This window comes from Enterocloster citroniae (assembly GCF_040545455.1).
GTDB lineage: Bacteria > Bacillota > Clostridia > Lachnospirales > Lachnospiraceae > Enterocloster > Enterocloster citroniae.
Genome location: NZ_JBEPLZ010000010.1, coordinates 1 through 57,671, shown reverse-complemented (window position 1 = coordinate 57,671; position 57,671 = coordinate 1). Strand labels below are relative to the sequence as shown.

Below are 57,671 nucleotides of genomic sequence, written 5' to 3'. Positions count from 1 at the left end.
ATTTGCCGTGATAGGAGAGTCCGCCGTCATACTCCAGGATTTCCATGCCTGTGTTGATAAATTTCTTTTTGTGCAGGGGATAGTCGCTGGAGGCAAAAAAGTTATCTCCGTTTTCCACGGAATTGACCATCATGGTGACCGGGACCTGCTTTGTCACTTCTGACATGGTTTCATACATGGTATTGTTGAATACGGCATAGGGCGTGTGGATCACCACACGCTCTTTTGCCTGTTTCATCAGCTGGGTCAAGGTGTAGAATACCACCGGTTCTTTGGCATAGATGGTGGTGGGATTGGACACCAGGGTTATCTTTCCCGCGGGCACGGTATGGGTCTGATAATAGGTGAGGGGATCCGGCCCTTCCAGGATCGCCAGGTCATCCTCATTATCCGGGGCAAACAGCTCCGGATGGGCGGATGCCAACGAGTCATACCGCTCCCTGAGCACGGCAGCGGCATTTTTAACAGATGTTTTCTCACCCAGGGTTTCACTGTCATGGAACAGGGAGGATACCTCCAGGTTCCAGACCTGGTTAAAATATTCCTCTACCTGGTACAGGGAGCTTTTTGCACTGTCTTCTGTGCCGTGGGCCGTGTTGTACACCAGGACTTCCCTGTCGTGGCTGCGGGAGTTGGTGGGATAGGAACCGATAAAATAGTCAAAGGTATTCCTTCCCCCCAGTATATAGCCGTAATCGTCCGCGATCACATATTTGTCATGCATCCGGCCCTGGGTTGTCCAGGGCTGAAGCAGATTTATCTTGTTGTAGATCTTGATCTCTATATTGGGATGGCTGGACAGTGCATAGAAGTAATTGTTCCTCTCCATGCGCACCAGACCGGAAAAACCATCCACCAGTATCTGGACCTTTACCCCCTCATCCGCTTTGTGAAGCATTAGGGACATGATATCCCTGGGGCTTTCTCCGTCCCTGAAATCAAAGGTGGACAGAATGATCCGTTCCTTTGCCATCCCCATCAGGCGCATCCGTTCGTCCCAGGCGCTCTGGTTCGTCTCCAGGATCATGGCCCGGTCACAGCCCGGACCATCCTGATAAAAATCAGCGGCCGAAGTATTTTCTTTTGTTATTTGGGAAACAGGTTTATAATGATAAAAGGGCGCAGTGGCCCCCAGGACAAGATAGAGGAAAATGATCAGGAGGGCCGTCAAAGGTCTGTGTCTTTTTATCCATTTAAGAATCATAAGAAACTCCTTTTGTGTGCATACTCTAATGTGCGGCGGAAAGCCGGATTGATACGGGATCATACTATAGGGTACTATACTAATAATAGAATGGAAAGTCAAATAATTTGAAGGGAGAGCGCATCATGGGACAGATATTGTATTACAATGGGACGATCCTTACCATGGAGGACCAAAAGCCATGCGTGGAGGCCGTGCTTACGGAGAATGGGAGGATTACAGATGCCGGAACTTATAAAGACCTGCTGGAGCGGGCCGGTTCCCAGGTCCGTAAGGGGGATCTTCAGGGAAATGTAATGGTGCCGGGTTTCATCGATCCCCACAGCCATTTTACCGCGTGTGCCAGCAATACCATGGAGGTAAACCTGGACGGAGCGGAAAATTTTGATACCATTATTTCACGCATACAGGATTTTATCAGGCAGAGGAAGATACCGGAGGGCCAGTGGGTACAGGCGTCCGGGTATGACCATAACTGCCTGAAGGAGCACACCCATCCCAGGCGGATGGTGCTGGATCAGGCGGCGCCCCGCAATCCCCTGATCATGAAACACCAGTCAGGCCATATGGGTGTGCTGAATACCATGGCCCTGAACCAGCTTGGGATTACACCCGATACCGTATGTCCCCAGGGAGGCGTGATCGAGATTAAGGACAAAACCATCACCGGCTACATGGAAGAGGCAGCCTTTTTAAAGTACCAGAACCAGGTTCCCATGCCTGATAAGGAGGAGTTTTTGCAGGCGTATTCCAGGGCGCAGGAACTGTACGCCTCCCATGGGATCACCACGGTCCAGGAGGGGCTGCTGTCCCAACGTCTGCTTCCCCTGTACGGGCTGCTGGCCGGTTCCGGGCTTTTGAAACTGGATCTGGTGGCGTATGGGGATATCAGGGAAAGCAAGACTGTCACTGAACAATTAAAGGATCACATCAGGATTTATAAAAACCATATCAAGCTGGGCGGATATAAAATGTTCCTGGATGGTTCGCCGCAGGGCAGGACAGCCTGGATGAGGGAACCCTATGAGGCGGATCAAGAGGGCGGACAGCCAAAGGATTACAGAGGATATGGTACGCTGCAGGATGAGGAAGTATACGCCCACATACTGAAAGCTGAAAGGGAGGGAATGCAGCTTCTGGCGCACTGTAACGGGGATATGGCCTGCGAACAGTATCTGAACCAGATGGAAGCTGTTTACGGATATCTGAAAAAAAATGAAGATCCGGACTGTCCCGCCTTTTATCCCGGAGATATACGCCCGGTGATGATACACGCCCAGCTTCTTGGACTGGACCAGCTAAAGCAGGTGAAGCGGCTGAAAGTGATTCCCTCCTTTTTCCTGGCCCATGTATACCACTGGGGGGACGTGCACATCAAAAATTTCGGAATGGAGCGGGCCGGCCGCATCAGTCCGGCCGCATCAGCTCTTAAGGAGGGCATTGTATTTACCTTACATCAGGACAGCCCGGTCATACGTCCCGATATGATGGAAACGCTGTGGTGCGCGGTAAACCGCAGGACAAAAGGAGGCGTGGTGCTTGGCGGTACGGAGCGGCTGCCGGTTTGGGAGGCATTAAAGGCCATCACGGTCAATGGGGCGTACCAATACTTTGAGGAAGATGAAAAAGGTTCGATTGTAAGCGGAAAAATGGCTGATTTTGCAGTGCTGGACAAAAACCCATTGTCAACAGAGCCGGATGGAATCAGGGACATAAAGGTTCTTGCAACCATAAAAGAAGACCAGCTCATCTGGAAAAGACAATAGGAAAAATCCATAACAGCCAAAGGCAGACGGCGTGGGGGCGCTCCGTCTGCCTTTGGCTATGTGGTAAATGTATATTAAAAGAGGGTAAGAAAAGGGAGGGATTACAGTATGTCGATATATTTAGGGGTTTCTTCTACCTTGGGCGCATCCTTTGGCACCTGCAGTTTCAGGATGCCGTTTTCAAAGCCTGCCTTAATGTCTTCCTGTCTGGTATGTTCGCCTACAAAGAAGGTTCTCTTGCAGGAACTGGTGTAGCGCTCTCTGTGGATCACGGTTCCCTTATCATCCTTGCTCTCGCTGGAGGCGTCATGCTCAGCTGAAATGGTCAGGTATCCGTCCTTTAATTCTGCCTTGATGTCTTCCTTCTTAAATCCCGGAAGTTCAATTTCCATTATATAGTTGCCATCCTTTTCCGTAATATCGGTTCGCATCACGGGAAGCTTCCTGCTGTCGCTGTTTTTCTCAGTGGAGCCGGTAAAGAATGGATCATTAAAAAATTCATCAAATAAATTAAGTCCGTAGTTTCTTCTTGGTATTAACATCATCGTTGTATCCTCCTTGCTGATAGAACTGTTTGTTTTATTTGTTATACATGCATTATAACACAATTGTTAGCACTGTCAAGAGGTGAGTGCTAATTTTATATATTTTTTAGATTTCAGATAAAAGGTCTGGTTTTTTGGTTTCCGCAGATTTCACCGTTTCCCCTAAAACCAATGCAATTTCCAAGGCAATGGCAATATATTTATCACTTAAATGACGCCCGTAATCTGTCAGGTCCCTTGGCTCCCAGCGGTCCGAGTCAAGATGATCGGCTCCGAACAGGAAGGGGATGACCGGAACATTTCTGAATTTAGACACGGCCAGGGAAGCGGAGCATTCCATATCAACCGCAATACAGCCCTGTTTTTTGCGCTCCTCAATTAATCCGATGGTCTCCCTGTAGATGGCGTCCGTGGTCCAGACCTTTCCGGCCACATAAGGAATCCCATGCTGTTCCAAGCATCTTGTTGTAAGATTGACTGAAGAACTGTCAGCGCTTATCTCTTCACTGCTGGGAATATAGTGATAGCTTGTGCCCTCATCCCTGACCGCTGACAATGGAATGATGATCTTGTTCTGAACAACCGACTGGTTCAACACTCCGCAGCACCCAAAAAGAACGATACCTTTTGCGCCTAAGGCTATTATTTCCTCAAGCCCGGCCACGCATGCCGGAGCGCCGACCCTGGAAAGGAATAAACCAAAGGTCATATCAGCATATTTGACGGCGTACACGGGGATGGCTCCGTTTGAAGAATACAAATGGGCAATTATGCGGGCTTCATTGGTTTCAATAAAATGATTGATAATGTTTTCTGAAAAAGTGGAGATACAGATTTGAGGGAACCCGCTTATCTCTTTTGTCAGGTCGCCTGGGTTTATAAAAGCATTGGTATCCTCCTGAAAATTGTTAAAAACAGCTGCCATTGTTTAATCCTCCCTTATTAATATTTTTTTGATCTCTTTTATGATGCCGGACGGTATCTGTTCATTGATTGGCATCAGTTTGCTGAACATGCGCACACCCTGATAAGAGAACACGATCAGATCAAATACTGCAGGAATATCCACATGGTTAAATTCATTTCTCTCAATCCCATATTGAATAAGCTTTTCCCAGCTGTTGGCGGACAGCATGTACTGTTGATACAGAGCGTTTTTCCGACCGTCCGCCCTCTGTCAACCGCTTTATCGGGCTGCATTGGGTGACAAACCTGTTATATCCGGATTTATATGATGTGGATATTGTGGATCTGGCCATTGACTACTATAAAGTTATGTACCATGTGGATGTGGCCAGGGAGGACATGGAGGGGCTCCTGGTGGATTCCGTTCCCCGGAAATAAGACTCTGAATCTGAAAAACTGCTGCAAAAGGGAAAATGCTCATCCCTTCCGTGGCAGTTTTTTGCTGTCTCTAATAACAGTTCTTAATAGCAGTTCTTAATGGCTGTTCTCCACAGACCGCCGTGTCTGGGTCCGTTTGCCCTTTAAATTCCACAGCAGCCGTCCATATGTAAATTCCGAGCTCTCATAGAGATTGCCGTCCTCGTCCGCGTGTTCCGCCATCCAGCGGTATATTTTCTCAATCCGATCCGTGGTCCTCTCACCGGGCGGCAGGATAATGGAACCGGATATCTCTGCAAACTCCCTGTCCGCTGTCCGGTAATTTTCCTTGGTCTGGGTATAATAGCTGGTGACCGGCAGGTACTCGGTAAGGAAAAGAGTATTGAAACTGGTGTAAAAATGCCGTCCGTTCCAGCTGTTTAGGGTATCCCTGTGAAACACCTCCCTGGCAATGCGCTCGTGGAGTTGGTGGCGGCCGGATACAATGGCGTTCATGCAGCACCAGGACCTGCTCAACTCCATGAATTTTTCAAGGCCCTCAAGGCCGGAAACAGCCGGGGACAGGGAACAGAAGGCAAGATCAAAGGCATGGTAAAGTCCTTCAGCCTCAAGGTCCATGCTGCAGAAATCACGGACCAGGAACCGGGTGTTGTCCCGTCCCTGCTCACGGGTAAACAGTTGGGCATATTCAATGGTGCGGGTGGAAATGTCAATGCCCACCACCCGGCGCGCGGTGGAGGCAAATTCGGATACAAAACGTCCCGGCCCGCATCCGATATCCACCACATCCGTATCCGGTCCAAGGACTCCGTTGACTCTCAGATAATCAGCAGTTTCCATGATCCGGTCCATGGCTTTTCCCTTTTTCAGGTTTTGATTCCAGAAGTTCTGCTTCCAGTTCTTTACACGCCGGTCCCACATGTCCGCTTTAAGATCTGCCCGGCCGTCATGGGCCTCCTCCTGAAGCTTCAGTATATGTGACAGTTCACTGGATCGATTAAATTCGCTCATATTGGTTTCTCCCGCCCCTGCTCTCAGAGGAAAAGGAAATACACCATAGTCGTCCCTGCCCACTGAGGATATTTATAAAAGTAGCATACAACAAAATTTACCAGGAGTAAATAGATCCGGGAGCAAATAGATTCATGGGCAAATCGTTTTCCGGGTACACGGTTCAAAAAAACACGACAAAATATTTTTTAATACTGGAATATCATTCCTTGAAACAAGGTACTTTATATGTTAGAATGGGGAAAGAGTTTTCAGTACTCATACATAAGGAGGACGCTATGATTAGTCAGTTGATTGAAAAGATAAAGAAGACAAACGCCCCGATCTGTGTCGGACTGGATCCGATGCTGTCCTATGTGCCCGGACATGTGGTTAAGAAATCCTTTGATGCATACGGAGAGACCCTGGAGGGGGCTGCGGACGCTATCTGGCAGTTTAATAAGGAAATCATTGACCATACATGTGATCTGATCCCGGCAGTTAAGCTGCAGATCGCCATGTATGAACAGTTTGGCATAGAAGGGCTTATTGCATATAAGAAAACAGTGGAATACTGCCACGAAAAGGGCCTGACCGTTATTGGAGACGCCAAGCGGGGGGATATTGGTTCCACTTCCGCGGCATATGCCACCGGCCATTTGGGCGCGGTCCAGGTGGGAAGCAATGCATACAGAGGATTTGACGTGGATATGCTTACGGTCAATCCATATCTTGGAACAGACGGAGTAAAGCCCTTTGTAGATGTGTGCAACACTGATGATAAGGGACTGTTTGTCCTGGTTAAGACATCCAACCCCAGCAGCGGCGAATTTCAGGACCGCTTGATCGATGGAAGACCCTTATACGAATGGGTGGCCCAGAAGGTGATGGAGTGGGGAGCTGCTTCCATGGACGGTGCATACAGCAATGTGGGAGCCGTGGTGGGCGCCACCTACCCGGAGATGAGCAGGATCCTCCGCAAGCTGATGCCCGCAACCTATTTCCTGGTGCCGGGATACGGTGCACAGGGCGGTACGGCGGATGACCTAAAGCACTGTTTTAATGAGGATGGACTTGGGGCCATTGTGAACTCATCCAGGGGCATCATAGCTGCTTACAAGCAGGATAAGTATAAACAGTTCGGTCCGGAGCATTTTGGCGAAGCCTCCAGACAGGCCGTACTGGATATGGTTGCTGATATCAACAGCGTACTGTAACGGACTGCAGCACCGGCAGATTATTGCCGGTGCTGTAAGAACATAATGTGGCGGCACAATAAAGATGGAGATTTTTTATGGCAAAGATAAAAATGACAGCGGTTATCACAAAACAGGACCGGCTGACTGAGGATATATATGATATGAGGATCAAGGCCCCCCAGATCGCGGGGGAAGCAGTTCCGGGACAGTTTTTGTCCCTGTACTCAAAGGACGGATCAAAGATGCTTCCAAGGCCCATCAGCCTGTGCGGCATTGACCGGGAAAAGGGAGAACTGCGCCTGGTTTACCGCATTGCAGGCGCCGGCACAAAGGAGTTTTCCTGCCTGAAGGAAGGGGATACCATTGATGTGCTGGGACCTCTGGGCAACGGCTTTCCGTTAAAGCCTGAGAAGAGAGCGTTTCTGATCGGAGGAGGCATCGGAATCCCTCCCCTGCTGGAACTGGCCAAAGCCCTTCAGGCGGAACAAGAGTCCGGCCGGGAGAGCGGAGCTGACAGCGGCCGGGGAATGGTCCGGTCAGTGCTGGGATACAGGGACAGCCAGATGTTCCTGAAGGAGGAGTTTGAGGCGTACGGACCGGTCTATGCGGCCACCGAGGACGGAAGTGCGGGAACAAAAGGCAATGTACTGGATGCCATACGTGAACAGGGGTTAAAGGCCGATATCATTTATGCCTGCGGTCCCACCCCCATGCTCCGTGCCCTGAAGGCTTATGCCGCTGAGCAGGGAATGGAATGCTGGCTGTCACTGGAAGAAAAGATGGCCTGCGGCGTGGGAGCCTGTCTGGCCTGCGTGTGCCAGTCAAAGGATATTGACCGCCATTCGCAGGTACACAATAAGCGCATCTGTAAGGACGGACCCGTATTCCTGGCAGATGAGATCGAACTATAACGGAGGTGCCCAGTGATGAATATGAGTGTAAATATTGCCGGCGTGGAATTTAAGAATCCGGTGATGGAAGCATCGGGGACATTTGGCTCCGGTATGGAATACAGTGAATTTGTGGATTTAAACCGCCTGGGAGCAGTGGTCACCAAGGGCGTGGCCAATGTTGCGTGGCCCGGTAACCCAACCCCCAGGATCGCGGAAACATACGGCGGCATGATCAATGCCATCGGCCTTCAGAATCCCGGCATAGAAGTTTTTGCCAAAAGGGATATTCCCTTTTTAAAACAGTATGACACCAGGATCATTGTCAATGTCTGCGGAAGGACCACAGAGGACTATGTAGAGGTGGTGGAGCGTCTGGGTGACGAACCGGTGGACATGTTGGAGATCAACATATCCTGCCCCAATGTAAAGGAAGGGGGCATTGCCTTTGGCCAGGATCCCAAGGCGGTGGAGGCCATTACCAGGGAGGTAAAGGCCCATGCAAAACAGCCCATTATCATGAAGCTGAGCCCCAATGTGACGGATATTACCGTCATGGCCAAGGCGGCGGAGGCCGGGGGTACGGATGCCGTTTCCCTGATCAACACCCTGACCGGCATGAAGATCGATATACACAAAAGGGCGTTTGCCCTGGCCAACAGGACCGGCGGGCTTTCAGGACCGGCCATTAAGCCGGTGGCTGTGCGTATGGTGTACCAGGTGGCCCAGGCAGTGAAGGTGCCCATTATCGGAATGGGCGGGATCCGGAATGGGGATGATGCCCTGGAATTCATTCTGGCAGGAGCCAGCGCGGTGGCCATCGGCACCGCTAATTTCCACAACCCGTATGCTACTGTGGAGACAGTGGAGGGGATCCGGGCCTATATGGAGCGGTATGGGATTGAGGATATCAACCAGCTCATTGGAGCAGTAAGATAAAAACCGAAAGTGAGGATATAATATATGGAGAGCTATAAGCAGGAATTTATTGAATTTATGGTGGAAAGCAAGGTACTTAAGTTTGGTGATTTCACACTGAAGAGCGGACGCAAGTCTCCGTTTTTTATGAACGCGGGAAGTTATGTTACAGGTACCCAGTTAAAGAAGCTGGGTGAGTACTATGCAAAGGCCATCCATGACAATTTCGGACTGGATTTTGACGTGCTCTTCGGGCCGGCCTACAAAGGAATCCCCTTAAGTGTTGCAACCACCATGGCCATCAGCGATCTGTATGGAAAGGATATCCGCTACTGCTCCAACCGCAAGGAAGTGAAGGACCATGGGGATACGGGGATCCTTCTTGGAAGTCCGGTAAAAGACGGGGACCGGGTGATGATCATCGAGGATGTGACCACTTCTGGAAAATCCATTGAGGAGACCTTCCCTATCCTGAAAGCACAGGGGGATGTTGAGATCAAGGGACTGATCGTGTCCCTGGACCGCTGTGAGCGGGGCAAGGGAACAAAGAGCGCCCTGGCTGAGATCAAGGATCTATACGGATTCCCCACAGCAGCCATCGTATCCATGAAGGATGTGGTAGAACACCTTTACAACAGAGAGTGTGAGGGAAGCATAGTCATCAACGATCAGATAAAGGCAGCCATTGATGCTTATTATCAGCAATATGGTGCACAGGCAGAATAACTGGCAATCAACATGTTGGAAAGGCGATGAATATGGAGAGAGTTTATAAGACAATGCGCAATACGGGAGCCGGATGCATTGCGATCGGAGTCATCATAGCAGTGACCGGACTGACCGTGGGAATTATTTCCATTATAAACGGCGCGCTGCTTCTGAAACGTAAATCAGAGATTGAATTCTAGTAAGCGGGGCTGCCAATGATCAGAAATACAACAAAGCGCCAGAAGCTGGGATGGGTGCTGTTCATATTGTACCTGTGCCTGCTGGCCTATTTTATGTTTTTTTCGGAGAGCTTTGGCCGGACGGATACCAACAGGGGCTACCAGTACAATCTGGTGCCCTTTAAAGAGATATCCAGGTATTTCAGGTATTATAATACCATTGGTCCTTTGCTTTTCCTTATTAATATGGTTGGAAATGTGGCGGCATTCTTACCCTTTGGCTTTTTCCTGCCCATTATCAGCAGGAGGAGCAAGAAATGGTACAACACAGTCATGCTGGGATTTGGTTTCAGCCTGATGCTGGAAACCCTGCAGCTCATCTTCCGTGTGGGAAGCTTTGATGTGGACGATATGCAGCTCAATACCCTGGGAGCTGCTCTTGGTTATGTGATATACCGTTTTGTGCAGTATACACGTGTTAAGATAAGACACAGGAGGTTGACAAAGTGAAGTATGTTGGGGATAAGGTATCTTATGTGAGAAACCCCTTTGCAAGGAACAGCTATTACTGTCTGGTGCTTGCTGTCTTGAGCCTTGCCCTGGCCGGCACCAGTATGTATCTGTCGGTGTCCCAGGCGGGACAGGGCGGCCTGAACACAGGGGCGTTGGGTTTTGCCAGCATTATGGCGGCCCTGATGGGCCTGTGGTACGGGCTGCTGTCATTCCGTGAAAAAGAACGTAATTACATACTGGCAAAGATTGGTATCAGTATTGGCCTGGTGCTGCTGATCATATGGGTAGTTATCATCATTACCGGGCTTATGAGATAGATAGGAGTTGATGCAGATGGATTACAGAATATTATTACAGGAAGAAAATGATGCCGTAAGGGAACGCTACCAGCTTTCCATGGAGCGAATCAGGTCCATGGAAACGGAGGAGATGAGGCTGCCTTACGGCAGTTATTTTAAGAAAACCGCTGCTTTTATAGACCAGATCGGGAAGCTGGTGGAGGGCAGGATGCAGGGGGGCCGGGACAGTATGAGCCTGGAGCAGCTTCAGGCTGAGAACCGGGCCTTGTATCAGGATATCCTGCCCGGATCCTATGGGGAGAGCTATGCGAACCCGGACTATGCCGTGGAGCAGCTGGGGGATGGAGTAGGGCAGCTGCTGTCATTTCTCTATACGGAGATCAGGGCGGATATCGTGTATGCCTATGAGATGCGGCTGACCAATATCACGATCTTAAGTGAGCTGTTCCTGGAGGTATACAACCTGTTTTCCCTTGCCTGGGAGGACGGGGCGGATATTCCGGATAAACAGGCCGTCCAGGACGCGCTGTACTGGTTTGTCAGCGATTACTCGGACCTTACCGTAACATGGCGGGTGAGGGAGGGAGTGGACCCGGGGCTTTCCTTTGCAGCTGACATTATCATGGAAAGTAATCTGAGCGACCTGCGTTACCTTTACAGGTACGGGGAGTATGTGGCGGACAGTGACCTTAAGCTGGCTTCCTTTATGAATACCCTTCCACAGGAGACCATTGACCGGATGGCGGATACCTATACGGAAGGGTATCGCAAGGGATTTGAGGTCATGGGCAGGGACCTGAAGAAGAAAAAGACCGTGGTGGTGGAATTCCAGCTGGGATTTGAGCGCATGATCCGAAGGGCGGCGGCTAGTTTTAAGGCCATGGGCCTGGAGGTGGTTTTCTACCGGGCAGCGGTGGAATCCGTGAACCGGCGGGCCAACGGAAAGCGGGGCTATTACGGCACACCTGCCAACCGTCAGTATGATTACGACCACCGCTACGACAGCGCTTTATATATGGGCAATGCATTTAAGGAGCGCAAGCTCGCCGTGCTGAAAGCAGCCTATGAGGAGTTCCGGGAAGAAGCGTCCTGGTGTGCCGGCCCTGCTTTGGTGGAGACCTTTGGGGAGGAAGGCTTTGCGCCCGTGAACAAGAAGACAGCCCTGAAGCTTAACGCCCATCAGGAGGAGCTGATGGTGGCTTACGCCAATGAATCCAGGCGGATCGTGAACCAGTATATGCCCGGGGACGAAACCAGTTTTACCATCATCGCATTCCCTAAGCCGGATATCGGCCCTGACTTTGAGGAGATCTTCCGGGAGACCATAGAGCTTAACACTCTGGATTATGGGAAATACCAGCGGATCCAGCAGTGCATCATCGATGCCCTGGACGAGGCCGTCCATGTGCTGATCACGGGCAGGGGAGACAATGAGACCTGTATGAAGGTGGTGCTCCATCCTCTGGGGGACAGGAAAAGGGAGAGCAACTTTGAAAACTGCGTATCCGATGTGAACATCCCATTGGGTGAGGTATTTACATCCCCCCTGCTCACAGGCACAGAAGGGCTGCTTCATGTGAGCAATGTCTATGTGGGAGATTACCAGTTTAAAAACCTGCGCATCCGGTTTGAGGATGGGAAGGTTACGGATTATTCCTGCGGCAATTTCACCCGGGAAGGGGAAGATGCCCGGGAGGAGGCTCAGGGCAGGGCGCTTGTAAAGCAGGTGATCATGCAGGGGCATGAGTGGCTGCCCCTGGGAGAATTTGCCATCGGCACCAACACGGTGGCGTATGCCATGGCGCAGAAATTCGGCATTGGTGATAAGCTGCCCATTCTGATCGCTGAAAAGATGGGCCCCCATTTTGCAGTGGGGGATACCTGCTACAGCTTTGCGGAGGATTCACCCATGTACAACCCGGACGGCAAGGAAGTGATTGCCAGGGATAATGAGATATCCCTTCTGCGCAGGGAGGATATGTCAAAGGCTTACTTCAGCTGCCATACGGATATTACCATCCCATACTCTGAACTGGGAGACATAAAGGCAGTGAGGGAGGACGGCAGCGAGATTTCTATTATCTGCCAGGGGCGGTTTGTACTGCCAGGAACACAGGAACTGAACGAGGCATTGGATTAAGACTGTTAAAAGGGATTCAATAGTTCTGCGTCAGAACCGGCTCCTGTGTTCCTCCATAAACCGGGCTGACGCATCCGTTATGGTTTTAATCAATTCTCTCAGAACCGGGTACTGATGATACGCCTGCTTTTCGTAAAACAGACATATGTTAACCTTTGCCTCATAGCCTTGTAAGGGGATGTAGATCAGATCTCCGCTGGCTACGCCGGCATAGCGGTTACAGGCCGGATAACAGGCGATTACGTACCCTTCCGGGTATTTCTGAAGCAGTTCTATCACATTGGACACGGTTTCCACCTGAACCATCTTGTGGGAGGAAATCGTGTTAACGGTGTCTTGAAGCACGGTTGACATAAATCCCGGCTTTTCGACCATTTCCTGAAGATTTGGGGCAATGAAATAATAATGGGTCTTTAACTCCTCCAGCGCAATGGACCGGCGTTTGGCAAGGGGGCCGTTTTTATTGACAAGACATCCATATTCTCCCTGCAGCAGCGGGAGCTGCTCGTATCCCTTCCCACCTATATTCTGGTGTGCTTTGCACGTTTCCCCTTCCTCGCAGATCGCCAGGGCGATTACCGGTTTCCGGATATCGTGGGACAGATATGCTTCCGGACATGGGACCGTGGTGTAATTAATGTTCAAATCTGAATATATTTCTTTAAAATGCAGAATGATGTCCGGAAAGAGAAAGCCCGAGAGGGATGTATGGGCATACACGTCTACTGTTCTTAAAAAATCCTGTTCCGCCAGATTCAGCCATCCATCGTAATATTCCATAATCTGTTTTGCCTCGGGCAGAATCTTTTTACCTGCTTCTGTGAGCGTAATGCCGGACTGGGCCCGGCAGAAGAGAGAAACACCGATTTCCTTCTCAAACAGCTGCAGTGCCTTTGTCAGGCTGGGCTGTGTAATATATAATTTCTGCGCTGCCTCGTTAATGGATTTTGCTTCCGCCAGAGTGATGAAATATTCCAGCACTTTTATTTTCATAATATCCCCTCCCTTGTTCTGTCGTCCATATTTTTTATATCCGATACCTTTATGTTTCTGTCATTATAGATTTTTTTCATATGGCTGGATTTTTTATATATTATACAAAATCTTGTCTATATGATATTATATTTCTGACATATTTGTCAAATAAAATTGAAAAGAGGAGATATTTTATGACCAAACGTGAAAGATTCATGAACTTCTTGGAAAACAACCCCGTAGACCGCGTCCCCGTGGCGTTTTTCCATCATTTCTGTCCTCCTGGCGAGTGGGGCAAAGGCATGGAAAACCAGGAAGCCTTTGAGCGAAATATCATAGGGCACAAACTGGCCAGGGAGAAGTTTGACCCTGATGTGATCAAAATTATGAATGACACCCTGATGATTATGCCTGTAGATGTCTCCTTTGTAAAAACATCAGACGATTTACGTAAGGTTCAGGCGCCTGCTTCCGACTCAGCCTTTGCCATGAAATCCCTGGAGCTTACCAGACGGGTGCGGGCATTCTATGAGGACTCGGACGCTCCTGTATACGCCACTGGTTTTTCCCCATCCGTGGTGCTGCGCAACAGCCTGTGTATAGGAGGCATCCCCGGTGAAGGCGATGAGTCCAGAATGCTGAAGTTCATAGACGAAGCCCCGGACGCTGTTGCCGCCGCAATGAAGAACCTGTGTGACGGAATCTCAGCCATCAATGAAATGCTGATCAGAGAGGGGGGCGTGGACGGTATCTACATGAGTGTCAATAACCAGTCCAACTTCTTTAATGATGACTTCTACCGTACCTATGTGGCGCCCTATGAAAAGGAAGTAATGAAAAGCGCCAACAAACTGAGCAAGATCAATCTGCTGCACATTTGCGGCTATCACGGCCGTGCCAACCACCTGGATCTGTTTACGGACTTTGAGGCAGCCGCTGTCAATATCGCCGTGTATGTGGAGGGAGTATCCCTCAGCGAGGGCAAAAAGCTGTTTGGCGGCAAACCTGTCTTCGGAGGCTTTGCACAGGACACTGTCATTTACAAGGGAACGGAACAGGAGGTAAAGGAAGCGGCGTGGAAGATCTTAGATGAATGCGGACAGGTTGGCATTATGCTGGGCGCCGACTGCACGGTTCCCAATGACATTGACGATTCCCGCCTGGAATGGGTACGTCAGGCGGCCATTGAGTACGCGGCAAGATAAGGAGAGAGAAACTGAACAATCATGATTTTGTGAGGAGAATGATCATGCAACAGAAAGAAAAAAACGGTTTCGTAAAAACATTTTCTATTTGGTTTGGTCTTGGCGCTCTTATGTTTGGTACCTTCTGCGGCGCCAATATGGCCTCCGGTGTCTATGCCTCCACCTACATCGTTACACTGGGCGGAGGCTGGGCCCTGGTGTGGCTGCTCATGTTCTTTGCAGCCATGTCCTTTTTCTGCGGTGTTGGGCTGAACTTTGTCCGTGCTTATAAGATCACCAATTACAATGCCTATTATCTGGCCCTTTACGGCCTGCACAAACCTGATGCCAACCCGGTTTTAAAAGGCATTGTCACTGTATTCTTTGACCTTTATACCATGATGATGGGACTAGTGACCGTGGCGGCTACCGTTGCCCTTTTCTCCGAACTGATGAACGTCCTGCTTGGCATCCCTTCCGTGATCGCCAGTATCTTTGGCGTTCTGCTGTTCGCAGTACTGAGCATCTACGGCGCCGCGTTCCTTCGCAGATTCAACACGCTGATGACCGTATCCCTGATTATGTCACTGGTATCCATCCTGGTGGCTGTGATCAGCATCCGGGGGCCCGTGCTGATGGAGCGCATCGGAAATTTTGACATTGGTATGGATTGGACCGGCACGACTGTGACCGCCCATTTTTCCATGTTCTTTTCCTATTGCATGACCTGCTCGTCCTGGGGATCCACTCTTAGCAACTACTCCGACCAGATCCGGGGCAAGAAGGATGCCATTGGCTCCGGCATCACCATCGGCCTGCTGGTTACACTCCTGTTTGCCATGACCGGCGCCATTGTGCTTCCCTTTATGCCTGAAATCATATCGGGTACGCCCATCCTGCTGATCTGCAGGCAGTACCTGCCTGCCGTGCTTACCGCCATCTATTGGGTGGTTGTGGTACTGGCCGTGGTATCCACTGCCCCCAGCTTTACATACAACTTCTCCAACCGCTGGGCCGCTGTGTGGAAAACTGAAAGGTTCAGCCACAAGGCAAAATTCTTTATTCTGTCCATGGGCTTTTTGCTGACCTGCTGGCTGATATCCAGTGTGGGCCTGGTGGCCATTGTTCAGAAGGGATATGTGATGCTTGGCAACGTGGCCCTGTTCGCCGTGGTGATTCCTCTGCTTATCTCCATTTACCGCGTGTGGAAAAAGGACCGCGCCCATGAGGAAAATGGTTTAAATTCTTAATCTTTTTGTTTCAGGCACGTTGAAGATAAAAAGTTGACCTAAAAAATAACCTGCTGGCCCCTAAGGCCCGGAACAGTAGATCGTATATGTTCCAGGTCCTTCCCGGTCGGCAGGTTATCTTTATGTGTGTGGTCTGCCAATCCCCTGTTTACGTTACGCCAGGGGTTACAAGGGCGGAACATGAGCAGGTATTTTGCCGGTATAGCGGGAAGATCAATGGGTTTAATGCCGGCCGGGAAAAGAAGTATTTTATTAGCATTGCACCGGGAGCATTTTGTGTGGATGATCTGAATTTAGTGGGACCTCTTATAGCCGCGGGAATACCGTTCCTCCCTCTTTCCGCAAAAAAGGTGCCTGCTTCTTCGCTGTATCTGATATAATCAAAATAAGATCTTTTACAGATTACCCCGAAAGTTAAAAGGTGGCTGCGTATACTACTGTAAATGGAGGTGGCAGTATGGGGGAGGAGCATGGGATCGTTCGTATGGTGCGGCAGGCAAAAAAGGATTCTAAGGCCGCAGATGAACTGATCGCCGCGTATATGAATTTTATACGGTCTGAGACAGCAAAGTTTAACCACAGCACACCCTCAGGCGGGAGGGATGATGAACTGAGCATTGCTATGTTTGCGTTCTATGAAGCGATCCAGGGGTATGAGAAGGGGAGGGGATCCTTTCTTTCCTATGCTGCCGCAGCGATCCGCAACCGGTTGATCGATTACTACCGGAAGGAGGAGCGCCACAAGGGGATTATTTCCTATGATACCCCCCTGGGGGAGGAGGATGGCCCGGCCCTTTCAGATAAGCTTGCAGATGAGGGGGATGCCATGGATGACTGGACCATAAGGGAGGCTACAAAGGAGGAACTGGAAGAATTTGGCAGGAATCTTTTGGAATACGGTCTGACCCTATCGGATGTGGCTGATAATTGTCCCAAACAGGACCGCACTCTCAGTGCCTGCCATAAGGTGCTTAAGGCGGCAAAGGGACAGCCCCAGCTGTTGGACCGCCTGATGAAAAGTAAACGTCTTCCCATGGCTGAACTTGCGGCTGCTTCCGGGGTGCCCAGAAAGACGCTGGAGCGGCACCGGATTTATCTGGTAGCCATACTGCTTGCGTACACCAATGGATATGAGATGATCCGGGGACATCTCTGCCAGATTTCCGGAGGAAAGGAGGAACAGACATGATGTATCTTGTAATGGAATGCCATCCCGCTTATGCCATTGTACTGGACCAGGCCGGGCGTATGATCAAAGTTGCCAATATGGGATATGAAGCAGGGCAGAAGGTGGATCATGTGATCGCCCGGCGCACCCAGACCGTTCCTCTGCGCTTCAGACTGGCGCCTCTTATGATAGCGGCCTGTCTATGCGCGGCTATTCTTGGGGGAGGAACCTATGGAGCCTGCTTTATGACCTATGGAACCGTGGAACTCAGGATCAATCCGGACGTGATGATGTCGGTCAGCTATACGGACCGGGTGGTTGGCCTGGAGGGACTGAATGAGGATGGGATCCGGCTGATCGACCAGGTTTCTTATAAAGGAAAGAATTCAGAGGAAATGACACAGCTCCTGGTTGAGCGGGCTGTGGAAATGGGGTATCTAAAGGACGGAGGCACTGTGTCGGTCAAAGCCCAGGGCAGCGCCGGGTGGAAGGATAAAAGGGAAAACGCCATCAGCTCCGGTCTCAGCCATATGCTGGAAGGGCGAATGCGCGTGGAGATAAAGATTGGGGCAGCGGAGGAAGAAACCATACCGGAAACACCGGCCAGCCAGGCACCGGCCTCAACCGCGCACCATCCCACGCCATCCGTGCATCCGGTCGCCGCGCCGGTTGCAACAGAGAGCAGCCGTCAGGAGGAGCGGAATAAAAAACATGATGATGACGGCCTGGATGACGATGACCGTGATGATGACGGCTATAACGATGGGGATGATGACCAAGACGATAGAGATGACGACCGTGATGATGGGGATGATGACCAAGACGATAGAGATGACGACCGTGATAATGGGGATGATGACCAAGACGATAGGGATGACGACCGTGACGATAGGGATGATGACCAAGACGATAGAGATGACGACCGTGATAATGAGGATGATGACCAAGACGATAGAGATGACGACCGTGACGATAGAGATGATGACCGGGCCGATAGAGACAATGGCCGGGACAATGACCATGAAGAAGACAATGATGATGATGATTAAATAATTTTCAGGAAGAGCAGCCGTGTACAGCTGCAGGAAGATATTTTACAGAGAGGATTTCAGACTTGTCCGGATTAACAGGGTGAGCGCGTATACGGGCAAAAAGAGAGTCATTGTACGTCAGGCAGTTGCCGGATGGAACAAAGACTCTTTTTTGGTATAAGCCGTCTGCGGATCAAAGCGGGAGAGGAATAAAATGGAGGTTTTGGCGGAATTTCAGCGCCAATTTAATTTTTCCCTAAAAAATATTATAAAAAGTTTCTGCTACCCCGTTTTTACAATTTTGTATCCGTAGTCTATGAATGTAAACAGAAATAAAGATCCGAACAAGGAGGAACGATGACTATGTTAGAGGTGAGATTGAAAAAAGCAGCAGTGTTCATGTGTGCCGCCATTTTGGCGGCAGGGACCGTGGGAGCAGGAAATGTGGCAATGGGAGCAACATGGCATAAGGCGCAGACAAACCGGAAGGAGGTAAAAGGCCGTATTCTTGTAAGTGCAGGGCCTGATATATCCATTGCATATGACAGAGATGGAGATGTGCTGGAAATAAAAGGGATCGACCGGGCAGGGAAAGACTTTTTAGATGGGCAGGACGGCTATCTCGGTGAGGATTGCAAGGATGCTGTGAAGCGTCTGGTAAGGCGCCTGGATGAAAAGGGATGGTTTGACAGGGAGACAGCCTCCTCTAAGAACAGTCTGGTGATCAAGGCTGAAAAAGGATCCCGGTATCCGAATGATAATTTTATGAAGGAAATAGAAAAAGGGGTTCGGGATGTGGTGGAAAGCAGGGATATTGATGTGTATGTCAAGGTCGTTGGGCTCCATGCGCTGAATGATAAAGGATATATAGATAGGGAGACGGCTGAGAAGATGGTGCTGGAGCAGCTGGGGCTGACCGCAGGTGATCTGAAGATCAAGGAATATGAGCTGGATGACGGCGTGTATGAAATAGAAGTAGTGATAAACGGTGTGGCATATGAGGTTGATTTAAACGCTGTCACAGGAGAAATTGTGGATATGGACCGTGATGATGATAATGATGGCCGTTATGATGATGAAGATGATGACGACCATGATGATGAAGATGATGACCGCTATGATGACGACCATGATGATGAAGATGATGACGACCATGATGATGACGATCACAACGACCGTGATGATGACTGATCCCGCTGTAACGGAGCTCCCGTCTCAACGTATGGCACGATAAATGAAGGATTTAGCAGCAAGGATAGACAAGGGGAGAGGCAGATCGATCTGCTTCTCCCCAGTTTTTTACTATCCTTTCCTTTGCCCCGGGTGTATAATGAGAGAAAGGTGTATTCTTGAAGTCTCCCCGTCACCCACCTTTGCGGCCGATTTCCCGCCAGCCGCACACAAATTGATTCAACGTACACATCGTGTACGCCTCATAAATTTACGCACAACTGACAAAAAATCATCTCGCAAATCTGAGTATCAGGAGACTTCGGGAGCACACAAAGAAAATACGGAGGTATAAAGACTATGAGCCCCATCAGAAGAGACCGCACCCAAGCTCCGTCTGCCTTTCAGGAGAAAATTAAAAAATGGCATGAGGAGGAGCAGTACCAGCAGATCATTGATGCAATTGAGGCCCTTCCCCAGACACAGCAGACGCCGGATCTGATCAGCCAGCTGGCCCGTGCCTATAATAATCTTGCATCGCCGGAGGACAGGGATCTGTTTGAAAAGGCGGCAGCACTTCTTAAATCAGTGGAAGATCAATTTGTGCAGGACCATGACTGGAATTTCAGAATGGGTTATGCCCTTTATTACCTGGACCAGGAGTTAAAGGCCAGATCCTACTTTGAGAAAGCACTGGAACTCAGGCCCGGGGATGAGGATACCCAGTCGCTGATCCAACAGTGCAGCAGGAGCCTTACCCTGCCCAATTCCATGAAGCCTTTCAGTGAGAGGACCCGGGAGGGATGGGAGTCATTCCTGGACGGGGAGGCAGGGCTGCGGGCAATGATAGATGACAGGAAGGATGGGGAGGCTGTGGCAGAACGGTGTCATCAGCTGCTTGCCCCTGCGTTTTACCGGCCGTTTTTTGAGATTGGTTTTAATGGGGACAAATATGACCTGATCCTGTCGCCGGATGGCGATAGGAGCCGGCTGTTTAAGCTGGTGTATTTTAAAAACCATGCACCTGAGAAAGTATTTGACCATTGGAATATCCTGATTGGACGGCAGCCTGCCAAGGGGTTTGAACTGAGGATGTATGACAGGACCATTGGGCTTTCCGATGCCCGGGTTTGGGTGGAGGAACTGAAGGACAAGCAGCTGGGTCTTTCCATATACTGTGAAAAGCTGCTTCCCCTTGTGAAAAAGAATGAGAACCAGGCATATGGTTTGATGACCGTGCTGCTGGACCAGGCCATAGGGGAGATTCCTGCCATCCGGTATATCGGATATATGGACTTGTTGGAGGAGCCGGGGCAGGGGGAGGAGTTCTGCCTGGACGAACTGATGGAGTATATAAGCAGGGACAGGGAACTGGTGACGGCTGATGAACTGTGCACATGGTACAGCGCTTATGAGATGACTCCCTCGGGGGAGGAGGACTGGTCTCTGCGGGAGGATGTGTTCGCAGGTGTCACGTCCTGCCTGCCTATTCCCAGAGCCTATTATCAGGGGGATGATGAGATCATAGAGGATTTTCATATGGATGGGGCGGTTCCTGGCTTTTTCTGGTATCCGCTGGATGGAATTGCCAGGGATCAGATACTGGACCTTCGGGATGAGATGGAGCAGAAGATATCTGCCAAGGCAGGAGATGCAGTGACGTTTACAGGAGGGGCTACCGGCGTTTCCCTGGGTTATCTGGACTTTATTGCCTGGAATCTGGATCAAGTGCTTCAGGCAGCCCTGGAGGTATTGGGGAATGTCCCGGTCAAAGAGGCATTTTTCCATACATACCGCCGCAATGTGGGCAGTATCTGCCTGAAAAAGGAGGAGACATGAGCATACATGCTGCATTCAGCGCCAAGGCCAGGAAAAAAGAAGGGCTGATCAATGCGGTCAGGAAACAAGCATCGGATCAGGGACTGGAAGTTCAGGAAGGGGAGGAGGGCCTGAACCAGGACAGGGAGGAGGAAACAGGTTCCTTTGTTGGCTTTGTCCTGCTGGCCGGTCCCATGTGGGATCGATCCCAATTCAAGTCAGACATGGAGTTAATGTGGGGAATTGAATGCGTGGAAGAGGAGGACGCGGAGGTGAACGCGGAGGCGAACGCGGAGGAAGATGAGGCGGAGGATGACGCCGGAGGCAGCGATCACGCAGAGGACGTGATGCTCTTTAACGTCAGCAATATGCGGGTGATGGCAGCACTGATGGATGTCCCTGTTCCGGATAAGGAAGCGGAGATACATGCGGCCAACAACTATATGTGGCCGGAGGCAGTGGAGATTGTCAAAACACACCAGGCCCAGCTGATCGTTGCGATTATGGGGAAAGACGCCCCGGTACTGGAGCGGGGAAAGCTGTTTGTCAAGGTGCTTGCGGCCCTGTGCCGGCAGAAGAATGTGCTGGGCATCTATACCAGCGGCACTGTATTCCAGCCTCAATTCTATCTGGACGCATCGGAGATGCTCAGGGACGGAGGGCTTCCCATCCTTAACTGGATCTATTTCGGGCTGTACCAGACGGAGAAGGGATGGAACACATATACCTACGGTATGAAATCCTTTGGAAAAGATGAGATGGAAATTCTGGAGGCCGTGGCGGATCCCCGGGAACTGCGGGATTTCCTGCTGAATCTGGTCTGCTATGTGCTGGATGAGGATGTGGTCCTCCGGGACGGGGAGACCATTGGTTTTTCCGCCCAACAGAAACTTCCCATTGTCCGCAGCAAGGGCGTATCACTGGATGGCGATACGTTAAAGATCGCCTATCCAACCCCATGAAAAAACTCCTTTTATGCAGGCCGAACAACACTGCGTAAAAGGAGTTTTCTGCCGGTTTACTGCTCTTTCGGCATTTTTACTGTTCTTCCAGCATTTTTATGTCCATATCCTTGGGAAGCACAAGGCTTAAGAACACGGACACCACGAACACGACAGCTACCACGTTGGCTGAGAAGACAGACTGGACAAGCTCCGGGAAAATGTCCCAGATGCCGATCTCACTGGCGGTTGTGAACCCAATACCCACTGCCAGTGACAGGGAGACAATGGTGATGTTCCTCTGGGAAAATCCGGATTTTGCAATCATCTGGACACCGGATGTGAGGATGGATCCAAACATCATGATGGTACATCCGCCCAGCACTGCCTGAGGAAGGGAGGCAAAAAAGTTGCCCACGGGCGGAAGCAGGCCGGCCAGGATCATACAGGCCGCACCGGTCATGATGGTGAAGCGGTTCACCACCTTTGTCATGGCGATCAGGCCCACATTCTGTGAAAAGGATGTGACCGGAGGACATCCGAACAGGGTGGATACTGCGGAACAGTACCCGTCACAGGCCAGGGAGCCGGAGATCTCCTTGCCTGTGATCTCGCGGTTTAAGCCGCCTGATACGAGAGCCGAGGTGTCCCCGATGGTCTCAGCTGCCGACACCAGGAAAATAATACAGGCGGATATGATGGCGCCTGCATGGAACTCAGGCATAAAGGGGAGTATGGTTGGGAAAGCAATGATCCCGCCGGACATGATCAGGCTTAAGTCCACCTTTCCGAGGAAAATGGCGATCACATATCCCACGATCAGCCCTGCCAGGACGGAGAGCTGCTTTAAATACCCCTTTGCAAGAATATTCCATAAAAGACAGGTGAGCAGTGTGACGGTGCCTAACATCAGGTTTTCGGCAGAGCCGAAATCATCTGCATAGCCGCCGCCAAATGACCTGGCGCCCACGGTAAAAAGAGAAAATCCAATGGCTGTTACAACAGAAGCAGCAACAACAGGAGTGATGATCTTGCGCCAGTATTTTGCCAGAAGACCCAGTGTGCCTTCAAAGAGGCCGCCTATGAGTACGGCGCCCACAACGGAAGGATATCCGTAATTGGCTGCAATGGTGCTCAACACAGTTACAAAGGTAAAGCTGACACCCATGACCACGGGAAGCTTGGAGCCGATCCGCCAGATGGGATAAAGCTGGACCAGGGTTGCGATACCTGCAACGAACATGGCGTTCTGGAGCAGGAGAGCGGTCTGGGCCTGGCTTAAGGCCGGCTGTGCTGCTCCGCATATGATGGTGATAGGCGCAAGGTTGGAAACGAACATGGCCAATATGTGCTGAAGCCCAAAGGGAATGGCCTTGCCAAGAGGCACCCGGCCCTCCAGTTTATAGATATTGTTGATGCTGCAATTTGCACTGTTGTTCATGATTTTGTTACCCCCTGTTTTTGTTAGGAATTTGTTTTATGGCTGATCTGATATACCTCTTCCACGATTCTCTCCATTGCATTAAGGATATTTTCATATCCCGTACATCTGCACAAATGCCCGGAAATCAATTTCTTTAATTCTTCCCTGTTATATTTTTTGCCTGTTCCCACGATCTCAACCGCGCTCATGATCAGGCCCGGCGTACAGAATCCGCACTGTACCGCGGCTTCCTCGATAAATGCCTTCTGGATAGGAGACAGTTCCCCGTTTGGCCCCTTTAATCCTTCCACTGTCATGACGCTTTTTCCTTCTGCCCACAGAGTCATATAGATACAGCTGTCAATGGCTTCCCCGTTGACCAGCACGGTACAGGCGCCGCATTCCCCGACTTCGCAGCCCTTTTTTACAGATGTGAGCCCCATGCGCTGGCGCAGGGTATCCAGCAGGGATTCACGCTCATCCACTGCCAGCTCCACATCCTTTCCATTTACTTTCATATGCACAATCTTAAGCATTGACCTTACCTCCTGCAATTTTTATAGCTTCCACCAGGGCGCGTTTTGACAGCTCCTCAATGAGCTGAAGCCTGAATTCCTTGGAAGCCCTCCATGAGGAACGTGGGTTTACCTCAGTGAGCGCATCTCTTCCAAATTCAAGGATTGCCTCGCTGTCAGTGACCTCACAGCCCTTTAGGGCTTCCTCGGCTTTCCTGCATCGCAGGGGCGTAGGGCCGGCTACGCCGTAACCCAGCCTCACATCCTCGATCCGTTTCTTATCCTCTGAAAGCTTTACCCTGACCGCACAGCCCAGGGTGGCGATCTCCATGGCCTTGCGCTTTCCGTATTTCATATAATGGCCGGTCCATCCCACATAGCTTTCAGGATGGATCAGAAAGCAGGTACAGACCTCGCACCGGTCGCGGACCGTTCTGCCCGGGCCTGTATAAAACTCACACACAGGCACGATCCTCCGGCCATCAGGGCCTTCCAGCACCACATCCGCTTCCAGGGTCCACATGGTGGAAGCAGAGTCGGCAGAGGTTGCTCCGTTGCAGATATTTCCCCCAATAGTTCCCGTGTTGCGGATCTGGGGACCGCCTACCATGTCCACGGCTTCCCCAAGCATGGGAATGTATCTCTGGATCAGGGGGTCATTGGTGATATGGGAAAATGAAGTGCCTGCCCCGATCCACAGATCGCCGTTCTCCAACAGCTTCACGCCCTTTAGTTCCTCTATATTATGGATGGATACCACGGACCGTCCCGCGTCCTTGCCTTCCCTTACGCGTATCAGCACATCGGTGCCCCCGCTGATGATTTCCGCATCAGGATCCTTCACAAGGGCATTGATGGCATCTTCCACACTCTTTGCCTCATAAAATGATTTAATGTCAAACATAGCTTTCTCCTTATATCAGACCTTTTTCTTTGAATTTCTCGATCAGCCTCTGGGCTGTCATGGGGTTTACATCCATGTGCACACCGGTTGCATTTAAGATCGCGTTCCGGATGGCGGGGGCCACCGGGATCGCGGGGGGTTCACCCAGGGATTTATTTCCGTAAGGTCCGGTGGGGTCTTCCAGCTGGATGAACTCCACGTTCAGGTCAGGTGTGTCCATGGCTGTGGGGATCTTATAATCCAGCAGGTTGTTGTTTAATGGTTTTCCGGTCTTTTCATCCACCAGAAGCTCTTCGGAAAGTCCGTACCCAAGCCCCATGCTCATGCCGCCGTGGACCTGTGCCCGGGCTGTCTGCGGGTTGATCAGGACGCCTGAATCATGGACATTGATGATATCCGTGACCGTCACAAGGCCCAGGGGGATATCCACCTCTATTTCCACAAAACAGCAGCCCGAGGAAAATGTATTCTGCTTGCACTGGTTTGTGACCTCTGCGGTGATATGTACGGAACGCTCCAGGGAATAAAATGCAGTGTCAGCCACCACGCCCACGTCAAAGAGCTCCGGCGCGCCGCCGCATACCACTACCTTACTGTTTACGATATCCAGCATATCCTCAGTGACTTCCTCGTCCTTATGAAGACCCAGCGCTTCCCTGAGCCGGCATCCGGCATCCTTTACGATCTGCGCGTACACGGTCTTTGACAGGTCGGTGATGTCGTGGTTCAGCATGTAAGCTGCATAGTCAAGGATCTTGTGCCTGAACTCCTCGGCGCATTTCTTTAATGCCATGCCGGACACATAGGTCTGGCGGGATGCGTAGGCGCCGGTGTCAAAGGGAGTGGTATCCGTATCCTGGGTGGATACAATGTATACCTGATCATAGGAGATGCCCGTGGTTTCAGATGCCATCTGTGTGAACACGGTATCGGCTCCCTGGCCGATCTCCGTGGCACCCATGCACAGCTGGATGGAACCGTCCTGGTTTAATACCATACGTGCGGAAGCCGTTTCCAGGGAAATGGGGTGTACGCCTGTCTTATAACAGAAGATCGCCATGCCCACGCCCTTGCGGACCGGACCGGTCTGATTCCTGTACGCGTTCCATTTCTCATCCCAGCGGATATGCTTTCTTCCCGCCTCGATACATTTCTTCAAACCGTAGGAGTGGAAGGTGATACCGTTAGCCGGATCCACAAACCCATCCTCCATGCAGTTTTTTATCCTGAATTCACAGGGATCCATGCCGATGGCCCAGGCCATGTCATCCGCCAGACATTCCGCAAACCACGCTGCCTGCGGGATCCCGTAACCTCTCATGGCTCCCGCGGTGGGAGAGGAGGTATATACAGTGGAACAGTCGATCTCAGCTCCCAGCTCATCCCTGTACAGGTCCTTAAACACATTGCCGCAGTTGGCGCAGATCGCATGGCCATGGGAGGCATATCCTCCGTTGTTGGCATAGGCGTCCAGCTGTCTTGCCAGAACACGCCCTTCCTTTGTCAGGACCGCTTTGCACAGTCCCTTGATGGCGTGGCGGGTGCGGGTTCCGGAAATGGTCTCCTCACGGCTGATCTCCAGCCTCACCGGCCTGCCGCCCACGGAAAGTGAGAGGAACGCGTTCAGGGGTTCATAGAGCACATCCTGCTTGTTTCCAAATCCGCCGCCAATGTATGGCTTGATGATGCGCACTCTGCCGATGGGAACGCCCAGGGCCTGCGCCGTACAACGCCTGACAATGTGGGGGATCTGGGTGGAGGCTACAACGGTGATCTTGCCGTTGGTATCCACATAAGCCCAAGAGACAGGAAGCTCAATATGGCAGTGGGAAATACGGGGAGTGTCATACTCTGTCTCTATGGCAACGATCTGTTCCTGTCCGTAGGTTTCCTCCGCCTTTTTAAGCCCTTCCTTATATGTAAAGCCGCTGGCTCCCATGGTCATGTGGGAGTGGACGATCACATTGTCCTTTCTGAGATCAGGGTGCAGCGGGGGGGCTCCCTCAGCCATGGCTGCTTCTACGGTGACAATGGGCTCGTACTCCTCGTACTCCACCTTGACCAGACGCGCCGCCTGGGAAGCGGCAACCTCGTCTTCAGCCACAATGGCCGCAATATCATCCCCATACAGCCTGATGCGTTCATTTAAGAGCTTGCGGTCACAGATATCCTGATGTTTGGTCTCCACGCTCCATGGATGGCCAGCGGTGGGAAACTGGCAGTCAGGCACATCAAAACAGGTGACGATCTTAACAACTCCCGGCACTTTGTAAGCCTCGGTCAGATCAAAACTTTTAACCCGGCCATTGGCGATGGTAGAGTGCACGACCCTTCCGTGAAGAATGTCCCGGGGCTCCAGATCCGCCGTGTATTTGGCCTCTCCGGTCACCTTTCCGTAAGCATCAACACGTTTCATTTGCTGCCCTACAATATTCATTTTTAGATTTCCTCCTCGCATTGTATTTTGCCAATAGATATATCCTTAGTGAATAAAGGGATATGGATTCTTAACACAAATAGAAAAAAAGAGCTGACTACATAAGATATGTAGTCAACTCTTTTCGGTAGTTGGTAGAGACTCTGGGCCAATCCCCAGGATATACATAATGGCAAAAGATTTATTAAATTGTTATCATGGTATATATTATAATACCTAAAAAATTTTTAGTCTATAGGAAAAATCCTAAAAATTATTTAACATCTATTGTGCATAATTGACAAAAATATATGGGCATAAATCGTATACTTTTGCCAAAAACTTGACATCATGGAAACAAGGAATATAATATAAAATAGAAATCAATTTCAAATTCAGAGGTGGATAATGGGAGAGAGAGGCAGATACAGGACAAAGCAGCAGATCACGATCTTAGATGTCTTAAAACAGCAGAAGTCATGGTTCCTTACCGTGGACCAGTTGATGGACCTCCTGCGGCAGGAAGGGGTACAGGTGGGGCAGACCACCGTATACCGGGCCCTGGAGCGTTTGGCTGAGGACGGGAAGGTGATGAAGCTTCCCATGGAGGATGGATCCAAGATACGGTACTGTTACGCCGGTGATGAAGAGTTGAGAAAACCGGGAAAGCTGGTGTGTTTAGGGTGCGGCCGGTTTATTCCACTGGAATGTTCTAAACTGGATGATTTTATGGAACATATCTGCAGGGAACACGGGTTTGAGCCGGATATACGCCGCTCGGTCCTGTTTGGCTATTGTGAGGGATGCAGGAGAACCGACCTGTGTAAAAGGGATTGACAGGATAAAAAAACTGTTATAATATGAAAATGATTTTAATTTCCAAATTAGAACCGGGAAAGGAGGAGAGAAAATGGCTCAGTTCAGAAAAAACAAACAGATTTATGCATTGCTCACAGCAATCCTTCTGACTGCAGTGCTGTTTCTCTCCGTTTTCTTTATTGCCACACATGCAAAACACCAGTGTACCGGTGAGGGATGTTATATCTGCGCAGAGATGGAAGCCTGCGCATCCACACTGCGTCTGCTGTCGGAAGCCGCAGGCGGGGGAACTGCTGTTATTTTTGCAAATATTGTGGTACAAAAATTCTTGATTTCTTATAGGACCGGACTTTATCTGCGCCCGGTTTCTTTGGTCAGCTTAAAAATCCGTTTAGATAATTGAATGTATTTGGCACCAGGACAGGATTCCATGACTTAATACCTCCCGGTAACCGGTCTGCCCCCATGGGGACGGACCATCAGGTGTCTGAGAGGGAATGGGGACAGGAGGCTGTCTTGTTTTTGTGCACCCATTTTTAGTCTGTCCCTGGGGCAGAGATAAAGTTTATTTTATCATATATTCAAATACAGTTGGGAGAATCAAATCATGAAGAAAATGAGAAATCGGATAATGGGCCCGCTGGCTGTGCCGGCTCTGGCCCTGGTACTCATGCTGTCCGGCTGTGCCGGTTTGGCCGCCGCTTCAGACAAACAGGCAGAACCAACCGCCGAAACAAAGGCACAGGAGGAGAACGGGAAGAAAATAAAGGTGATGGCAAGTTTTTACCCCATGTATGATTTTGCGGCAAAAATTGGCGGTGAACGGGCGGAGGTCACCAATATGGTTCCGGCCGGTACGGAACCCCATGACTGGGAACCGGCGGTCAGCGACATTAAAAACCTGGAGGAAGCGGACCTGTTTATTTACAGCGGGGCGGGAATGGAGCACTGGGCTGAGGATGTGCTTGCAGGCCTGGAAAATAAAAAGCTGATCTCAGTGGAAGCATCCAAAGATATTGTTCTTAGAGAGGGGCATGAGAGGGGGACATATGATCCCCATGTGTGGCTCAACCCCATGAATGCCAAAGTAGAGATGGAACACATCAGGGATGCGTTCATAGAGGCGGACCCGGAGCATCAGGAAACCTACGAGGCAAACTATGAGACTTATGCCGCCGGACTGGATGAACTGGACCTGAAGTTCAGGGAGAACCTGTCCGGACTGGAAAACAAGGATATTGTGGTATCCCATGAAGCATTTGGCTACCTATGCGATGCCTACGGTTTAAACCAGGTGGGAGTTGAAGGCCTGTCCCCGGATTCCGAGCCAAATCCGTCCAGGATGGCACAGGTGATTGATTTTATAAAAGAGAGGGGTGTGAGATCCATTTTCTTTGAGGAACTGGCAAGCCCCAAGGTCGCTGAAGCCATTGCAAAGGAAACAGGCGTTTCTGTACGGGTTTTAAATCCCCTGGAAGGTCTCAGCGATGAGGAACTGAAAGCAGGAGCGGATTATTTTTCCGTGATGGAGGATAATCTGGAGCAGCTAAAGGCAGCATGGGAGTAAACGACAGGTCAGGCAACAGGTAATATAACAGGTAATGTAACAGAAAAAGAAACAGGATAAAGGAGTAAGAACATGGATGCCATGACAGTCAGGGGGCTCAGCTTCTCTTATGGAAGCGTCCGGGTGTTGCATGAGATAAATATTGCCATTCCACAGGGAAGGTTTGCGGTACTGCTGGGCCGGAACGGGGCTGGAAAAAGCACGCTTTTGAAGCTGGCTCTGGGAGAACTTTTTCCGGACAGCGCCCAGGGGCGGATAGAGATCCTGGGGCAGGATGTAAGGCAGTTTCACAACTGGCGGGAAGTGAGCTATGTTCCCCAGGGCGGCATGGCGTCCTATTACAGATTTCCCGTTTCCGTAAATGAGATCGTCCAGGCCAACCTGTACTCTCAGATCGGAAGATTCCGGTTTGCAGGAAAAAAGGAAAAAGAAAAGGTGCGCCAGGCCCTGGCACAGATTGGAATGGAAGAGTACGGAAAAGAGCTGATCGGACGGCTGTCCGGGGGCCAGAGACAGAAGGTCCTTTTGGCAAGGGCTCTGGTAAACCGGCCGCGCTTGCTGATATTAGATGAACCTACATCCGGTATGGATGAGAAAAGCACAGCTGACTTTTACCTGCTGTTGAGAAAGATCAACAGGGAAGAGCAGGCGGCGGTCCTGATGGTCACCCATGACCGGAAAGGGATCCTGCCGTATGCGGATGATCTGTGGCTCTTGGAGGATGGACGGGTCAAACGTATGGAGGAAGGCCGGGAGGAAAACAAAGATGGAAATATTTAATTATGCGTTTATGCACAGGGCCTTTATGGTTGGGATCTTATTGGCCGCGGTGATCCCCTGTATTGGGATCGTGATCGTATGCAAGCGCCTGTCCATGATAGGAGATGCCTTATCCCACTGTTCTCTTGCAGGGGTGGCTGCAGGGCTGATCCTGGGAGTGAATCCCGTGGTGGCTGCCGCTGCCGCCTGTGTGATCGCTGCCTTTGGCATAGAGGCGGTCCGCAGAAAGCTGCCGGTATTTTCAGAAATGTCCATTGCCGTCATTATGTCCGCAGGGATTGGCCTGGCAGGCATATTATCTGGATTTGTAAAAAATGCCGCTAATTTTAACAGCTTTCTGTTTGGCAGCATTGTGGCGGTCGGCGATGGGGAGTTATACCTGGTGATGGGAGTCAGCGCTGCGGTCCTGCTGGTGTTTTTGCTTTTTTACAAGGAATTATTCTATGTTTCCCTGGATGAGCAGGGGGCCAGACTGGCAGGAGTGCCTGTGAAGACCGTGAATTTCCTGTTTACGATCCTCACTGCACTGACCATTTCCGTTGCTGCCAGAACCGTGGGTGCCCTCATTGTTTCCTCCATGATGGTGGTGCCCGTGGCATGTGCCATGGAATTGGGGAGAAACTACCGCCAGACACTTTTGTGCGCTGTTGTACTGAATGTTGTTTTTATGGTAATAGGGCTGTTTGCCGCGTATTATCTGGGGTTAAAACCGGGAAGCGCCATTGTGCTGGTGGGAGTGGTCTGCCTGGTCCTGGTGCTGTCCGTAAAACGTCTTCTGAGAAAAAGTTGCAGCTAAAGGAAAGCATGTTCAAATATGCCCCAGGGCGGAAGAATGGAGTTTATATGACTGATATCTATATTATATCCGGGTTTTTGGGATCCGGAAAGACAACGCTGATTAAGACCATGGTCCGTTCCGTATTCAGGAACAAGGCGGTTATGGTGATTGAAAATGACTTTGGGGAAACAGGGATCGATGCCGGGCTCCTTCGGGAATATGACCTGAATGTGACCAGTTTAAGTGCAGGCTGTATCTGCTGCAGCCTTACAGGAGACTTTGCGGCGGCCCTGAATGGGATCTTAAAAGATTACTCGCCGGATGTGATCCTGGTGGAGCCCTCGGGCGTGGGCAGACTCTCTGACATACTTAAGATCTGCTTCCGGCAGGAGGACAAAGGCAGGCTTCACATTCGGAAAACAATCACGGTGGTGGATATCCGGACCTTTGATAAATATCTTAGAAACTACGGTGAATTTTTTGAAGATCAGATCATCTACGCAGACCTGGTCCTTCTGAGCCATCAGGAGGAGTGTCCGGATCGGATCAGAGCCATAGAGGAGAAAATACAAAGGATCAGCCCCGAGATCAGGATAGAAGCGGATTTCTGGGATTCCATCCCCTTGTCCGTGTTCCGGTTCGGTCCGCGAAACAGTAATGTGATCAAGATGGAGATGGAGGAGGCCGTGGCAATAAGGCCCGTGCGTATCCGGCGGAATGCGTGCGGGGAGGGTGGGCAGAAAATGAACTTTGTCCGCCGCTATTTTGCCAGGGATGTTTTTTCCTCCGTCACACTAAGGTGGGAGCCGCCCCTTACTGAGGAGCAGCTGGGGAAAAAGGTACTCCATGTGGTGAAGCATGCGGACGGTGAGATCCTGCGGGGGAAGGGGATCGTGCCTGGGGAGAACAGCGGTCTGGTCTTTCATTTTATTCCGGGAAGCCTGAGCATTGAACCCACAAGTGCGGCCGGAAACCAGATATGCTTTATCGGCACAGGACTGGACGAACGGCAGATACGGACATTATTCAGCGAGGAGGAAAAGGATGGGGATACCTGTATGGGTCATAACCGGTCTGCTGGATTCGGGAAAGACAACACTGATCAATCAGCTGATTGAACGGGAATTGGATGGGCTGGATCTTCTGGTGATCCAGTTTGAATCAGGAGAAGTAACATGCGCCCCGCAGCTGACCGGAAGCAGGTCGCATACACGGGGAAAACAGGCCGGCCGAGTGGAAAAATTGGTTTTTTCAAAAGGCCGGCTGGAGCAAAGCCCCTTTTTTATCGTTAACTCCATACGGAACTGTCTGAAACAGCGCGGTCCCGGCCAGGGGCCTGATCTGATCCTTATGGAGTGGAACGGTATGGAACATTTTCATAAACTGGAAGAAATGTTCCTGCAGTTTACTGCCAAAACAGCCATACATATCAAGAAAGTGGTCTACGTGACACAGGAAAGCGGTCTTACAACTGGAATTCCAAATGCGGGTGCGGCTGCATTTTCACAGATAGGGGCAAGCGACTGTGCCTTTATCAGCCGCAGGGGACGCCGCCATATGGGGAGGATGACCGGCATCCTGTCCGGCTGTAATCCCGGCATAAAGGTATTCCACCAAAGAAAATGGGACAGTTTTGTCTCGGAAATGTTCAGATCCCCCATTCCACCATGCTTCTGGTTTTTGACCGCAGCGGCTGCCGCAGGAATCTATGGAGGGATATGTTCCGGGCTGAATGGACTGGATTTTCCGGCGGGACGGTTTGTAAGCACATTTCTTGGAGTGTTTTTGCAGGCAGCCCCTTTTCTTGCCCTGGGCGCCCTTCTCTCATCCCTGATCCAGGTATATGTGCAGCCATCATGGATACGGAGAACGTTCCCGAAAACAGTTCTGGCCGGCCAGCTTTTTGCAGTGGCTGCCGGATTCTGCCTTCCGGTCTGCGACTGCGCATCCATACCTGTTTTTAAGGGTCTGGTAAAAAAGGGGGTTCCCCTGCCTGCTGCGGTTACATTTATGCTGGTATCCCCTGTCATCAATCCGGTGGTGATCCTGTCCACCTGGTATGCGTTTAACGGGAATTACCGGATCGTTGCGGCCAGGTGCGTCCTGGGGATCGTGTGTGCCGTACTCTGCGGACTGACCTTTCTGATCAGGACGCCAGGGGACTGTCTGTGTGAAGATCCCGTGCCTGTACAGGCGGGCTGCGTGGATTACCGCATACCTGCATGGAAGGGAACAGGGCAGTCACGCCTCGGACTGGTGATCCGGCATGGGCAGAATGAATTTTTTTCAGTGGGTAAGTTCCTTCTCATAGGGATTTTTGTATCCTCACTGTTTCAGAAGATGGTCCCAGGAGGACTGCGGGCAGGGGAAGGGACGGATCCATGGATCGCCCTTCTTTTGATGATGGGAATGGCTTTTGTACTTTCCCTCTGTTCCTCCTCCGATGCGGTGGTGGCCGGGAGCATGGCCGGAAATCTGCCCATGGGAGCAATCCTTGGATTTTTAGTATTTGGCCCGATGATGGATATAAAAAATGCCGCCATGCTGCGGTCCGGCTGCCGGCCCGGATTTGTGGTGCGGCTGCTTTTCACCACATTCCTTGTGTGCTTTCTGGTGACGGCCCTGTTTATGGCGTGCCAAAAGGGAGGAGTGCCCATATGGATTTGAGAGGAAAAGGGCTTGACCTCCAGGCATTGGCGGAATGTGTCTGCTGCCTGCTCCTTGGCATCCTGCTGTTTTGCCTCACCTATTCGGGCAGGTATTTAAACTATGTGACACCTAAGATGAAGCCTTACCTTTACGGTTTTTCTCTTCTGCTGTTTCTGTGGGCAGGTATGCAGGCCAGATATTTACCCACACCCCGGTACCGGATCAGCCTGTCACGTTCTTTTGTGATGCTCATTCCCATCCTGATGCTGGCGATGCCTTTGCCTGCTTCTGAGGGGAGAGGCATTGCCCAAGATTATGGCAGTTCCGGCATTTCCAAAGTGCTTTCAGGCAATGAAAACGGGAACAAAAATGAGGATGAAAGAGAAGACAATGGTGAGGATGAAAGGCCATGGTATGATCTGAAGGGACTGGATAAAGAAACAAAGACCATAACCATTGGGGATGAGGATTATTATACATGGATCTATGAACTGGGCAGTTTCTATGAAACTTATATTGGATACACTGTTGTGATGAAAGGGTTTGTTTACCGGGCTCCGGATATGGATGAAAAATGCGGTTTTGCCCTGGTCCGCCTTTCCATGTGGTGCTGCTCAGCTGACTTAAGTCCCCTGGGATTTCTGGTGGACTGCAATGGAGACCTGGACCTTCAGGATGGGGATTGGGTGGTTGTAAGGGGAATATTGGGAGTTACAGAAGACGGCGGCTCCCTGTTACTAAAGGCTCAGAGTATTGAGGCGGCTGAGAAACCGCAGGAGGAATATGTATATCCTTATTTTTAATCAGGTCATAACCGAAAAAGACATAATATTTGAAAAGAATGACATATTAAATATATCGTAACTGTTCAGGACATCCATTGTGAAAATGGGTGCAATCTATCACTCTAAGCTCAGATCAAGGATCATTCATATGGAGGAAACTATGCCTGTAACACAGAAACAAAAAGGAATCATATATATGATACTGTCGGCTCTATCCTTTGCAGCCATGCAGGTAGTGGTGCGCCTGACCAGGGAGATTCCCACCATGGAACAGATCTTTATGCGCAATCTGTTTATCCTGATTGCCGCATGTTATATGATCCATCGCAATGGGGGATCCTATTTTGGGGAACGGAAATATCAGGTGGGTCTGTTTGGACGTTCCGTTTCCGGTTTCCTCGGCCTTGTCACCCTGTTTTATGCGTCCAGCCATGCGGCGCAGGGGGATGTGACCATACTGAACAAGCTGTCGCCCATTTTTGTGACCCTTCTGGCAGTGGTCTTTATGAAAGAAAAGATGCTGCCCATACAGGTGCCCGCCCTGGCCCTGTCTGTTCTTGGGGCGAGTATTGTGTTCCGGCCCAGTTTCCAGTCAAATCCCCTGCCCCTTGTAATGGCGCTTTTGTCAGCCCTCACATCGGGGATCGCCTATACGCTGCTGGGATATCTGAAGGATAAGGTGGACGCTATGACGATCATCATGCACTTTTCCACCTTCAGCGTAGTGGGCTCCCTGCCGTTTATGATCGGTAATTTTGTAGTGCCCAGCCTGTCACAGCTCCTGTTTCTGATCCTGATCGGAGTGTTCGGTTCCCTGGGACAGGCGTTTATTACCTATGCGTACCGGTATGCTCCGGCTTCCGAGATCAGCATCTATAATTACTCCGGGATCCTGTTTAGTCTCCTCTTTGGACTCATTGTTTTAGGGGAGCCGGTCAAATTCACATCAATGATAGGGGGTGCATTGATAGCAGCCGCATCACTGATGGTTTTCGTTTACAGCAGCAGGATCGGTAAAAAAATATAATTGCCCTATAAAGAAAGCCATGCTATAATGTCGTTGATGGTGTGGTGACATAACACCTTGGCATTTTCCAGTGTCTGAATAAAAGGAAAGATAGGGAGAGAGGGGTAGTAAATGATAACTGAAGAAAATAATTCGTATGTTCCAAAATATGTTCAGATACAGAATTATATCCTGCAGAAGATCCAGGATGGTGTGTTTACCGTAGGGGACAGGATTCCATCGGAAGCAGAACTTTCCAGACAGTTCGATGTGAGCCGGATCACGGTGAACGCGGCCATCAAGGAACTGGCAAGCAGCAGGGTGGTGGAACGGATTCAGGGAAAAGGAACCTTTGTCCTGTCACCTGAAAAGGGCGCGGGCAGGCAGTCCATTGCTTTTGCCAGCGGTATAAAGATCGCTCCCTTTGAGTATTTTTCCAACAAGCCGCACAAACTGATTGAGCATGGGATCATACAGGCAGGTCCGGTGCTGTGCGCAAAACTGAATCTGGAGCAGGATTCCTATGTGTATAAAGTCGTACGCTGTGTCTGCGTGGACGGTCAGACCAATGAACTGGATTACAGTTATATACCGCTTTCTGTATGCAGCAATCATACCTTTGACTGCGAGGCCCTTGAGAAGATCTTTCTGCACGATTATGTCTGTAAATATTTCCAGGATAAGCCAACCCACCTTAAGATATTCATTAATACACAGATCACGGAAGATATGGATATCACATCTTTGAACATAGAAGACCAGGGAAATGTACTTACTTGGGATACCTTTGTATATAAGGAAGAGAAGGTTCTGGCCATTACCACCACGGTATGCGCATCACAGACCAATAAACCGTTTATTGCACTGGAGTTTTAAATTTTGATTTAATCATTTTAGCTGAAAAGGCAGGGGCCAGACAGGTACCTGCCCTTTTTCTGTCCTTTACACGTGGTTTGGGCATTTTTCTGTTCTATATAGGAAAATTTCAAGAATTATATTGACTACTCAAATATTTCCTAGTATTATAGTTATAAGTAAATGGCAAGCGTAAAAAGATATCTATAAGAATAACTAATAATAATTATCCTCTGTGGTAATGAATTTGGAAAAGGAGATTGAACAATGGCAAAAGTAGGAATTGTAATGGGAAGCGACTCTGATATGCCGGTTATGGCAAAGGCGGCGGAGATCCTTGACAAGCTGGGGATCGATTATGAGATGACGATCATTTCCGCTCACAGGGAACCGGACATTTTCTTTGACTGGGCAAAGGCAGCTGAGGAAAAGGGCTTTAAGGTGATCATTGCCGGTGCGGGCAAGGCTGCCCATCTTCCGGGTATGTGTGCTGCTATTTTCCCCATGCCGGTGATCGGTATTCCCATGAAGACCTCTGATCTGGGCGGCGTGGATTCCCTGTACTCCATTGTTCAGATGCCAAGCGGTATCCCGGTGGCAACCGTGGCAATCAACGGCGGAGCCAATGCAGGCATTCTGGCTGCCAAGATCCTGGCAACCTCAGATGGGGCTTTGCTTGGCAGACTGAAGGAGTATTCAGAGGGCCTGAAAAATGATGTTGTAACAAAATCTGAGAAACTGGAGTCCATTGGCTACAAGGAATATCTGGCACAGATGAAATAAGGGTCCGGGAGTTGGGACCAGGTCTAAATAATGCGGAGGATGATAATACAATGATGGATTACAAGAAGGCCGGAGTTGATATTGAGGCGGGATATAAGTCGGTTGAACTGATGAAGGAATATGTAAAAGGAACCATGCGCCCTGAAGTGTTAGGGGGAATCGGCGGATTTTCAGGAGCATTTTCCATGGCCGCCTTTAAGGGGATGGAGGAGCCAACCCTGCTTTCAGGCACGGACGGTGTGGGCACCAAGCTGAAGCTGGCATTTCTCATGGACAAGCATGACACAGTGGGGATTGACTGTGTGGCCATGTGCGTCAATGATGTTGCATGCGCAGGCGGTGAGCCGCTGTTTTTCCTGGATTATATTGCCTGCGGCAAAAATGTTCCGGAAAAGATCGCAACCATTGTAAAAGGCGTGGCGGACGGATGTAACCAGTCTGGATCAGCCCTTATTGGCGGTGAGACCGCAGAGATGCCCGGATTTTATCCCGAGGACGAGTACGACCTGGCCGGTTTTGCGGTGGGTATTGTAGATAAGAAGGATCTGATAACAGGTGAGAACCTGGCGTCAGGGGATGTACTGATCGGTATGGCATCCTCCGGTGTGCACTCCAACGGTTTCTCACTGGTTCGCAAAGTATTTGAAAAGGAAATGACATCCCAGGGGCTGAACACCTATTATGAGGAACTGGGAACCACCCTTGGTGAGGCCCTGATCGCTCCCACCAAGATCTATGTGAAGGCGCTGCGAAGCGTCAAGGATGCGGGCGTGACCATCAAGGCGTGCAGCCATATCACGGGCGGCGGTTTCTATGAGAATGTCCCGCGTATGTTGAAGGACGGGGTCCGGGCAGTGATCAAAAAGGACAGCTACCCCATTCCTCCCATCTTCGGCCTGCTGGCAAAGAAGGGACAGATTGAAGAAAAGATGATGTACAATACCTATAATATGGGACTGGGAATGATCCTGGCCGTGCATCCCGATGACGTGGATAAGACCATGGAAGCCATCAGGGCGGCCGGCGAGGCGCCCTATGTGGTAGGTTCCGTTGAGAGCGGAGAGAAGGGCGTGGCCTTATGCTGAATGTGGGTGTGATGGTGTCGGGCGGCGGCACCAATCTTCAGGCAATACTGGATGCAGTGGACAACGGAGCCATTACCAATGCGCAGATCCGGGTGGTGATCAGCAACAATCCCGGCGCCTACGCTCTGGAACGGGCAAAGAACCATGGCATTGAGGCCGTGTGCATTTCCCCAAAGAGCTATGAGACAAGGGATGGGTTCAACGAAGCATTTCTCGCAAAGGTGGATGAATACGATCTGGACCTGATCGTTCTGGCCGGTTTCTTGGTAGCGATCCCGGAAGCCATGACAAGGAAGTACGAGGGAAAGATCATCAACATCCATCCGTCCCTGATCCCTTCCTTTTGCGGAAAAGGGTATTACGGCCTGAAGGTTCACGAGGCGGCTTTAAAGCGCGGCGTGAAGGTGACCGGGGCCACGGTGCATTTTGTGGACAGCGGTATGGATACCGGCCCTATCATCCTCCAGAAGGCAGTGGAAGTGCAGGCCGGCGATACGCCGGAAATGCTTCAGCGGCGGGTGATGGAAGAAGCGGAATGGGTGATCCTTCCCAAGGCTATCCATATGATTGCAAATCATCTGATATAAAAGCAAAGACAGGGAGGGGCCCCGCGGGGGTTCCGCCCTTTTAGGGTTATTAAGATAGTACACCAAGGGTAAAAGGAGGACATAGTATGAAGGTGTTGATAGTAGGCGGCGGCGGACGTGAACATGCCATTGCGTGGAAGGCGGTACAAAGTCCCAGGGTAGAGAAGCTGTACTGTGCTCCCGGCAATGCGGGGATCGCCCAGGTGGCGGAGTGTGTGGATATAGGCGTGATGGACTTTGACGCCCAGGTTGCATTTGCAAAGGAACATGGGATCGATCTGGTAATCGTGGGTCCTGACGACCCGCTGGCAGCAGGGGCGGTGGATGCATTTGAAGCAGCCGGGATCAGGGCGTTCGGGCCAAGGAAAAATGCGGCCATCCTGGAGGGATCCAAGGCGTTTTCCAAGGACCTGATGAAAAAATACAATATTCCCACGGCCGGATACGAGACATTTGACTCCCCTGAGGAAGCCCTTGCTTACATTGAACATGCGCCAATGCCCATTGTGCTCAAAGCGGACGGCCTTGCGCTGGGAAAGGGCGTATTGATATGCAATACCAGGGAAGAGGCAAAAGACGGCGTCAAGACCCTGATGCTGGATAAGCAGTTCGGCTCTGCAGGTGACCGGATCGTGGTGGAGGAATTTATGACAGGCCGGGAGGTGTCCGTGCTCTCCTTTGTGGACGGAAAAACCATCAAGATCATGACATCCGCCCAGGACCACAAGCGGGCAAAGGACGGCGACCAGGGCCTGAATACGGGCGGCATGGGAACATTTTCCCCAAGCCCCTTCTATACGGAGGAAGTGGATTCTTTTTGCAGGAACTATATCTACCAGCCCACAGTGGATGCCATGAGGGCAGAGGGACGGGAGTTTCAGGGGATCATTTTCTTTGGGCTGATGCTCACGGAGCAGGGCCCCAAGGTGTTGGAATACAACGCCAGGTTCGGTGATCCCGAAACCCAGGTGGTGCTGCCCAGGATGAAGAACGACATCATGGACGTGTTCGAGGCATGTGTGGACGGCACGCTGGATCAGGTGGAGCTGGAGTTTGAGGACAATGCGGCCGTATGCGTGGTCCTGGCGTCCGCCGGATATCCGGAGCACTACGAAAAGGGATACAAGATGACCGGGTTTGAGAACTTTAAGGACAAGGACGGCTATTATGTGTTCCATGCAGGGAGCAAGTTTGACGCCGAGGGCAATATTGTGACCAACGGCGGACGGGTGCTGGGAGTGACGGCCAAGGGGGCTACGCTCAAGGAAGCCAGGGAGAACGCATATAAGGCAACGGAGTGGATCGAGTTTGGGAATAAGTATATGAGGCATGATATTGGGAAGGCGATTGATGAGGCTTAAGCATAATAATGTTAATTATTTTTGGCTGCATTTCGATATTCTTTCGGTGTGCAGCCGGTTTTTTCTTTGAAGCATTTTCCAAACCGGCTCATTTGATGAAATCCAACATTGGAAGCAATGTTTCCTACGGACTCATTCGTCTGTCTCAACAGCAATGCTGCTCTCGAAAGACGATATTCCATCAGATATTTATAAGGTGTGATTTGCATACTGAGTTTGAAGCAGCGAATACATTCGGATTTGCTGACATTGGCGCTTTGCGCCAGGCTCTCCAGCGTGACATCATCCCCATAGTGTTAAGGAATCGGTGTTTGGACGTCCGAAATGATTTTACTTTTTTGTCTTCAACGGCCGGATGTATTCAGCTATGGAGATCTCGCTATTTTACGTGGTATTCGTATGGCCTATCATCATAAAGAAATCAGCAGGGAGCGTTTTCAAAAGTACCGACAGCGTTTCAGCCCTTATTGCAGTGTTGCGAGCTTATACTTTTGGGCGGTTGCCGGCGGAGCTATTCCGGAAATGAAGGACTATGCACCAAAAAAACAGTAGAAAGGATAACAGATATGGATTATACAATTCATTACGATTCACCTCTGGGCGGAATCACTTTAGGCAGTGATGGCAAAGCCCTGCTGGGCTTGTGGTTTGATGACCAGAAATATTTTGCCGATTCCCTTGCAAAGCAATATGAAGTAAAAGAACTCCCGGTTTTTGAAGAAACAAAACGATGGCTCGATATTTATTTTAGCGGTGGGATTCCTGATTTTACTCCTCCGCTTTTGATGAAATGTTCGGACTTTAGAAAATCTGTGTGGAAAATCATGTTGGGTATTCCCTACGGTCACACTATGACATACGGTGAAATTGCAGATAAAGTTGCAAAGGAACGTGGACTTGAGAATATGTCTGCGCAGGCCGTTGGCGGTGCTGTTGGGCATAATTCCATCTCGCTCATTATACCCTGCCACCGCGTAGTTGGATCAAGTGGCAGCCTGACTGGCTATGCGGGTGGCATTAACAAAAAGGTACAGCTGCTCACACTTGAAAAAGCAAATATGGAGCACTTTTTTGTGCCTAAAAAAGGAACGGCGTTATAAAAAAGGGAGACAAACAGATGGTTAACCTTAAAACAGAAAGACTTATTTTAAGAAATGAAAAGCTGGAAGATGCAGAAACTTTATATAAATTTCTTGGATGTGATGCGGAAATGCCAAAGTACACCGGATGGAATCCCTATATCACGTTAGATTCTGCTAAAAAAAAGATAGAACAAGATATTCAAAATTCCGAAGATAAGAATTTTTACAGTTGGGTTATTCAATTCAAGGATGAAATAATAGGAACGATCGGCGCCTATGATTATGAGCCACAAACCAACAGTATTGAAATAGGATACAGTATTTTTAGGAATGCGTGGGGAAAGGGATATGCAACGGAGGCACTTTCTGAAGTGATCAGATATCTATTTGAGGACAAATCCATTAGTAGAGTGCATGCATGGAGTCATATGGATAATACCGCTTCACAAAAGGTTTTAGAGAAAGCAGGAATGAAAAGGGAGGGTATTAAAAAGAATTTGGATGGAATTGCAATAGAGCAAGTGATTTATGGAATCCTCCGAGATGATAGGAAATAATTTGAGTGTGCAAAAAATGAAAAGCGGATGCTGTAATATTCAATAGTAGGAGACGCTCAGAAAATGGGCGTCTTTCATATTGCAAACACTTGTTTGGAATGATAGAATGAATAAGTAGCTATCGGGGACACTTCTGATTAAAACTTGGTAATGGGGGTGTGATGTGAGAAAACTTGGAAAAAGCCTGAGGAGCAGAATCTTTTTAAGTGTTACATTCTTTGTTGTGATCCCTCTTATTGCTGCCATGAGTGTCATATGGAAAAAGACAAATGAGCAGATGATTGAAAGGCAGATCCAGTCATATGAGGAGAACACTTTATATATGTCAAGATTATGTGATGGCTTGTTTGACGATATAAAGGACAAATCCCTGCTTATTTATAATGATCAAAAGACAATGGAGATCCTTAACAAAGGATCGGGAATAAGCGAAGATGAACAAAAATTGTTAAATGGAAAAGTGAGTGCGATTTTTTTCAGTGATGATAAAATAAAATCACTTACATTCTATGTGGAAAAATTGAATTTAATGATTTACAGAAAGAGAAATGAGAGCAACAGGTTCTACCGAATTGAGAATGAAAAGGAACAGGAGTCTTATTTTATAAATCCCTATTATGCAGAGGATGTCAGATACCATATCAGCACGGTGAAGGATCAGGTAACCGGGGAGTATCTGGTTGTTTTGGATCAGAATATCATGGATCTGAATTACCGTTCTCTGGTACGTATGGAAATTGTATATGGAGATGAGATATTTGAACCTATTTTTTCAAATCCCGCAAAAGGCGGTGCGGACGGAAACTATGTGATTGATGACGATGGTCAGTTTTTATATGGAGAATTCGGAGAATATTTCCCGGATAAGATCAGGACATCATTGCAGTCAGCTCCCCAGGGAGTTTCTTATATGAATGAAGACGAGCCATACGTAGTCATAAAGCAGAAGCTGGCTGATTTTCCCTATGATGTGGTCAAATGCATATCTATGCAGGTGCTCATGGATGAATTGCTGCCTTATAGAAACGGTCTAATCCTGATGTTCATACTGATCATGATCATTATTGCTGTGCTGGCTCTTATTCTGTCCCGCCTTGTCAGCGGATCTATCAGGAAGTTTACGCAGTCGATCATCAGCTTCAGGAATACAACGGAAAATGTGGAATTGAAAATAGAGCCGGAACTCGATGAGATGAAAGAACTGGCAGAAGAATTTTCCGGTATGATGCATGAGATCAATCAGCTGATAGAAGAAAAGAGCGATGCAAGGTATAAAGAGAAAAAAGCATACCTGATGCTGCTGACCATGCAGATAAATCCTCATTTTTTGTATAACTCTCTGCAGACACTTCAGTTTATGGCATTAAAACGAAAAGCATTTGAAATGAACGCAATGCTGACATCACTGGGGAAGATCCTGCGCTACAGTCTGGATTGGGATAAGCAGCAGGTGACTTTGGAGGAAGAGGTGGAAAATGTATTGGAATATCTGAATATCCAGAAATTCCGGTATGTTGATGAGCTGGATCTGCAGTTGGACAGGCCGGAGACAGGCCTGGACTGTATGGTTCCCAAGATGATTCTCCAGCCGCTGGTGGAAAACTGCTTTGTACATGGCTTTAAGGGTAAAACAGGAGATTATAAAGTAAGGATAGATATATGCCATAACAACGGGGATATTACGGTCCTGATATGCGATAACGGGAAGGGCATGGAGTCTGCGCAGATGGAGAAGCTGAACGCAGAGATGGAAAAAGGAGAGAATTATATTGCATCAGGTCATACAGGGCTTTTGAGTGCAAGCTGCCGGTTAAAGGAGAAGTATCCGGGGGCATATGTGCGGATTGAGCAAGGCCAATGGTTTTGTGTGAAGGTATCAATACCGGGAGGTTATCATGAAGGTTCTGATCATAGATGATGAGATAAGTACAAGAGAGAGCATAAAGATATTAGCCGGCATGACATCGGAATCCGGGGATGAGGTTTATGAGGCAAGAAATGGCCTGGAAGGGTACCAGATGATTGAGAAAGTGCAGCCGGATCTTATCTTTTTGGATATGAATATGCCGGTTCTGGATGGAGCCGATCTTCTTAATATATTGGATGAGAATACATTCCAGGCAAAGATCATCATTGTCAGCGGATATACGGATTTCCGGTATACCAAGGCAGCTATTATAAAAAAGTATGTGGTGGATTATATTCAAAAGCCGATCGATGAAAAGCAGATCAGAGATGCCATACAAAAGGCCACGGGAAGGGCACAGAATGAGAGGATAGATACAACAAAGATTCAGACGAAAAAGGTACAGACGGGAAAGGGAAATGGTCATAAGGAAAATGAAGAACAGAAGGAGATTATGTTTGGGATTTTCATTGAAGATTTTCAAACAGTTTTAAAGAAAAATTATAATGGCTCGGTTGAAGTGCTTCAGTATTTTGTCATGTGTCAGGCGGAGCATCAGATACCCAACCTCACACCATATGCACCTAAAGAGGAAATTTACCAGTATGCATGTTTCTTTACGGTAAACAGGACAGAGTCACGAGGGCTGAACGAAGCGTTAAACTGTGTGACCCACAGATTAGAGAACCGATATGGCCTTAACGCTTACGCTGTGTATAGTGATGAATCAAAGACGGATCTTTATCAGATGTATATGGAAATATGCGAATTTATAAATTATGCTGATTTAGGTGAAGATGGACGGGTGGTGCGGACGGCCAGGCCGGAACCTGTGCCGCAGACAAGATCAGAGACGGCTTATTGGGCAGGGGAACTGCTATATTGTGGTAAAAACCGAAACAGAGAGCAGTTTGAAAAAACGGTACATTATATGTTTGAGAATATGGAAAACAGCGGGATCAGGACCATTTACGAGAGAAAGATATTCATATCAGGCCTTATTTTTGAGATTGGCAGAAGACTGAATGAGAAAGGCCTTCGTATGGAAAAACGTGTTTCAGAAAAGATGGAGGAGCTTTATTCAGGAAAACTGATGTTTACAAAGAAGTTTGCTCAACGCTGGATCAAGGAGTTTATGGAAGAAATATGGGAGATCTCGGGAGCAGAGGCAGTAGAGATACCGGATAAGCTGCGGGAGGTCCTGTATTATATTCAAAAAAATTATAATAAAAAAATAAGCCTTTCAGAGGTTTCTGATCAGTTTTATTTCAATGCTTCTACAGTAAGCCGTATGTTTGTAAAATATCTTGGAATCAACTATATTGAGTATGTAAATACGCTCCGCCTGGAAAAGGCAAAGGAGATGCTTGGCAATTCAAAAATGAATGTATCGGAGGTGGCGGAGAGGACTGGCTTTGAAAGCCTTAGTTATTTTAGCAAGCAATTTAAGAAAAAATATGGGGTAAGCCCGCAGGATTTCAGGAAAAACAAATAACAGAAGGGAACTGCTTCATTGTGCTGTTTGCATGTGGAGCAGTTATTTTTGTAATATTTTCTGTGCAGTTAATAGGTAAATGAGGCAAAATATTACAACTGACAGTCAAAAATGAGCATTTTAAAACGCACCTTAAGCCTGTATTATGTGAATATAACAAAAGAACTGAGAGCACTCAAACAATAAGGAGGATCATATGAAACGGAGAAGTATAATGGCGGCTATGATGGCACTTATCACAGCTGGGGGACTGCTGACAGGCTGTGGGGCAAATGGGGCAAAAGAAAATCCAGGCGCGGGCCAGAACAGTGTACAGGGGGAAAGCCATGCAAAAACGGAATTGACCTTTTTTCACTATCTGGAACAATATCAGGATCAGTTCGATAAACTTGCAGAGATGTATGCAGAGGCGAACCCTGATGTGGAGTTGAAGATAGAATGTATTGGTTCGGATTATGACAAGATCCTTCAGACAAGAGTGGCATCAGGAGAGGTCCCGGATATTTTTATCAGTGGGCCGTATATGAAAAATCAAAATTACGCATCGGTAAGCTATGATCTTTCCAATGAAGAATTTGTAAAAGAAGTGGAGATCGGGCCGGAATTTAAAGCATCCAACGGGGAGTTGACAGCCATTCCTTTTGTGACCCAGGCTTGGGGTGTCCTTTACAATCAGGAGGTATTTGAGAAGCTTGGTATTACTGAAGCGCCAGAAACACTGGAAGAATTGGACGTTGTATGCAGGAAGATACAGGATGCGGGCATCATTCCTTTTGCCATGGGATATAAATCAGATTATGTAAAGAAACAGCTGTTTGGTTTTACCTTTGGTGTAGATGAAAATTATAAACAAAATATTGAACAGCTGGCCAATAAAGAAAAAGAATTAAAGGATTTTGAATTTATCTATAAGATTTTTGATGGAGCGGAGCTTGTGGGAAAATATCTGCAGCCCAATCCATTTAATGATGATTTCGCCACTGCAGGAGCAAAACTGGGAACAGGGGAAGCTGCAATGATGATTTGTGGGGATCAGATCGTACAGAATGCCAGGAAAGCAAACCCGGACAGTACGATTGGGCTTATGCCTTACCCTCTGAGCAATGACCCAGCAGATGCCAAGATCTATACATGCGCCTCAGCCGGTCTGCATGTGAGCAGGGATTCGGCTAACAGAGATGCAGCGCTGGAGTTTATCAACTGGATGGTTACTTCCCAGGAAGTAAAGGATTGGCTTTCAAATGATATGGAGATTTTATCTGCGATTAAGGGCGTAACACCTACGGGCTCCCAAGTTATGATGGATGCACAGAAATGGACGTCCGAGGGCAAAGCATCAGCATGGGCAAGCAATCTATTTCCACAGGGCGTGGAGACAGAACTGATTTCAGCCATGGACAAATTTCTGCTTGGGGACATTTCCAAAGAGGAAGCAATTGATGAGATGAACACCGCCTGGACAGAGTTTGAAAATTAGTGAAAAACCCATAGAATTCAGGAGCCAAAGCCATGAAGAAAAGTTATATAAGGAGAAAAGAAAATGTCTGGCTGATGATTTTTGTCCTTCCTGCATTGATGCTGTTCAGCATATTTGTAGTATATCCATTTATCAGCGGAATTCACTATTCCCTATATGACTGGGACGGGATCAGCCCGGATAAGTTATATGTGGGAATAGAGAACTATAAGAAATTATTTAGAGATAAACATTTTATGTCAGCCTTATGGTTTACGGTTAAGTTTACAGTACTGACAGTGATCACACAGAATTTTGGTGCACTGATCGTGGCCAGTCTGCTGGACAGCACTAATCGGTTAAAAGGTTTTTTGAGAGGCGTGTTTTTTATACCAAATGTTCTTTCAGGTGTAATCGTGGCATTTATATGGGGATTTATCTTCACTAAGGTCCTGCCGGCAGCGGGACAGCAGATGGGGATGGAATTGCTGGAACGAAGCTGGTTCAGCCAATCCGGGACAGCGTTCTGGTCAACGATCATAGTCTCGTTCTGGCTGGGAACCGGATATTTGACAGTGATTTATCTGGCAGGCTTAAGTACAGTGGATGCAAATGTGGTGGAATCTGCCATGCTTGATGGAATCAGTCCCCTTCAGATGTTGTTCAGGATAAAGGTGCCGTTAATTCTCCCATCCATTATAGTAGGTGTTTTTCTGATCACTATGAATGGGTTAAAACAGTTTGAAATCGTATTTTTGATGACGGGAGGGGGACCGTACCGTTCTACCGAGACCCTGGCATTGTTAAGCTATAATACCGCCTACCAGAAGAATAATTTTGGTCAGGCCATCGCACAAGCAATTATTATGTTTGTCCTGGTCGCAATTGTCACTACCGTGCAGTTGGCCGTATTAAAAGGAAAGGAGGTGGAAAGCTGATGAAAAGAAGGCAGAGCCTGGTGCTGATCATAACGATCCTGCTGGCTGTATTATTTGCAGTACCGATCTATTTGATCATCATAAACTCATTTAAACCGTATGGGGATATTTTTGCTGACCCTCTGAAATTTCCTTTCCATCCCACCTTTGATAACTTTAAAAATGTTTGGAAACAAGCGGATTTTATCAAATATTTTCTAAACACCGTCATATCTACATCCGTGGGGCTTGGAATCGTAGTGGCAGTAAGTTCCCTTGCATCCTACAAGCTTTCGCGGACAAAGACAGGGCTGAGCAGGCTGTTATTCTTTTATTTTACAGTTTCCATGCTGCTGCCGTTTGAAGTTATCATGCTTCCGCTGGTGCAGCTGCTTAAAAAATGGCATATGCTGAACAATCTGGCTGCATTAGGATTAATAGAAGCAAGTACAAAGATTGCATTTTCCATATTTTTGTATCATGGATTTATAAAATCCATTCCGGTTCAGCTGGATGAGGCGGCCAGAATCGATGGATGCAGTGAGGTGGGACTGTTTATTAAGATCATATTCCCGCTGATGAAGCCCATAACATCTACAGTGATCGTGCTGAATATCCTTACGTTTTGGAATTCATTTCTGCTCCCCCTTCTTGTGCTGACAAAAAAGGAGGTAAAAACGCTGCCTCTGTTTGCTTACAGTTTTATTGGGCAGTACAGCAGCAATTATGATCTGCAGCTTCCGGCTGTTATATTAACAGGGCTTCCACTGGTTATATTTTATCTTATAATGCAAAAAAATATTGTAAAAGGACTGACAATGGGAAGTGTGAAAGGATAATATGATGGATGAAAAAATTAAAGTCCGTGTACAGGGACAGGATAAAAAGGTTTATTATAAGGAGCCAAGCCCTGACAGGATCAAGATGTATTATGAGTATACACAAGATAACTTCCGAAAGGGGAAAGATTATAATCTGAAGCTAAAGAAGTTTGCCAGAATAACGAACTGGAAGAAGATGACATGGGGGCTGCTTCTTGATATAGAGGGGGATTGTATACATAATACCCAGATCGACTGTGACGGTGAATTAAGGCCTATTATAGATGAGACTGTGGAAACAGAACATTTTAAAGGCTTTCTCAGGCTAGAAGTGTACGAAAAGGGTATTTTCCGCCTTCTTGCAGGCGAGGGCGGAGAGAGGCAGCATCACACCGTTATGCTTGAGGGGGTTCCGCCCCTTCAAACGGACCAATATGAGGTAAAAGAAGAAGGTGACATGCTATGGATTACCACGGATACATGTAAGGCCATGGTAAATCTGGTGGAATTTGGTTTTTCCATTTATGGCAGGGATGGAAAAAAGGTCTACTGCCAGGAAAACAATGATAAGGTCCTCCGGTTTACCCATGAAAGCTTTCCCTTTGGATTTGTGGAGAATCCAGCTACCGGTGAGCGGATCGGCGTGTGCTCAAGCAGAATGGAACATGATGAGCATTACTTTGGTTTTGGTGAGCAGTATTCACCGGTGGATAAGAAAATGCAGGAAGTGGATGTGTTTATTACAGATCCGCTGTCTGTAGGATCACCCAGAACGTACGTGTCTCTACCTTTTTATTTTAGTACCCGTGGGTATGGTATGTATGTAAATACACATTACAGAAGCAAATTTTTTATGGGGAACCGTTCCAACCGCTGTGCAAGCTGCCATATTTACGGTGAATCCCTGATTGATATTTTTTATATTTACGGTGAGGAGCCGAAAACGATCCTGAAGCGGTATACGGACATTACCGGGAAAAGCCCGATGGTTCCCAAGTGGTCCTTTGGGCTTTGGATGAGCCGCTGTTCTTATAAAACCGAGAATGAAGTTCTTGAGGTGGCCAGGGAGATGAGGAAAAGGGATCTTCCGTGTGATGTGATCAATATTGATACGGACTGGTTTGAAATTCCCTGGGCCTGTGACTGGAAATTTGGTAAACATAATTTCCCGCATCCTGAAGAGATGATAAAGGAACTTGATTCCATGGGAATTAAGCTCAGCCTTTGGCAGAAACCATACGTTACTTCCGAATGTCTTCCGGAATTAAGGGATCAACTGCGGGAAAAAGGATGGATCCCTCTGAATCCATATGGGGAGGACGCGCGCTCCAATCCGGTCATTGATCTATCAAACCCGGACTGCTGCCAGTGGTATAAAGAACAGCTGAAAAACCTGTTTCAGATGGGAGTTAGTGTTATAAAGACAGATATGGGAGAGGGAGTTCCTGTTGAAGGGAAATATCATGGCTATGACGGGGATGAAATCCATAACATATATCCTTATCTGTATTCAAGGGCAGCATATGAGGCGTCCCGGGAGTCTATTGCAGAGCCGATATTATGGGGCCGTTCCACCTATGCGGGCGGGCAGAAATATCCGATCCATTGGGCCGGGGATCCGTTTACTGATTTTGATGGATTGAGATTCAGCATCAGAAGCGGATTATCCATGGGAATGTCGGGCTTCACGTTCTGGAGTCATGATGTGGGCGGCTTCCTGGGAAGGCCTTCCGAAGAGGTGTACATCAGATGGATGCAGGCGGGAATGTTCTGCTCCCATGTAAGGTGTCATGGAGCCAATAATCCGAGGGAGCCATGGACCTTTGGTGAAAGGGCGGAAACTATTTTCAGAAAGTTTGACAAACTCAGGTATGAGCTTATACCGTATATTTACTCAACCGCTTACACCAGAGGAAAACAGGGGCTTCCAGTTATGGAACATTTGTATCTGTCTAACCCGGATGACAGGAACTGTCTTAGTGTTGAGGATGAGTGGATGTTTGGGGATGCATTTTTAGTGGCTCCCGTCTTGAATGAAGGCGGTGAGAGAGAGGTCTATTATCCGGACGGCCAGTGGTATCATTATTTCTCAGAAGAAATAAAGCAGGGAAAGCAGTATGATGCGGTTAAAATGGAATTGGATAATATGCCTTTATACGTAAAGGCCGGCAGCATTGTGCCGACAAGCAAGGCGGAGGACCATATTACCGGGGCAGATGATGCGTTGACAATCTGTGTATATGGTAAAGAATCAGGGTATACGGAATTTTTATACTATAACGGAGAAGAACACCTCATTAAAGCCGCATTTGATATGGGAAGTGTACAGGTAGAAACCGGAGGTTTAAAAGGAAATATATCTGTAAAATTAATCACCAACAGAGGAATAGAGATAAAGACAGATGTCCGGGAGCACTGCACATTTGAGGTATAAGGTGTAAGGCCGGGGAAAATTAGAGGTAAGAGTATGCTGTTTATTGAGGACAGGAACAGAAAGCTGATTTCATGCATCCAAAGTTTGATCTATTCAGACACAATTCCAGTTAAGGATATATGGATCCTAAAGACAGAAGAACGGATCGGAAACCTGGAAGAACTGGAAGGACGGCAGTGGAAGCGGTTGGAGCAAGGACAGCTTTGGGGCGGTCATAACGAGTATTACTGGTTTGGGTTCATTGTAACCATACCGGATCAGTATAATGGTAATACCGTTGTCCTGGAACTGACAACAGGATGTGAAGGGCAGTGGGATGCTACGAATCCACAATTCCTGGTATATTTAAACGGATATCCCAAGCAGGGGCTGGATGTGAACCATCGGGAAATACTGCTGACAGAACAGGCCCAGGCAGGCGATGTTTACCAAATTGTATTGTCCGCATTTACCGGGGTGCAGAATTTTCATTTGCAGATGAATTGGAAAATGAAGGTTTTACACAGGGACATAGAGGCATACTATTATGACATCAGTGTCCCCTTCCAGGTCATGGAACTGCTGGATCAGGATTCACAAGAGGCATTAACGATCTCAGAAGCACTTACCAAATCTTTAAACCTGCTTGATCTCCGCAAAGAATATTCCGGGCTTTTTTACGAAAGTCTGGAAAAAGCCCAGAGATATATGGAAGAATTTTATGATAAGCAGTGCGGCGGGTCCAGGGAAACAGTTTATGCGGTGGGGCACACACACATAGATATCGCGTGGATGTGGACCCTGGGGGTGACTAAGGATAAGGCGGTGAGAAGTTTTTCCACGGCATTGGAACTAATGAGACAGTATCCTGAGTATGTGTTTATGTCAAGCCAGCCATTGTTATATGAATATGTGAAGGAGAACGCTCCGGGCCTATACCGGGAAATAAAGGATAAGGTAAAAGCGGGGCGCTGGGAAGCAGAGGGAGGCATGTATGTTGAGGCGGACTGCAATCTTACTTCCGGTGAATCTCTGATACGCCAGCTTATGGCAGGAAAACGTTTCTTTAGGGAAGAATTTGGAGTTGACAATCATATTTTATGGCTTCCTGATGTGTTTGGATATTCTGCGGCATTGCCCCAGATCATGAAGAAATGCGGCATTCATTATTTTATGACAACAAAGATCAGCTGGAATGAAGTGAATAAAATGCCTTATGACACATTCTTGTGGGAGGGGATTGATGGAACGGAACTATTAACACATTTCATATCTGTTCGGGATTACCATGCTTCCCTTGTGGTGGAAGGTAAGAAAAGGCCGGCCCATTTTACGACATATAACGGATATCTGAACCCATCCCAAGTAAAGGGGACATGGAAACGGTACAGTCAAAAGGAATTGAACCGCAGTGTTTTAATGTGTTTTGGATACGGGGACGGAGGCGGTGGTACAACAAGGGATATGCTGGAAAACCAGAGACGTCTGTCCAGAGGGATTCCCGGATGCCCGCGAACTAAAATCTCCGGTGTATCGGAGTATTTTCAGGAATTGGAACAGGAAGTGGCAGAAAAAAGGAATCTGCCAAAATGGGTCGGCGAACTGTATCTGGAGTATCACAGGGGAACCTACACATCTATGGCCAGGAATAAAAAATACAACCGAAGATCTGAATTCCTGTTACAGAATATTGAATTTCTGTCGGCTCTGGGCAAAAGCAAATGGGGGCAGCAGTACCCCGATCGGGAGTTGGATCATCTGTGGAAGATCGTCCTAAAAAACCAGTTTCACGATATCCTTCCCGGTTCATCCATTGAGGAAGTTTACGAGGATTCACAGCGGGAGTACAATGAAGTGCTGGCAACGGGAACTGTTTTGGAGGAGGAACGGATCAGACATATTCTTACCAGAATCCATGCAAAAAGAGAGAGCCTGGTTGTCTTTAACCGGAACAGTTTCGTTTCCCGGGGATATGTATGTCTGGAGTACTCTGATCTGCACACCCCTAACCTGCGAAATCCTGTAGCTGTATATGCAGACATAGAATACCCGATCCAGAAAACTTATGATGGGAAGGGCGTTTTTCTGGCTGAGGGGGTTCCCTCAAGAGGATACAGGACATTCTGCTTGATGGAGGGAACAAAAGAGCCGGAAGATGCATTTGACATTTTAGAAAACTCCATTGATACGGAGGAACTGCATGTTGCTTGGAACAGGAAAGGGCAGTTTACATCCATTTATGACAAAAATGAGCAACGTGAAATTCTAAAGCCGGGCAGCTGTGCCAATGTGTTAGTTACATATGAAGACCGGCCGCATAATTATGATGCTTGGGATATCAACAGCTATTACACGGAAAAACCGTGGGTGCTGGAAGATGAGGCTGAGATTGAAGTGATTGAGAGAGGACCGGTGCGGGCGGTTCTCAGAATCTCCGGAACTTATCTGGACTCCAGGATCCAACAGGACGTGATTGTTTATTCCAAGGGGACAAAGATTGATATTGTCAATCGGGTGGACTGGTGTGAGAAAAACCTTTTACTGAGGAATTATATACCGGTTAATATCCATGCCGACCAGGCCAGCTATGAAATCCAATATGGAAATGTACAAAGACCTACCCATTATAATACCTCCTGGGACCAGGCAAAATTTGAAGTATGTGCACATAAATGGATCGATATATCGGAAAACGGATACGGAGTCAGCATCCTAAACGATTGTAAATACGGATGTGACATACATAATGGGGTGATTGGTCTGACTATGCTGAAATCAGCCTGCTATCCTAATCCTGATGCAGACAAAGAAAAGCATGAGTTTTCCTATTCTATATTCCCTCACAGAGATGGCTGGCGGGAAGGCAATACCATTCAGAAAGCATATGAATTCAATAATCCGATGATCGCACGGTATAAGGGAAAGGATAATAAAAAGGATAGCAGGGATCTGCCGCCTGAAGAGTATTCTTTTGTCAGTGTAAATAAAGATAATATAATGATCGAAGTGATAAAGAAGGCAGAGGATAGCGATGCATTGATCCTGCGCATGTATGAGGCGTTTAACAGGAGAACTCAGGCAATGGTCAGGTTTGACCAGAATGTGCAGGAGGCCTGGGAGTGCAGCATGCTGGAAGAAGATGAAAGACGCCTAAAAATAGAGAAGCATTTTATTTATGTGGATTTAAATCCGTATGAAATCAAGACGGTCAAAGTTGTTTTACAAAGATTAATATAAATTTGAATGAGAAACTGCATAAAAACAAGAGGCAAAGCTACCCAAGCTTTGCCTTTTGAATGTTACAATATCTCTTTTACGGAATATCGGACATTCTGAGTCCAGGCTAAGTATTACATAAGCAATGATAATAATCGCTTCTTAAAAAGATCTGTATCAATTTTGGTGCATACCTCAACATTGGGATTATGTCCTCCAAATCCTTCCGGGATCGCCAGTTTTGAGCCATCATTAAGGATTACCTGTCCATATGCGGCTTCCTCCTTTAGGCAGACATATGCATAACAAGGCTTTTTTTCCAGTACAATATCATCCCATAGCATGACACCCATGGCAACTGCATCGGGAAGATCCAGAAAATACTGACCATTGGCAGTGATATTATAATCGACCACCATCCGGTTGCATGTTACCGCAAACATAGCCTCCTTCTTCCCGCTGCTCATTAAGGTATCTAATTCTGTTTTGGTAAGGGCGGACTTGCCCAGACATAGATCAAAACCAATGATGGTGACCGGAATCCCCGCAGTGATCATGATATGGAATGCTTCCGCATCCACATAAACATTAAATTCCGAGACCGGAGTGCAGTTTCCGGGGCCAAAGCCAGAGGTTCCCATGGTGTAGATCTGTTTTACCCTTTTCATGGTGTCAGGGTCTTTCATAATAGCCAGCGCAACATTTGTAGCAGGTCCGATGGTTACAAGTTCAATTTCATCCGGGCAGGATTTAACAATTCGGATGATAGCATCCACTGCGTGTTCGTTTTCAGGAAGTAACGTGGGGCGGATCAGCCCGGCGTCCCCCATACCGTCTTTGCCGTGGACATTTACAGCTGTCACAAGCTCTCGGAACAAAGGTTTAACAGCGCCAACAAATAGGGGTGGTTTCTGGCCGCCGGTAACCTCTATTGTCATCAGGGCATTTTTTACAGCAAAGTCTAAAGGTACGTTTCCTCCTACCGCGGTGATGGCTTCTACTGATATATCCCTGGATTTCAGCGCCATCATCAGAGCTACCGCGTCATCGCTTCCGCAATCTGTGTCAATGATCATCTTTCTCATGTTCGTCCTCCTTATTTTGTGATATTATGATCATAAGACGATCAAGAACAGAAATATAGGTCTTATGACCAAAGAGGTGACAAAAATGGATGTAAAAGAACTCATCAACCACGCCCCAAAGCAGGTAACGCCCTATTTTGACATCAGGATCTATCCAAAGGGAAGCAGTATTCTTGTGCCGGATGCGAAAAATTCATCTTTATATCTTTTGTTGGAAGGGACTGCTGAGGTCTACCAGTATACTTTAAACGGCATGTTTATTTCCTTGTACCGATATGGCAAAAACAGCTGTTTCGGTGAAGTGGAGCTTTATTGTGAAAACCGGACAACCCTTGGAGTTTCTGCAATTGATACATGCAGGATTGTAAAGCTTTCCAGAAAGGGTGTGGAAACCTGGATCCGTGAGGATAACGGGTTTTGTGAGTTCCTGCTCCGTCAGATGGCTTTGAAAATTGCGGAAAATTCAGATGCTTATATCAGGAGTTCTTCCATGGAGTTAAAAGACCGCGTGCTGTATTGCCTGTACCGGCATGACCGGATGGGAACATTAAGCGATCTGACAAAAGAACGGCTTATGAATGAGGTATGCACCCCGATCCGCAGTTTAAACAGGGTACTGGCCCAGTATCGGGAGGAAGGCCTTGTTGCTTATGATAAACACAGATTTCGCATTGTGGATGAAGAAAGATTTTTGGATGCTGCTGATAAGCTGGTCGGGGATTAGAGATAATAAATGGATGAAACGTCTGAATAAAATGAGCGCTTGTACAGGTATATAAAGCCTGTATAGGTGCTCTTTTCTTATGTGGAGGCCGGTAAAGACGGCTGGTTGACTAGAAACCAATTATATTTAAAAATGAAGAATAGTAGTGACAGTGGTTAATTGAAAAGTTAAATGCAACATAAGCTGTTGCACTTAGAATTACATGAACAGGGAGCCATAGAGTTGCAACTGCAACTTCATGGTTCCTTTTTCGGTCATCTTCCGGTATAGTGGTTCCGGTTCTGCCTTCGGATTGGAGGTATCTATGAGCAAGAAACACCTTACCTATGATGACAGACTGGCGATCCAGGCGGGGCTCCAGAAGGGGCTCAAGGTGGCTCAGATCGCGAAGAACATCGGTAAAGACCGTGCGACCATTGGCAGAGAGATCAAAGCTCACAGGAGATTGGTATCCACATCCAATGGCAACAACTGCGTCCACCATAAGACCTGCACCCGGATCCCGGACTGCCGTTCCGCCTGCTTTAGGGGAAAACGTCAATGCCAGACGGCCTGCGGAAGATGTCAGGAAGGCTGCCCGAACTATCAGGAGGAGTTTTGTTCTGATTATGAGAAGTCCCCATTTGTCTGTAATGCCTGTGGCAAACGACTTCGCTGCCGCCTGCGCCGTATGCTCTATGATGCAAAATACGCTCAGGAGCAATACGAGAACACTCTTTCCGAGTCCCGGAGAGGGATTTCCCTGACAGAACAGGAACTGAACCAGATCAATGATACCATTTCTCCGCTGCTGAAGAAAGGGCAGTCCCTCCCAACGATCTGCGCCCGGTATCGGGCTGAACTGCCAGTGACGGACCGCACCATCTATTCCTACATTGATGCAGGGCTGCTGGATGCCAGAAATATCGACTTACGGCGGAAGCTGCGAAGGCCGGAGCGAAAGAAAAGCGGCCCGGTCCTCCGGGTAGATCGGAAATGCCATATGGGCCGGACCTATGAGGATTATCTGGCCCATATGACCCAGAATCCGGACGCTTTGGTCTGCCAGATGGACAGTGTTGTGATCCATAAAGGAGGCCAGGTAATCCTGACCATTCTCCTTACCACCTGTGATCTGCAGCTGATGTTCCTGCGGGAGCGAAATACGGCGTCAAGCGTGACAGAGATCTTTCAGGACCTGCGCCGGACGCTTGGAGAAACCTACTTTCGTATGCTGTTTCAGGTGATTGTGACAGACCGTGGGAGTGAGTTTACAGACCCGGTGAGGATCGAAACAGATCCGAAAACCGGAACCGTTCAATGCCGTGTGTTTTACTGTGATCCCATGAACAGCAACCAGAAAAGCAACTGTGAACGGAATCATGAACTGATCCGGTATGTAATTCCTAAGAACCAGGCAAAAGAGCACTATACGGAAGAAGAAATCCGTGAAATGATGAACCATATCAATTCCT

At 48.5% G+C, this 57,671-nt stretch carries 54 protein-coding genes and 1 riboswitch (1 of these 55 running past the window's edge); of the genes, 43 read left to right on the top strand and 11 right to left on the bottom strand.

What is annotated here, in order from left to right; genetic code table 11:
* Nucleotides 1-1,204: the 5' portion of a phospholipase D family protein gene (locus ABID13_RS14995; protein WP_007859834.1), read on the bottom strand. It extends 281 nt beyond the left edge of the window; 1,204 of the gene's 1,485 nt are visible here — the first part of the coding sequence; it begins with the start codon at nt 1,202-1,204; the stop codon falls past the left edge of the window.
* 125 nt (nt 1,205-1,329) lie between these two features.
* On the opposite strand from ABID13_RS14995, the gene ABID13_RS14990 reads away from it, so the two are divergent.
* On the top strand, nt 1,330-2,970 hold the full coding sequence (locus ABID13_RS14990) for an amidohydrolase (RefSeq protein WP_048930871.1): 1,641 nt from the start codon (nt 1,330-1,332) through the stop codon (nt 2,968-2,970).
* Between the two features lie 101 nt (nt 2,971-3,071).
* On the opposite strand, the gene ABID13_RS14985 is transcribed toward ABID13_RS14990, so the two are convergent.
* Nucleotides 3,072-3,515 carry an Hsp20/alpha crystallin family protein gene (locus ABID13_RS14985; RefSeq protein WP_045091869.1) on the bottom strand — a complete coding sequence of 148 codons (444 nt, stop codon included), beginning with the start codon at nt 3,513-3,515 and terminating at the stop codon, nt 3,072-3,074.
* Between the two features lie 106 nt (nt 3,516-3,621).
* Nucleotides 3,622-4,440: a nucleoside phosphorylase gene (locus ABID13_RS14980; RefSeq protein WP_048930872.1), complete on the bottom strand. Its 819-nt coding sequence runs from the start codon at nt 4,438-4,440 to the stop codon at nt 3,622-3,624.
* Nucleotides 4,441-4,718: 278 nt separating this feature from the next.
* Here ABID13_RS14980 and ABID13_RS14975 point away from each other — a divergent pair, with 278 nt between their 5' ends.
* Complete coding sequence (locus ABID13_RS14975) at nt 4,719-4,859, top strand: hypothetical protein (protein ID WP_156200181.1); 141 nt, start codon at nt 4,719-4,721, stop codon at nt 4,857-4,859.
* 96 nt (nt 4,860-4,955) lie between these two features.
* Here the strand turns inward: ABID13_RS14975 and ABID13_RS14970 are convergent, their stop codons facing one another.
* Nucleotides 4,956-5,870 carry a class I SAM-dependent methyltransferase gene (locus ABID13_RS14970; protein ID WP_048930873.1) on the bottom strand — a complete coding sequence of 305 codons (915 nt, stop codon included), beginning with the start codon at nt 5,868-5,870 and terminating at the stop codon, nt 4,956-4,958.
* Nucleotides 5,871-6,148: 278 nt separating this feature from the next.
* On the opposite strand from ABID13_RS14970, the gene pyrF reads away from it, so the two are divergent.
* The 8 genes from pyrF (at nt 6,149) to ABID13_RS14930 (ending at nt 12,695) form a co-directional block, all read left to right on the top strand.
* The gene (gene pyrF / locus ABID13_RS14965) at nt 6,149-7,066 is read left to right on the top strand and encodes an orotidine-5'-phosphate decarboxylase (protein ID WP_048930874.1); all 918 of its coding nucleotides are present in this window, start codon (nt 6,149-6,151) and stop codon (nt 7,064-7,066) included.
* Nucleotides 7,067-7,143: 77 nt separating this feature from the next.
* Complete coding sequence (locus tag ABID13_RS14960; RefSeq protein ID WP_007859820.1) at nt 7,144-7,959, top strand: dihydroorotate dehydrogenase electron transfer subunit; 816 nt, start codon at nt 7,144-7,146, stop codon at nt 7,957-7,959.
* Nucleotides 7,960-7,974: 15 nt separating this feature from the next.
* Nucleotides 7,975-8,877, top strand: coding sequence for a dihydroorotate dehydrogenase (locus ABID13_RS14955; protein ID WP_007859818.1), 903 nt, complete (start codon nt 7,975-7,977; stop codon nt 8,875-8,877).
* A 24-nt stretch (nt 8,878-8,901) separates the two neighbouring features.
* Nucleotides 8,902-9,582, top strand: a complete 681-nt coding sequence (pyrE, locus tag ABID13_RS14950) for an orotate phosphoribosyltransferase (protein WP_007859479.1) — start codon at nt 8,902-8,904, stop codon at nt 9,580-9,582.
* A 32-nt stretch (nt 9,583-9,614) separates the two neighbouring features.
* Complete coding sequence (locus ABID13_RS14945; protein WP_040415522.1) at nt 9,615-9,764, top strand: hypothetical protein; 150 nt, start codon at nt 9,615-9,617, stop codon at nt 9,762-9,764.
* 15 nt (nt 9,765-9,779) lie between these two features.
* Nucleotides 9,780-10,253, top strand: coding sequence for a VanZ family protein (locus ABID13_RS14940; RefSeq protein WP_007859473.1), 474 nt, complete (start codon nt 9,780-9,782; stop codon nt 10,251-10,253).
* The gene (locus tag ABID13_RS14935) at nt 10,250-10,573 is read left to right on the top strand and encodes a DUF6142 family protein (protein WP_007859471.1); all 324 of its coding nucleotides are present in this window, start codon (nt 10,250-10,252) and stop codon (nt 10,571-10,573) included. Before ABID13_RS14940 ends, ABID13_RS14935 begins: the two co-directional genes overlap by 4 nt.
* A gap of 16 nt (nt 10,574-10,589) precedes the next feature.
* The gene (locus ABID13_RS14930) at nt 10,590-12,695 is read left to right on the top strand and encodes an aminopeptidase (RefSeq protein ID WP_007859469.1); all 2,106 of its coding nucleotides are present in this window, start codon (nt 10,590-10,592) and stop codon (nt 12,693-12,695) included.
* 30 nt (nt 12,696-12,725) lie between these two features.
* Here the strand turns inward: ABID13_RS14930 and ABID13_RS14925 are convergent, their stop codons facing one another.
* Nucleotides 12,726-13,688, bottom strand: a complete 963-nt coding sequence (locus tag ABID13_RS14925) for a LysR family transcriptional regulator (RefSeq protein ID WP_007859467.1) — start codon at nt 13,686-13,688, stop codon at nt 12,726-12,728.
* Nucleotides 13,689-13,864: 176 nt separating this feature from the next.
* On the opposite strand from ABID13_RS14925, the gene ABID13_RS14920 reads away from it, so the two are divergent.
* The 7 genes from ABID13_RS14920 to ABID13_RS14890 all read left to right on the top strand — a co-directional run bounded on the left by ABID13_RS14920 (nt 13,865) and on the right by ABID13_RS14890 (nt 22,253).
* Nucleotides 13,865-14,875 carry a uroporphyrinogen decarboxylase family protein gene (locus ABID13_RS14920; RefSeq protein WP_156200184.1) on the top strand — a complete coding sequence of 337 codons (1,011 nt, stop codon included), beginning with the start codon at nt 13,865-13,867 and terminating at the stop codon, nt 14,873-14,875.
* 44 nt (nt 14,876-14,919) lie between these two features.
* Entirely contained in the window at nt 14,920-16,104 is a 1,185-nt protein-coding gene (locus tag ABID13_RS14915; RefSeq protein ID WP_007859464.1) for a hypothetical protein, read from the top strand.
* 457 nt (nt 16,105-16,561) lie between these two features.
* Nucleotides 16,562-17,293: a sigma-70 family RNA polymerase sigma factor gene (locus ABID13_RS14910; RefSeq protein ID WP_007859462.1), complete on the top strand. Its 732-nt coding sequence runs from the start codon at nt 16,562-16,564 to the stop codon at nt 17,291-17,293.
* Nucleotides 17,290-18,321 carry an anti-sigma-I factor RsgI family protein gene (locus tag ABID13_RS14905; RefSeq protein ID WP_048930875.1) on the top strand — a complete coding sequence of 344 codons (1,032 nt, stop codon included), beginning with the start codon at nt 17,290-17,292 and terminating at the stop codon, nt 18,319-18,321. The genes ABID13_RS14910 and ABID13_RS14905 overlap by 4 nt, the downstream gene beginning before the upstream one ends.
* Before the next feature lie 345 nt (nt 18,322-18,666).
* On the top strand, nt 18,667-19,494 hold the full coding sequence (locus ABID13_RS14900; RefSeq protein WP_048930876.1) for a PepSY domain-containing protein: 828 nt from the start codon (nt 18,667-18,669) through the stop codon (nt 19,492-19,494).
* Nucleotides 19,495-19,833: 339 nt separating this feature from the next.
* Nucleotides 19,834-21,312, top strand: a complete 1,479-nt coding sequence (locus tag ABID13_RS14895; protein ID WP_048930877.1) for a hypothetical protein — start codon at nt 19,834-19,836, stop codon at nt 21,310-21,312.
* Complete coding sequence (locus ABID13_RS14890; protein ID WP_048930878.1) at nt 21,309-22,253, top strand: DUF4261 domain-containing protein; 945 nt, start codon at nt 21,309-21,311, stop codon at nt 22,251-22,253. Before ABID13_RS14895 ends, ABID13_RS14890 begins: the two co-directional genes overlap by 4 nt.
* A gap of 76 nt (nt 22,254-22,329) precedes the next feature.
* On the opposite strand, the gene ABID13_RS14885 is transcribed toward ABID13_RS14890, so the two are convergent.
* The 4 genes from ABID13_RS14885 to xdhA are packed head-to-tail and all read right to left on the bottom strand — an operon-like array spanning nt 22,330 to nt 27,511.
* Entirely contained in the window at nt 22,330-23,673 is a 1,344-nt protein-coding gene (locus tag ABID13_RS14885) for a uracil-xanthine permease family protein (RefSeq protein ID WP_007859456.1), read from the bottom strand.
* Between the two features lie 23 nt (nt 23,674-23,696).
* Nucleotides 23,697-24,191, bottom strand: coding sequence for a xanthine dehydrogenase subunit XdhC (xdhC, locus tag ABID13_RS14880; protein ID WP_007859455.1), 495 nt, complete (start codon nt 24,189-24,191; stop codon nt 23,697-23,699).
* Nucleotides 24,184-25,074, bottom strand: a complete 891-nt coding sequence (gene xdhB, locus ABID13_RS14875) for a xanthine dehydrogenase subunit XdhB (protein ID WP_007859454.1) — start codon at nt 25,072-25,074, stop codon at nt 24,184-24,186. The genes xdhC and xdhB overlap by 8 nt, the downstream gene beginning before the upstream one ends.
* A gap of 10 nt (nt 25,075-25,084) precedes the next feature.
* Complete coding sequence (xdhA, locus tag ABID13_RS14870; RefSeq protein WP_048930879.1) at nt 25,085-27,511, bottom strand: xanthine dehydrogenase subunit XdhA; 2,427 nt, start codon at nt 27,509-27,511, stop codon at nt 25,085-25,087.
* A 91-nt stretch (nt 27,512-27,602) separates the two neighbouring features.
* Nucleotides 27,603-27,699, bottom strand: a riboswitch (purine riboswitch).
* A 199-nt stretch (nt 27,700-27,898) separates the two neighbouring features.
* Between xdhA and ABID13_RS14865 the strand changes: the two genes are divergently transcribed.
* The 14 genes from ABID13_RS14865 to purD all read left to right on the top strand — a co-directional run bounded on the left by ABID13_RS14865 (nt 27,899) and on the right by purD (nt 40,545).
* Nucleotides 27,899-28,327, top strand: a complete 429-nt coding sequence (locus ABID13_RS14865) for a Fur family transcriptional regulator (protein WP_007859452.1) — start codon at nt 27,899-27,901, stop codon at nt 28,325-28,327.
* A 73-nt stretch (nt 28,328-28,400) separates the two neighbouring features.
* Nucleotides 28,401-28,712 (top strand): hypothetical protein, encoded by a 312-nt coding sequence (locus ABID13_RS14860; RefSeq protein WP_007859451.1) that lies wholly within the window; start codon nt 28,401-28,403, stop codon nt 28,710-28,712.
* Between the two features lie 204 nt (nt 28,713-28,916).
* Complete coding sequence (locus tag ABID13_RS14855) at nt 28,917-29,876, top strand: metal ABC transporter substrate-binding protein (RefSeq protein ID WP_007859450.1); 960 nt, start codon at nt 28,917-28,919, stop codon at nt 29,874-29,876.
* 72 nt (nt 29,877-29,948) lie between these two features.
* Nucleotides 29,949-30,656 (top strand): metal ABC transporter ATP-binding protein, encoded by a 708-nt coding sequence (locus ABID13_RS14850; protein WP_048930880.1) that lies wholly within the window; start codon nt 29,949-29,951, stop codon nt 30,654-30,656.
* Nucleotides 30,643-31,452, top strand: coding sequence for a metal ABC transporter permease (locus ABID13_RS14845; protein WP_048930881.1), 810 nt, complete (start codon nt 30,643-30,645; stop codon nt 31,450-31,452). Before ABID13_RS14850 ends, ABID13_RS14845 begins: the two co-directional genes overlap by 14 nt.
* 47 nt (nt 31,453-31,499) lie before the next feature.
* Nucleotides 31,500-32,552 (top strand): CobW family GTP-binding protein, encoded by a 1,053-nt coding sequence (locus tag ABID13_RS14840; protein ID WP_048930916.1) that lies wholly within the window; start codon nt 31,500-31,502, stop codon nt 32,550-32,552.
* Nucleotides 32,479-34,101: a permease gene (locus tag ABID13_RS14835; RefSeq protein WP_045091854.1), complete on the top strand. Its 1,623-nt coding sequence runs from the start codon at nt 32,479-32,481 to the stop codon at nt 34,099-34,101. Before ABID13_RS14840 ends, ABID13_RS14835 begins: the two co-directional genes overlap by 74 nt.
* On the top strand, nt 34,092-34,886 hold the full coding sequence (locus tag ABID13_RS14830; RefSeq protein ID WP_007859443.1) for a TIGR03943 family putative permease subunit: 795 nt from the start codon (nt 34,092-34,094) through the stop codon (nt 34,884-34,886). Before ABID13_RS14835 ends, ABID13_RS14830 begins: the two co-directional genes overlap by 10 nt.
* Before the next feature lie 142 nt (nt 34,887-35,028).
* A complete protein-coding gene (locus ABID13_RS14825) occupies nt 35,029-35,895 on the top strand; it encodes a DMT family transporter (RefSeq protein WP_007859441.1) in 867 nt (288 codons plus the stop codon).
* Between the two features lie 111 nt (nt 35,896-36,006).
* Nucleotides 36,007-36,750, top strand: coding sequence for a GntR family transcriptional regulator (locus ABID13_RS14820; RefSeq protein WP_007859439.1), 744 nt, complete (start codon nt 36,007-36,009; stop codon nt 36,748-36,750).
* A gap of 246 nt (nt 36,751-36,996) precedes the next feature.
* A complete protein-coding gene (gene purE / locus ABID13_RS14815) occupies nt 36,997-37,512 on the top strand; it encodes a 5-(carboxyamino)imidazole ribonucleotide mutase (RefSeq protein ID WP_007859436.1) in 516 nt (171 codons plus the stop codon).
* A gap of 50 nt (nt 37,513-37,562) precedes the next feature.
* Complete coding sequence (purM, locus tag ABID13_RS14810; RefSeq protein WP_007859434.1) at nt 37,563-38,597, top strand: phosphoribosylformylglycinamidine cyclo-ligase; 1,035 nt, start codon at nt 37,563-37,565, stop codon at nt 38,595-38,597.
* Nucleotides 38,591-39,184 (top strand): phosphoribosylglycinamide formyltransferase, encoded by a 594-nt coding sequence (gene purN, locus ABID13_RS14805; RefSeq protein ID WP_007859431.1) that lies wholly within the window; start codon nt 38,591-38,593, stop codon nt 39,182-39,184. The genes purM and purN overlap by 7 nt, the downstream gene beginning before the upstream one ends.
* An 86-nt stretch (nt 39,185-39,270) precedes the next feature.
* Nucleotides 39,271-40,545, top strand: coding sequence for a phosphoribosylamine--glycine ligase (gene purD / locus ABID13_RS14800; protein WP_048930882.1), 1,275 nt, complete (start codon nt 39,271-39,273; stop codon nt 40,543-40,545).
* A gap of 11 nt (nt 40,546-40,556) precedes the next feature.
* On the opposite strand, the gene ABID13_RS14795 is transcribed toward purD, so the two are convergent.
* Nucleotides 40,557-40,811, bottom strand: coding sequence for a helix-turn-helix domain-containing protein (locus ABID13_RS14795; protein WP_227161654.1), 255 nt, complete (start codon nt 40,809-40,811; stop codon nt 40,557-40,559).
* A gap of 58 nt (nt 40,812-40,869) precedes the next feature.
* On the opposite strand from ABID13_RS14795, the gene ABID13_RS14790 reads away from it, so the two are divergent.
* The 10 genes from ABID13_RS14790 (at nt 40,870) to ABID13_RS14745 (ending at nt 54,429) form a co-directional block, all read left to right on the top strand.
* Nucleotides 40,870-41,097, top strand: coding sequence for a DNA glycosylase family protein (locus tag ABID13_RS14790; protein ID WP_330376805.1), 228 nt, complete (start codon nt 40,870-40,872; stop codon nt 41,095-41,097).
* A gap of 14 nt (nt 41,098-41,111) precedes the next feature.
* Nucleotides 41,112-41,645, top strand: coding sequence for a methylated-DNA--[protein]-cysteine S-methyltransferase (locus tag ABID13_RS14785; RefSeq protein ID WP_007859427.1), 534 nt, complete (start codon nt 41,112-41,114; stop codon nt 41,643-41,645).
* A gap of 17 nt (nt 41,646-41,662) precedes the next feature.
* Nucleotides 41,663-42,184 carry a GNAT family N-acetyltransferase gene (locus ABID13_RS14780; RefSeq protein ID WP_048930883.1) on the top strand — a complete coding sequence of 174 codons (522 nt, stop codon included), beginning with the start codon at nt 41,663-41,665 and terminating at the stop codon, nt 42,182-42,184.
* A gap of 163 nt (nt 42,185-42,347) precedes the next feature.
* Nucleotides 42,348-44,102 carry a sensor histidine kinase gene (locus ABID13_RS14775; protein ID WP_045093920.1) on the top strand — a complete coding sequence of 585 codons (1,755 nt, stop codon included), beginning with the start codon at nt 42,348-42,350 and terminating at the stop codon, nt 44,100-44,102.
* Entirely contained in the window at nt 44,080-45,585 is a 1,506-nt protein-coding gene (locus ABID13_RS14770; RefSeq protein WP_048930884.1) for a response regulator transcription factor, read from the top strand. The genes ABID13_RS14775 and ABID13_RS14770 overlap by 23 nt, the downstream gene beginning before the upstream one ends.
* A gap of 196 nt (nt 45,586-45,781) precedes the next feature.
* On the top strand, nt 45,782-47,062 hold the full coding sequence (locus ABID13_RS14765) for an ABC transporter substrate-binding protein (RefSeq protein WP_045093921.1): 1,281 nt from the start codon (nt 45,782-45,784) through the stop codon (nt 47,060-47,062).
* Nucleotides 47,063-47,094: 32 nt separating this feature from the next.
* Nucleotides 47,095-47,979 (top strand): carbohydrate ABC transporter permease, encoded by an 885-nt coding sequence (locus ABID13_RS14760; protein WP_007859416.1) that lies wholly within the window; start codon nt 47,095-47,097, stop codon nt 47,977-47,979.
* Entirely contained in the window at nt 47,979-48,797 is an 819-nt protein-coding gene (locus ABID13_RS14755; protein ID WP_007859414.1) for a carbohydrate ABC transporter permease, read from the top strand. Before ABID13_RS14760 ends, ABID13_RS14755 begins: the two co-directional genes overlap by 1 nt.
* A 1-nt stretch (nt 48,798) precedes the next feature.
* Complete coding sequence (locus ABID13_RS14750; protein ID WP_048930885.1) at nt 48,799-51,213, top strand: glycoside hydrolase family 31 protein; 2,415 nt, start codon at nt 48,799-48,801, stop codon at nt 51,211-51,213.
* A 33-nt stretch (nt 51,214-51,246) separates the two neighbouring features.
* On the top strand, nt 51,247-54,429 hold the full coding sequence (locus tag ABID13_RS14745; RefSeq protein WP_048930886.1) for an alpha-mannosidase: 3,183 nt from the start codon (nt 51,247-51,249) through the stop codon (nt 54,427-54,429).
* A 113-nt stretch (nt 54,430-54,542) separates the two neighbouring features.
* Here ABID13_RS14745 and ABID13_RS14740 read toward each other — a convergent pair whose 3' ends face one another.
* Nucleotides 54,543-55,493 carry a nucleoside hydrolase gene (locus ABID13_RS14740; RefSeq protein WP_048930887.1) on the bottom strand — a complete coding sequence of 317 codons (951 nt, stop codon included), beginning with the start codon at nt 55,491-55,493 and terminating at the stop codon, nt 54,543-54,545.
* Nucleotides 55,494-55,578: 85 nt separating this feature from the next.
* Between ABID13_RS14740 and ABID13_RS14735 the strand changes: the two genes are divergently transcribed.
* Nucleotides 55,579-56,217, top strand: a complete 639-nt coding sequence (locus ABID13_RS14735; protein ID WP_048930888.1) for a Crp/Fnr family transcriptional regulator — start codon at nt 55,579-55,581, stop codon at nt 56,215-56,217.
* A 304-nt stretch (nt 56,218-56,521) separates the two neighbouring features.
* On the top strand, nt 56,522-57,671 hold a 1,150-nt coding region (locus ABID13_RS14730), incomplete at its 3' end, for an IS30 family transposase (protein ID WP_354021042.1).

What these genes read in the sequence shown, in the direction of transcription:
- ABID13_RS14990 (WP_048930871.1), top strand. Translation starts at nt 1,330, where the DNA reads ATGGGACAGATATTGTATTACAATGGGACGATCCTTACCATGGAGGAC.
- ABID13_RS14985 (WP_045091869.1), bottom strand. Translation starts at nt 3,515, where the DNA reads ATGATGTTAATACCAAGAAGAAACTACGGACTTAATTTATTTGATGAA.
- ABID13_RS14980 (WP_048930872.1), bottom strand. Translation starts at nt 4,440, where the DNA reads ATGGCAGCTGTTTTTAACAATTTTCAGGAGGATACCAATGCTTTTATA.
- ABID13_RS14970 (WP_048930873.1), bottom strand. Translation starts at nt 5,870, where the DNA reads ATGAGCGAATTTAATCGATCCAGTGAACTGTCACATATACTGAAGCTT.
- pyrF (WP_048930874.1), top strand. Translation starts at nt 6,149, where the DNA reads ATGATTAGTCAGTTGATTGAAAAGATAAAGAAGACAAACGCCCCGATC.
- ABID13_RS14960 (WP_007859820.1), top strand. Translation starts at nt 7,144, where the DNA reads ATGGCAAAGATAAAAATGACAGCGGTTATCACAAAACAGGACCGGCTG.
- ABID13_RS14955 (WP_007859818.1), top strand. Translation starts at nt 7,975, where the DNA reads ATGAATATGAGTGTAAATATTGCCGGCGTGGAATTTAAGAATCCGGTG.
- pyrE (WP_007859479.1), top strand. Translation starts at nt 8,902, where the DNA reads ATGGAGAGCTATAAGCAGGAATTTATTGAATTTATGGTGGAAAGCAAG.
- ABID13_RS14945 (WP_040415522.1), top strand. Translation starts at nt 9,615, where the DNA reads ATGGAGAGAGTTTATAAGACAATGCGCAATACGGGAGCCGGATGCATT.
- ABID13_RS14940 (WP_007859473.1), top strand. Translation starts at nt 9,780, where the DNA reads ATGATCAGAAATACAACAAAGCGCCAGAAGCTGGGATGGGTGCTGTTC.
- ABID13_RS14930 (WP_007859469.1), top strand. Translation starts at nt 10,590, where the DNA reads ATGGATTACAGAATATTATTACAGGAAGAAAATGATGCCGTAAGGGAA.
- ABID13_RS14925 (WP_007859467.1), bottom strand. Translation starts at nt 13,688, where the DNA reads ATGAAAATAAAAGTGCTGGAATATTTCATCACTCTGGCGGAAGCAAAA.
- ABID13_RS14920 (WP_156200184.1), top strand. Translation starts at nt 13,865, where the DNA reads ATGACCAAACGTGAAAGATTCATGAACTTCTTGGAAAACAACCCCGTA.
- ABID13_RS14915 (WP_007859464.1), top strand. Translation starts at nt 14,920, where the DNA reads ATGCAACAGAAAGAAAAAAACGGTTTCGTAAAAACATTTTCTATTTGG.
- ABID13_RS14910 (WP_007859462.1), top strand. Translation starts at nt 16,562, where the DNA reads ATGGGGGAGGAGCATGGGATCGTTCGTATGGTGCGGCAGGCAAAAAAG.
- ABID13_RS14905 (WP_048930875.1), top strand. Translation starts at nt 17,290, where the DNA reads ATGATGTATCTTGTAATGGAATGCCATCCCGCTTATGCCATTGTACTG.
- ABID13_RS14900 (WP_048930876.1), top strand. Translation starts at nt 18,667, where the DNA reads ATGTTAGAGGTGAGATTGAAAAAAGCAGCAGTGTTCATGTGTGCCGCC.
- ABID13_RS14895 (WP_048930877.1), top strand. Translation starts at nt 19,834, where the DNA reads ATGAGCCCCATCAGAAGAGACCGCACCCAAGCTCCGTCTGCCTTTCAG.
- ABID13_RS14890 (WP_048930878.1), top strand. Translation starts at nt 21,309, where the DNA reads ATGAGCATACATGCTGCATTCAGCGCCAAGGCCAGGAAAAAAGAAGGG.
- ABID13_RS14885 (WP_007859456.1), bottom strand. Translation starts at nt 23,673, where the DNA reads ATGAACAACAGTGCAAATTGCAGCATCAACAATATCTATAAACTGGAG.
- xdhC (WP_007859455.1), bottom strand. Translation starts at nt 24,191, where the DNA reads ATGCTTAAGATTGTGCATATGAAAGTAAATGGAAAGGATGTGGAGCTG.
- xdhB (WP_007859454.1), bottom strand. Translation starts at nt 25,074, where the DNA reads ATGTTTGACATTAAATCATTTTATGAGGCAAAGAGTGTGGAAGATGCC.
- xdhA (WP_048930879.1), bottom strand. Translation starts at nt 27,511, where the DNA reads ATGAATATTGTAGGGCAGCAAATGAAACGTGTTGATGCTTACGGAAAG.
- ABID13_RS14865 (WP_007859452.1), top strand. Translation starts at nt 27,899, where the DNA reads ATGGGAGAGAGAGGCAGATACAGGACAAAGCAGCAGATCACGATCTTA.
- ABID13_RS14860 (WP_007859451.1), top strand. Translation starts at nt 28,401, where the DNA reads ATGGCTCAGTTCAGAAAAAACAAACAGATTTATGCATTGCTCACAGCA.
- ABID13_RS14855 (WP_007859450.1), top strand. Translation starts at nt 28,917, where the DNA reads ATGAAGAAAATGAGAAATCGGATAATGGGCCCGCTGGCTGTGCCGGCT.
- ABID13_RS14850 (WP_048930880.1), top strand. Translation starts at nt 29,949, where the DNA reads ATGGATGCCATGACAGTCAGGGGGCTCAGCTTCTCTTATGGAAGCGTC.
- ABID13_RS14845 (WP_048930881.1), top strand. Translation starts at nt 30,643, where the DNA reads ATGGAAATATTTAATTATGCGTTTATGCACAGGGCCTTTATGGTTGGG.
- ABID13_RS14840 (WP_048930916.1), top strand. Translation starts at nt 31,500, where the DNA reads ATGACTGATATCTATATTATATCCGGGTTTTTGGGATCCGGAAAGACA.
- ABID13_RS14835 (WP_045091854.1), top strand. Translation starts at nt 32,479, where the DNA reads ATGGGGATACCTGTATGGGTCATAACCGGTCTGCTGGATTCGGGAAAG.
- ABID13_RS14830 (WP_007859443.1), top strand. Translation starts at nt 34,092, where the DNA reads ATGGATTTGAGAGGAAAAGGGCTTGACCTCCAGGCATTGGCGGAATGT.
- ABID13_RS14825 (WP_007859441.1), top strand. Translation starts at nt 35,029, where the DNA reads ATGCCTGTAACACAGAAACAAAAAGGAATCATATATATGATACTGTCG.
- ABID13_RS14820 (WP_007859439.1), top strand. Translation starts at nt 36,007, where the DNA reads ATGATAACTGAAGAAAATAATTCGTATGTTCCAAAATATGTTCAGATA.
- purE (WP_007859436.1), top strand. Translation starts at nt 36,997, where the DNA reads ATGGCAAAAGTAGGAATTGTAATGGGAAGCGACTCTGATATGCCGGTT.
- purM (WP_007859434.1), top strand. Translation starts at nt 37,563, where the DNA reads ATGATGGATTACAAGAAGGCCGGAGTTGATATTGAGGCGGGATATAAG.
- purN (WP_007859431.1), top strand. Translation starts at nt 38,591, where the DNA reads ATGCTGAATGTGGGTGTGATGGTGTCGGGCGGCGGCACCAATCTTCAG.
- purD (WP_048930882.1), top strand. Translation starts at nt 39,271, where the DNA reads ATGAAGGTGTTGATAGTAGGCGGCGGCGGACGTGAACATGCCATTGCG.
- ABID13_RS14790 (WP_330376805.1), top strand. Translation starts at nt 40,870, where the DNA reads ATGATTTTACTTTTTTGTCTTCAACGGCCGGATGTATTCAGCTATGGA.
- ABID13_RS14785 (WP_007859427.1), top strand. Translation starts at nt 41,112, where the DNA reads ATGGATTATACAATTCATTACGATTCACCTCTGGGCGGAATCACTTTA.
- ABID13_RS14780 (WP_048930883.1), top strand. Translation starts at nt 41,663, where the DNA reads ATGGTTAACCTTAAAACAGAAAGACTTATTTTAAGAAATGAAAAGCTG.
- ABID13_RS14770 (WP_048930884.1), top strand. Translation starts at nt 44,080, where the DNA reads ATGAAGGTTCTGATCATAGATGATGAGATAAGTACAAGAGAGAGCATA.
- ABID13_RS14765 (WP_045093921.1), top strand. Translation starts at nt 45,782, where the DNA reads ATGAAACGGAGAAGTATAATGGCGGCTATGATGGCACTTATCACAGCT.
- ABID13_RS14760 (WP_007859416.1), top strand. Translation starts at nt 47,095, where the DNA reads ATGAAGAAAAGTTATATAAGGAGAAAAGAAAATGTCTGGCTGATGATT.
- ABID13_RS14755 (WP_007859414.1), top strand. Translation starts at nt 47,979, where the DNA reads ATGAAAAGAAGGCAGAGCCTGGTGCTGATCATAACGATCCTGCTGGCT.
- ABID13_RS14750 (WP_048930885.1), top strand. Translation starts at nt 48,799, where the DNA reads ATGATGGATGAAAAAATTAAAGTCCGTGTACAGGGACAGGATAAAAAG.
- ABID13_RS14745 (WP_048930886.1), top strand. Translation starts at nt 51,247, where the DNA reads ATGCTGTTTATTGAGGACAGGAACAGAAAGCTGATTTCATGCATCCAA.
- ABID13_RS14740 (WP_048930887.1), bottom strand. Translation starts at nt 55,493, where the DNA reads ATGAGAAAGATGATCATTGACACAGATTGCGGAAGCGATGACGCGGTA.
- ABID13_RS14735 (WP_048930888.1), top strand. Translation starts at nt 55,579, where the DNA reads ATGGATGTAAAAGAACTCATCAACCACGCCCCAAAGCAGGTAACGCCC.